This window comes from Methanothermobacter defluvii, assembly GCF_003385755.1.
Classification (GTDB): Archaea; Methanobacteriota; Methanobacteria; order Methanobacteriales; family Methanothermobacteraceae; genus Methanothermobacter; species Methanothermobacter thermautotrophicus.
This window is the reverse complement of the sequence record NZ_QREL01000004.1, coordinates 1-56655: the sequence shown is the minus strand read 5'-3', so window position 1 is coordinate 56655 and position 56655 is coordinate 1. Positions and strand designations below refer to the sequence as shown.

The window sequence follows — 56655 nt, the reverse complement described above, 5'->3', positions numbered from 1 at the left end:
TTTCCTATTTCAAGGAAGGTTTCCCTTGATATTCTCTTTGGTGGACGGGGCCTCATGTAACCAAAGAAGGGGTCATCGAAGGTTTCACCGTTGACTGTGACCTTCCCCCTGTACCTGGGTATGAAGTGCCAGTGGAGGTGGGGTGGTGGGGTGTTCTGGCGGTAGAATGAGTTGAGCAGGACCCCCCAGTTGAACATGGTTGCCCCGAATTCCTTCTTCACAGCATCCTCAATTTCAGAGATTATGCGAAGCATTTCCTCCCACTCATCCTTCCTGAGGTTCCCAAGGAATTTCTCATCCCTCTTAAGGGCAACAACACAGGTGCCAAGGTTGCTCTGGTTGGGTGCCAGGAAAACAATCCAGTGGTCCCTTTCATAGAGATATTCCCCAAAATCGTATTCCTCAAAGACCACCAGATCCCTCCATCCTATCTATAAATAATGAGAGTTCAGCCACTATTGTTTCAACCACCTCATGAACTGTTTCATCCTCCCATGGCTCAGTTATCCTGAAGGAAACAAGAACATCCACCCCCCGGGGACCAGCAGAGAAAGAGTAGTCCCTGAATTTAGCTGCAAGTTTATCAATAGCTTCCTCCCTGATTTCATCCGGGATCATAAGCTTAAGTCTGAGTTTCCATCCTTCAGGGGATTTTTTGAGTTCATCAACAGCTACAAGGACCATCTTCCACCCTTTCCGGCATGATCCAGTTCATCAGTAGCAGGACCATAAATTCGCTTTTATGCCTCTCAGTCCTCAAGGACGCTTGAAAGGAAGACCATCATCTCGATCTCCTCCCTTGCGATGAAGTCCTCCATTTTAACCTTTGACTCCTCAGACCCAAAGGGGAAGTACTCCCTTTCATAGAACACTGTTATGATGAGGTCCCCTTCATCCCTTTCAGTGTCCTCATCCAGCCTCTCAATCAGCTTCTCAGTGAGCTCCTCATCAAGACCCGAGACCCTGTAACGTACATAGTTCATACCCCTATCTTCCCTGAAGCCAAAATCTTCAACCTTAACCTTCAAATAAAACACCACCCATCATTTATGTAGATTGGGATCATCATCAATAAGCCCCACAGAACACCATGCCTGCTCTGAGATCAGCTCAGTAGCTCCTCAATCACCACCAATAAATGACACTATAATCTCATTGTATTTTCCTATCTCATTCACCCCGAGGTGTCCGCACTCTGAATCGAATAGGACAAGTTCTGCTTTCGGTATTAGTTGAGCCATCGGGATTGTATCAAGTTCAGGTGGGAAGTAGCGGTCCTGGTTCACCCCGAATATGAGGGTGCGGGCCCTGATACTCTCCAGTTTCCCGCTGAGGTCATGTTTCATGGCGGCCCTGTTTCTCCAGATAACGTCATAGGGGTCCATGAGGGCCCCCTCAGAACCCATATCCATCATTGAGGACTCAAGTTCAGCATTTTCGAGGCCCTGGTAGTATTCCCTTGAAAGTCCGTGGAGGTACATGAGCATCGAGGCCAGCGCAAGTGCCCTCTCAGGCCTCCTGCCTGCCCTGAATTCCGGGTCCTCCTCGATGAGGTGGTTCATGTAGCTGAAGAGTGCATAGTTTATACCGCGCACTCGCCATGATGTCACAAGGGGTATGAGGAACTCCATTTCATCAGGGTACTCCGCAGCCCACTGAAGGGCCTGGAAACCGCCCATGGATGTGCCTATAACTCCCCTAACCTTTCTTATCCCGAATTTTTCATCTAAGAACTGCCTCTGGAAGTTGACCATGTCGAGGATGGTGTACTCCGGGAAATCCGCTCCCATCGCTGTTGTGGATGGTGATGCTGAGCCCGGTGATCCAAGGGAACTTATAGAGATTACGAAGAAGTTCTCAAGGGCCCCTCCCGGCTCTGTAAGGGCAGCTATCCTCCTGACTGATGAACAGTCCCCGCTCCAGCCATGTATGTATATAACAGCATTATCTATTACTCCCATATCATCAAAGGATGGTTTCCCTGTTGTTCTGTACTCAACGGGAGCCTCCTGGATTTTTTCTCCTGATTCAAACTGGAATTCTTCGATTTTGAAATAGGATGCTGGAATCTCCCCCATCAATTCGCCTCCCATCTCATTGTTACAGAACCTCCTCTCCATCCCTGTAAAGCTTTATGCACATTACCGGGCAGTTACCTGCAGCCTTTTCACTGCAGGATGGATCCTCAAGTTCAAGTGCCTGGATATCAGAAATTTCAACACCTTTAATGGATGAAATTCCATCATCTGCAAATTCAAATAGATCCGGGCAGCTGTCAATGCAGTTTCCGCATGATATGCACATCGTTCTATCCAGTTCAAGCCTGTACATGATGTCACCCTAAAAACTGAAGTCAAATATTAATATGGGGCTATTGCTAAAAATAGTTGGTGATGGATGGAGCAGCTGATGGTTGTGAGGAGAATGAGCCGCGGTTGTTGCTAAAAATACCTGATGATGGATCATGCGGGATGATTAAATGAGAAGGATTGATGCACTGGAACTTCAGGACAAACTCATAATAATCTACAAGGGTATGCAGCAGCGGAGATCCTTTGAAAAATTTTTCGGGAAGGATAGGTCCATGGAGAACGACTTCCTTGACAGACTCCTTAAAATGGATGCAGATGATCTCATCAGGGATGCCATAGTTGAACTCGAAGATTTAATCGGGAAGGAGAGCTACAGCCATGATGAGTGCAGTGACCCCTTTGAATGCATCGTGAACCGTGAATCAGTGGAGTACAAATGCAGGAGGTATGGAATCCCTGGACCTGAGGGGATAAAACTTGAAGACGTTGAATGCATTCTCTCAAGGATAATCTGAAGCCCCCCCTCAAGGACGTCCAGTATCCTGGATCAGGAGAACATGTTGAGAATGGCCTCCTTCAGGCCCCTTATAACATCCCCTGCAGATTGAAGAAGTGGGCTCTTAATGTTCCTGTAATCCCGGAGGTTTTCGAGACGGTTTATCCTGAAATATATGGGTGGATGCGGATCCCATGCTGTCCAGCCAGTTATCCTCTGTGACCCCCTTTTCTCCAGGGCAAGTTTCTGGTAACCTATCTTCCTGAGGGCCCTGGCCAGTACCTCAGGTTTACCGAGGGTCATTGCAGATAGCAGGTCGGCCCTGGCCTCAAAGAACTTTGCCACGAAGAATATTACGCCCATTGCAACGATTATGTAGAGTATGGGTGAAATGATAACCACGGGAAGGAGCACTGTGAGCCTCAGTATGAACTCGGCTGAGACTATGCTGAAGAGTATGATCGGGTCCCGTCCAACCAGGTGCCCCATCTCATGTCCTATGACTGCAAGGATCTCATCATCAGTGAGCTGAACGACCAGGCCAGTGGTTACAAGCACCAGCCCCCTCCCTGGACCTGGACCAGTTGCTGCAGCGTTTGCTATCATGGTATTTGCAAGCACCACCTTCGGTACCGGTATCCCGAAGGCTGATGCGGCTCTTTCAACTATTCTGTAGAGGTTCACCGTCCTTGACCTCTCATAAAGGGGATTGCATCTGAATCCATGCCTCTCCAGGACGTTCCGGGCGTCATCACAGGTTGGGGGTCTTTTATTTGCAAGTGAAGCACCATAGATCTCCCTTTTTATCCTGACAACTGCATCTTCCCCCATTGTCTTTATAAAGAACCTGAATTCATCCTCTGGAAGCTGGAACTGGACTATGTGTACGCTGGGATTATCCTTTGTGAGAACCCACTCCCCCATCCTCGCGTATATCCTGTCGGAGAGGAGGATTATTCCAAGCTGCATGAGGAGAATTGCGATAACAGCATAGAAGCCAAGGATTACGAAGAGGATTATGTTCACCCCGAAGAACAGTACATAGACAAGGAGCATGCTGCTTCCGAATATCCCCCTGGACGCCATTCCCCTCCTCGTGGGGGGTTTTTCAGGAATTATATCCTCCCCCTCCACCCAGGCAAAGTATATTGTGTGCTGCCGGAGGACATCCTCAAAGACCTGGATGGATGTGAATATATCCTCATATATTGAGTGGGCCCATTCCTCAAGATTCCCGGGGTAATCCAGGATCAGTTTAAGGTCCCCACCCCCAATAAGCTCCCCGTATATCACCCCATCATTCCTTAAAGCCCTGAAAGCTATTTTGAGGCCCTCCTTTCTGATGTCAGTGAATTCTCCTGGGATGAGGTAGTAACGGTAGATGAAATCAAGTAGCTCCCCGTAATATGCAGGCGATATCTCGGTTCCTATGAAAAACTCCTTTATCATGGACACACAACTTTCTCCAGCTCACAGTTCGTAAGGTAGACATAAAATCTCCCAGACAGACTATAGTTTATATCAGGGTCGATATTAATATTTACACTGACAGGGTAGATTTAGTTGCCCGGTGATCTGCGATCACTGAGTACCAGTTACAGTTAACTGACTGAACTTTTCAATAAACGCTGAATGTGAACTGCATGAAGTGCAAGGTATCTGAAAATCCGTCGATAAAGGAGGCATACCGTTTAATAGAGGATGGTATAAGGAAGAGGGCCCTTGTGGTGATACTCGCCTGCTGCAGTGCATCCTATGAGGGTCGTGCAAGGAGCAGGCTTGATGCCGGTGAAAGGCTGATCGTCATAAAACCCGATGGGACCTTCATGGTGCACCAGGACCGTAAGGTGGATCCTGTTAACTGGCAGCCACCCAAATCAAGGTCACGTGCCTACATCAAGAGGGGCAGCCTCTACCTCGAGAGTATCCGGAGGGACCCTGAGGAGCGCCTTGAGGTCGAAATCCATGAGGCCCACCTCGTATCATATTACCTTGCAAGGGACGTCCATGATCTCATGGTTGCAGGTCATGAGAACGATATGGGTGATATGATAATCATGCACCCCCAACTCATTGAGAAGGGTTTCCGGCCCGTTGCAAGGGAGTATGCCGTCGCTTCAGGCTTCATTGACATACTGGGAAAGGATGAGAATGGTTCCCTCATGATAATTGAGCTTAAAAGCAGAAAGGCAGGAGTGAGTGCAGTTAAACAGCTTAAAAGGTATGTTGATGAGTTCAGGGAGGATAGGGTGGGTGTGCGTGGTGTTCTCGTGGCTCCATCCATAACCCATGATGCCATGGAGATGCTGGAGGAGGAGGGCCTTGAGTTCAGGGAGATCGAACCCCCACGGGAGCTGAGATCAAACAGGGGCGTTACACTGGATAACTTCCTTTAAAGCCTTTCTATAACCTCTGCAAGCTGTCTGAGTGTCCTGACCTCCATCACGCTTGCCCCGGCATCCCGGTAAAGTGAAACACAGCTATCAACGACGTCCCACTTCTTTTCAGGTTCAGGGTTAAGTATCAGAACCTTCCTGGCCCTCTCTGACATCTCAGCTACCAGTTCAACGCTCTCAGGGATACCATCCCTCCTTGGACCGGCCCAGTCCCTGCAGTCTGATAGGATAACTATGTATGATTTTCCTGTGAAGGTCACGCCTTCAATAAAATCCCTGAATGCTGTGTACATATTGGATGTTCCGTGGATCATTAAATTCCTGATTCTTGACTCCCTGAGATTCCTGAAGGCATCGTAGAGGTCGTCCTCATCCAGCAGGTGGGTTGTCTCAACTATTCGGCTGTCGAAGTCAAAGAATCGTGAACGGTAGAAGGTGCGCTGGGCTGCGTAGATTATGCAGAAGAACCAGTTGCTTATCCAGTCACAAGACCCGCTCACATCACTGAGGAATATGTGCTGGCTCTTCCTCTCCCTCGGTTCTGAGCGTATAAGTTCAAGCACTGTGCCCCCATGTTTAATGTTCTTCCTTATGCTCCGCCTTATATCCGGCTTCATCCTCCTGGACTGGCGTAGCCTCCTTGATCTTCTGTTGGCAATTTTTATTCCAAGCCTGCGGCATAGCTCAAATATTTCAGGGTCGAATGAATTGAGGGTGGACATGTCCCTGTCCATGACTGCGGCCACATCCATTGAAGGGTCAGCCAACTCCTCAATTTCAGGTTTGAGCTGTGCAATCTCCTCAATTCCCATCTCAACCTCTGAGTTACCTGAAAAATTTTCTGATGCCTTGAGGTGATGTAGCCCCTCGCTTGCCCCTGATCCCTCTGATTCACTTTCTGCTGGAATTCCGAAGACCTCCTCGTAGGCCTCCATGAATGCGCCTGCGTATCTCACGTCCTTAACATAAACCGAAAAGAGGGCATCCCTGAGTTCAGGCCTCCCCTTAAATATCCGGTAGGCCTCAGATGCGTCCATGGTGCCCCTTACACTTACAGGGACTCCCTTATCCCTTAGAATGTTTGAGAGATGAATTATCCTCTTCATCTTTCCCCTCAACCGATTCCACAAGATCAAGGACCTTTGCTTCATCCGCCCTGTTCTTTATAACAACTCCAAGGGTTTCCTTAAGCGTATCAGAGTCCAAGCTATCCTTTCCAAGGGCCATGATGGTCCTGATCCAGTCCACGGTGGCCCTTATGGAGGGTTTCTTGATGATTCCCAGTCCCCTTATCCTGTTTATGAGCATTACAGTTTCCCTGATTAGGCCCTCAGGTGCTGATGGGACGTGAGACCTCACGATCTCCATCTCACGTTCAGGGTCAGGGTAATCAATGTGGATGTAAAGGCACCTGTCCCTTGTCTCGTCGAGGAGGTTCCTCTGGGAGTTGGAGGTGAGGAAAACCATTATATCATTTCGCAGGTCAAAGGTTCCAAGGTCATTGACCGTTATCTGCTTCTCCCCCAGGGCCTGGAGGAGGAAACTCTCGACCTCCTCATCTGCCTTGTCTATCTCATCTATCAGGAGCAGTGAGGGTTTCTCATTGATGAATGCTGATAAGAGTGGTCTTTTTATGAAGTAATCCTCCCTGAAGACGTCTTCATCGGATCCGTGGATTCGTGACTTTTCAAGGCTCAGAAGCTGTTTCTGGTAGTTCCATTCTCCGACTATCTGCTCGAAGGTTATGCCCTCATAGCACTGTATCCTGAAGAACTCTCTTCCCAGTGCCTCTGCAGTTTTTTTAGCAAGAAGTGTTTTACCAGTCCCGGGCGGGCCCTCCACGAGAACAGGTTTTTTCAGTTCCGATGAGAGAAAAAGGGTTATGATGATATCCCTGCTCGGTATGTATCCCACATTTCTGAGTGATGTGTCGATTTTATCCAGCTTTTCAGTTGTATTCATTCAAACCACTGCCAATGGGGTCTCCAGAATTAATCTGGCACCCCCTCTTAATAAAACTTTAGATGGGCTTATTCCAGTTCTGATGGTTTCACATGGATTTTAAAGATCTCAGACCCCCTTATAACATCCAGATCACATTCCATGCCGATCCTTTCCTCATTGAGGATTCTGTGAAGGTCGTCGACTGTTTCAACTGCTTCGCCGTCGAGGGCTATTATGATATCACCACGCATGACTCCAGCATCTCCTGCCGGACCATCTGAGAGTGATGCAACCATAACTCCCCTATCCGAATTCAGTTTCAGTTTCTCAACTGTTTCTGGCTTCAGCACCATGTTCTGGCAGGCCACTCCCAGGTGGGCCCTTCTTATTTTACCATCCTCTATGAGTTTATCTGCGACTTCCCTGACTGTATTTGATGGTATTGCAAAGCAAAGCCCCTGAGCAGGTCTTATAAGGGCCGTGTTTATCCCCAGGACCCTTCCGCGAAAATCAACCAGTGGTCCGCCTGAATTTCCAGGGTTTAGTGCTGCGTCTGTCTGTATAACCCCATCCACGAGCCTCCCTGTCATGGTCCGCAGGGATCTGCCGGTTGCACTCACAACTCCTGCTGTTACTGTGAACTGGAACCCGAAGGGGTTGCCTATTGCCAGGGCAAGCTGTCCCACCCTCACCCTCCTGGAGTCTGCAAATTCAGGTGTTCTGAGTTCATGCTGAGGTTCGATTTTCAGGACCGAGATGTCTGTGTGGGGGTCATCACCAACAACAGTTGCCCGGTACTCTTCCCCTGTGTTCAGTGTTACTTCAATTCTCTCTGCTCCGTGGACAACATGACTGTTTGTGATTATATGCCCGTATTCAGTGTATATGAGACCTGAACCTCCACCCACTGTCCTGTTTTTTGATCGGGCCACCGTTGTTACCCTTACAACTGAGGGGCTCACTCTATCGGCTGCGCCAATAACAGCCTCTGAGTAGGCATCCATTATTTCCTGCTCTTCAAGTTCTGTTTCACTAAAATCAGATCCTTTGTTATTATCTTTTGATTCAATCATTTTTCTAACTTTTAATTGGTTTTTAAGTTTATTTTAAAGGTTCTGGAACCTTTTTCAGGTTACTGAATTTTTAATTAAATTAAGTTATTAAAAGTCCTTATATATAAAGGTTTTCCTGGGGGTGGTGGGTTTAAATAGGGTAAGAAAGAAGGTATGATTATTAAGGTAAGAGAGGATAATAATGGATCTTCTATCAATGGTGCTCATAGGAGTTGGCCTTGCAATGGACGCCTTCAGCATATCCGTGAGCCGGGGCCTTGCACTCCATGAATCAGAGACAAACTACGCCCTGATATCCGCACTGTCCTTCGGAACCTTCCAGGCTGCCATGCCAGTTCTTGGATGGGTGTCTGGTCTTGAAATCCAGAGGCTCGTATCAGCCCTTGCACCATGGGCAGCATTCATTCTGCTCCTCATAATAGGCCTTAAAATGATCTATGAAAGCCTGATCATGGAGGAGGAAGAATTCATTTTCAGTTACCGTGAACTCCTTGTACTCTCAATTGCAACCAGCATCGATGCCTTCGCAGTGGGTGTGAGCTTCGCCCTCCTTGACATATCCATATGGCTCCCGGTAATTGTCATAGGTCTCATCACATTCATACTATCACTTGCCGGTAGCTACATAGGCGAAAGGGTGGGCCACATATTTGAAAACCGTCTTGAGGCCATTGGAGGCCTGATCCTCATCCTCATCGGTCTTAAGATCCTCCTGGAAAATGTTTCCTTCACCTGAATTTGTGGAAGTGTCTCTATGAGGCTTGGAATATGCCAGATGCAGGTAACCGAAGATAAAGAGGAGAATGTTGGTACTGCCGTTGAGATGATTGTGGAGGCCGCTGAGAGAGGCGCCCGGCTCATTGTCCTTCCTGAGATGTTCACATGCCCCTACGATGTAAACCTTTTTTCAGAGTATGCAGAGGATGAGAATGGATACTCCATAAGAACCATGAGGTCAATTGCCAGGGAACTGGGGATCCATCTGGTCGCAGGTTCCATCCCCGAGGAAACACCCGAGGGCATCTACAACACCTCCTTTGTGATGGACGATGGTGGGAACATCATCGGGAAGCATCGCAAGGTCCACCTCTTCGACATCAATGTTCCCGGAGAGATAAGCTTCAGGGAATCAGATAGCCTGATTGCAGGCGATTCCGTGACCGTTATAGAAACTCCCCACTGCATCATGGGTGTGGGGATATGCTATGATATGCGTTTCCCTGAACTTTCAAGGATGATGGCCCTAAGGGGTGCAGAGGTCCTTATATTCCCTGGGGCATTCAATATGACAACCGGACCGGCCCACTGGAGGCTCCTTGTAAGGTCAAGGGCCCTGGATAACCAGTGCTACTGTGTTGCTGCATCACCTGCAAGGAACCCCTCAGCGTCCTATGTTGCCTATGGCCACTCCATGATCGCTGATCCCTGGGGATCTGTCGTCTGTGAGGCCGATGCATCCCCCTCTGTGATCACAGCAGATATTGACCTGGAAGCCGTGGAGAGGATCCGGAGGGAGCTTCCCCTTCTGAGAAACAGAAGGCCTGATGTGTACGGCTGGAGATCTGGAGTATGATCATGATCCATAAAGGTGTTCAGCATGTCTGATAAAGCCGGAAGGACCTCCCTGCTGATACTGCTGACGGGTATCATACTTGCTCTGAGCTCATACCCTGTTACTGGCATGAGAATAGAGGGTTACTGGATCGTATCAGTTATATTCATAATTTCAATGGCTGTTCCATCATTCATATCAACCATAAGGAGCCTCGGGTCCCGTGGCTTTTTACTGATACTCGTTCTTGGCATCTATGCAATTTCGATTGAAACCCTCGCCATAATAACCGGTTTTCCCTACTCTGAGTTCTACTACGGTGATATGATCGGCCTGAAGATACTCGGCTACACCCCCTTCACGGTTCCATTCGCGTGGCTACCCCTGTTCCTTGGATCCGCCTACCTTGCAAAGGAGTGTGTTGAGGGCAGGGTTAAATTTCTGATCCTGGCAGCCCTTATTGCTGCATTAACCGACGTGGTTATTGACCCGGCTGCAGTTGCCCTCAAATTCTGGGTGTGGGTGAATCCGGGGATCTTCTATGGGGTTCCACTACAGAACTTCGCGGGCTGGATTCTCTCAGGTCTGGGGGCTGCACTGATCTCACTGGCAGTGACCGGTGACTCCCTGCAGGAGATGGGTAATGGTGCTGTATCAAGCCTTTACCTGATAATGTGTTTCTGGACAGGTGCCTGCCTCTTCCTTGGCCTTGAGATACCCTTCATTGCAGGCCTCATGCTCATTGCACTCATATTAAGAACAGCCAGGTTTAAGTTATGGTGAAGTGTCCCGTTGATGGGTTATATCCAGTGAAACACCCTGTAGTTTATGAGTGCAAGGAATAGAAGGCCGCCGAGGGCAGTGTTAACATGGGGTAAATACCAGTATATCTTCTCTATTCTTATTCTCCTTATTAGAAGCACTGAAAGGGAAAATGCCGGGTATATGAATACCAGGAAGCTCAGTGGATGGAATCCTGTAATGCATACTGTTATAATGGATAGCAGTAACCAGAAGAAGGCTGAAATTGCGAGAGCCGGTCTTCTGCCGATGAAAACGGGGGTGGTGTTTATACCTGCAATTCTGTCATATTCAGTATCAGGTACGGCCGAGAAGATGTGCATGGCTGCAACATGGCAGTAACCGGCAAAGAGGATCAGCGGGTCCGGAAGGGCGCCCGATGCAAGGTTGTATGCGAATATACCCGGCATTATATAGAGGTAGTTGGATGAGAAATCCAGGAATGGTCTCTCCTTGAAGCGAAGTGGGGGTGCGCTGTAGAAGTATGATAAAAAAAGGAATCCCATGAAAATTAGGGCCTCCGTAAGTGTCTGTGATAGCATCATAAGGAAGCTGATGACGGTTACCAGTATTATCGATCTCTTCAATCTTTTTCTCTCATCACGGGCCAGCATATGTTCTCTGGAGCCCTTCTTGGGGTTCAGAATGTCGGTTTCCTCATCCCACCAGTCATTAACCCCATATATGAAGATACTGGCCGGAAAGAAAAAGTATATCAGGTAGAGGTAGTAGGCAGGTGAGAGGAAATCTGCAAATCCTGACGCGGCCAGGGTGTATCCTATAACATAGGTCCCACCGGTGTAGATCCAGAACCTGAACCTGGATATCCTGAAGAGAAACCCCATATACTCCAGTATAGTCTTCATCTGAACACTGCCCCGACGATCATGGGCCTCCACTGACCCTGATGGAACCCATGAGGCGGAATATGTTAAACACCGCCCCTGAGACCACACGGCCCCTTGAAGGCTTCACCTTTCGGCTGTAGACTATCATGGGGTCCCTTTCAATGATCCTTGATGTCCACATGTACATGTCAGCCGCTGTCTTTATGGGTACCAGGTAACGGTAGGGGATGTACCGGTAGCCCCTCTCCGCTGTTCCCTGCCAGTCCCTGTAAATGTCTATCTGGGCCCTCAGAAATGACCGGAAATTATCCTCCCTCCCCCTTATCTCATGAGGATCAAGGGATTCGAGTCCAAACCTTTCAAGTTCATCCAGGGGGAAGTAGAGCCTCCCAAGCTCAATATCCTCTGCAATGTCCCTTATGAAGTTAACGTACTGCATGGCCCTTCCAAGGTACCTTGCATAGTGGTATGAATCAGGGTCAAGGCCCATTATGGATGCCATGAAGAGCCCCACGACCTCTGATGAACCAAGGAGGTACTCTTCGAGGGCAGACATTGTACTGTAGGATGATACTGTTATATCCATCTCCATGGACCTCAGGAAGGCCTCTGTCCAGTCATCTTCAAATTTTTTCCTCCTTGAAAGTTCCACGAATGAGTCAACCACCACGTCCCCTGTGATTTCACAGGAGTATGCTCTCCTGTACCTTTCCACGAAGTCATAGAAGCCATCAGTATCCTGCGGCACCCGGTCAACGTAGTCATCGGCCTTTCGAAGGAAGCTGTAGAGTATAAAAACGTCTCTCCTAACCTCCATTGGGAAGAAAAGTGTACTGTAGAAGTACGTTTTACTTCCCCTCTTAAATATTGAGTAAATTTTCTTGTCAATCAAAGACATATCACCCATTAGACTATTTTTAAGGTTTAAAGGTCTAAAAATTTGCAGTCATTACAGCAACCCTTTACCTTCCGGTATCCTCCATTATCTCATTGCAGACTATCTGTGATGAGACAAGTGTCATCGGGACGCCTATGCCGGGGTGGGTGTAATGTCCTGTGTAATAGAGGTTCTTAACCTTCTTGCTCTTATGTGATGGTCTCCAGAGGGCTGTCTGTCTCAGTGTATGGGAAAGCCCCAGGGCTGTGCCCTTGTATGCATTGTAACGGTCCCTGAAATCATTTATGGCGAATATCCTCTTTACAACGACATGGTCCCGTATATTTTCACCCACCTTCCTCTCAAGGTCATCCATCACCCTCCGGTAGAGGCCCTCCCTGAGTTCCTCGTTGTCCTCCATGCCCGGGGCGAGGGGGACCAGTATGAAGAGGGTGTCTGATCCCTGGGGGGCAGCAGTCGTATCTGTCCGTGAGGGTACATTCACATAGTAGGATGGTCTCTCTGGCCACCTCGCCCTCCTGGGGTCAAATACCTCCTGGAATTTATCGGCCCAGTCCCTCTCCAGGAAGAGGTTGTGGTGTTCAAGGGCATCTATAACCCTGTCAACTCCGAGGTAGGCTACAAAGGCTGATGGCGCCATTACCCTAGACTCCCAGTATGTCTCATCATAGGTCCTGTGGGGTTCATCAAGGAGTTCCAGTTCACTGTGGGGGTAATCAGCATTCACCAGGACTGCATTAGCTTCATAGATGTTCCTGTCGGTTATGACAGATGTTGCCACTCCATCGATTACCTCTATCCTTTTGACCTCCTCGTTGAAGTGGAATCTGGCTCCATGTTCAAGGGCGAGTTCATATATTGATTGGGCAACCCTCCTTATACCCCCCTCAGGGTAGAAGACTCCGAGGGTCATGTCGATATGGGACATTATATGATACATTGAGGGTGTGTTCTGGGGTGCGCTTCCAAGGAATCCCATTGAGTACTGGAGTATCTTGCGGGCCTCGTCACTCTTAAATCGCCTTTTAACGAAGTGTTCAAGAGATTCGAGTATGTTGAGCCTCAATCCTTGTAGCAGGAGCTTTCCATTAAGGAAGTCCAGGACTGACCTGTAGTCCCTGTAGAGCATTTCCTTCACAACCGAGTCGTAGAGTTTACCAGCTGATTCCAGGTACTCCCTGAGTCTTTCACCACCATCCTCCTCAAAGCTGTCAAAGAGTTCATAGTTCTTTTCAATATCAGATGATACATCAACGACCCTTCCCCCGTCGAAGAATACGCGGTATGCTGGTTCAAGTTTTTTAAGGTCATAGAAATCCTCTGGCTTGGCATTGAACTCTGCGAAGAAGTTTTCAAAGACGTCTGGCATGAGGTACCATGATGGTCCCATGTCAAAGGTGAATCCCCCCTCACTGTAGACGCTTGCACGTCCCCCAGGACCCTCATTCTTCTCAATGACAGTTACTTCCAGCCCCTTCTGTGCAAGGAGTGCCGCCGCAGATATTCCCCCGAATCCAGCTCCAACAATCACAATATTCATAAAACCACCACAGACCATATTAATAGTGTTATGTTGAAGCAGATATAAAAACTTCATTAAATGGATATTTCATTATTTAAATGTGCAGCAACAGGGATGTGTTGACCCATAGATATGATGTGAAAAGGAGGGGTGGATGAACAATGTCCCCTCTGATCCTTAAATCAGTTTAACTGAAGAATCAAAGGAACAGCACGTTATCGCACACTAACCAGTCCATTAAATCAACTAAAGAAAAGGAACAGCAAAAACTGATAATTTACTTGCAGGTTATCGTCCTGACTGGATCTTTTTAAGGGACTTGTTTGCAGCCTTCTTGAAGTCCTTATCACCCTTTCTTCTGGCCTTCTTGATGGGTTCTATGGCCCTCTCATCTCCAAGGTCTCCAAGGGACCTTACAGCTGCAAGTTTAACACCCCAGTCCTCATCATCAAGGGCAGCTATGAGGGGCTCCACTGCACGCAGATCTCCCAGTTCACCCAGGGACCTTGCAGCAAACTTCCTTACACCCCAGTCCTCATCACTGAGGGCCTCTATGAAGTGGTCTGTAACACGGGGATCTCCTATCTTCTTGAGTGCGAAGGTTGCGTATCTCCTGATTTCGCCCTCCGCTGTATCCATTATCTCCATAAGTTTCTCAAGAGATGCTTCACCAAATTCTGCAAGTTTTTCAGCTGCTTTAAACCTTACGGGATGACTTTCATCCTCCAGAAGAGCTATGAGCATTTCAACTGATTCCTCTGAAGGTTCAAGTTGTTCTATGGCCTCCATCCTCTTCTGAGGCTCCATTAGCCTCATTTCCTTCAACCTTGCATTGACCATGAGATCACCTGTTTTTTCCTGATATGCCGTAATCTCCGATGGTAACCTCTCCATTAACCAGAGACAACTGACTTCTGACCATGCCTACGTGTTCAGCTCCATCAATGAAAATTAATTTATCTCCCCGATGATATAAATATTCCACAGTAATTCAATGGAGATTCCCATGAAGAATCCTGCATGGAATACTGAAACGATCCGTGAAATAATCCGGCTTGGAAGGCTCCCCTTCCTTGGAGCCGGCTTTATACTTTATGCCACTGGAGCTGTCCTTGCAGCCATAGAGACTGGACATATCTCAGCGGAACAGTTCATCGCCGGTTACCTCATAGTTATGCCAGCACACCTATCTGTATCCTACAGCAACGACTACTATGACTTTGACCTTGACAGACCGGATTCTTCAACGAAGTACTCCGGTGGAAGCGGTACCCTCCAGAGGCACCCTGAACTGCGAAACTTCGCCTGGAGATTTGCAGTTTTTCTTATAGCCACATCCATAACACTGTCCATAATTTACACCATAACCTTCCGGAACCCCTCAGTACTTCTGCTTACTGTTTCTGGAAGCCTCCTTGGATGGTTCTACAGTGCACCGCCCCTCAGGCTTTCATACAGGGGCCTTGGTGAACTGGCAACCGCCATCACCGGATTCATATTTCCAGCCATGGGATACTCTGTAATGGCAGGTGGGCCTGACATCAGGATTCTGCTCTTCTCGGTACCGATAATGCTCTTGCAGCTCGTATTCATAATAAACGTTGAGATACCCGACCTCCGGGAGGACCTGCTGGGAGGTAAAATGACCCTTCCAGTCCGCCTCGGGGTCAGAGATTCCCGCAGGATAATGGTCCTTGCCTCAGCCGCCGCAACGGTGATGCTGGCCCTTCTTTCATTATCAGAGAGTTTCAGTCCCGGGATCAATTTCCTGGTAATAGCGGCCCTGTCACTCACAGTCACAATCCCGTGCATCCATTCACTCTATGGTTCAGGGGAGAGAGAGGATGTTGCAAGCAAATCTGAGCTTGTTATGAACTCCCTCATACTCTTCGGCATGCTTGACCTCATATATTTAACGACAGTCCTGGTGACCCCATGAAGACCTACAGACTCATGGATGACCTTGAAATATGTGACCTGTCCCTCATCATTGAGGATTCCATGGTCATTGCAGACCTCCACCTGGGCTACGAGCAGTACCTCAACACACAGGGTGTTATGGTACCCGGTTTCCAGTTCAGGAGGATAATTGAACGGATAGACACCATACGGGACGTGTCCGGAGCCTCAGGTATCATCATAAACGGGGACCTTAAACATGAGTTCGGGAGGGTGAGCTGGCAGGAGAACCGTGAGATCATCAGAATGATGCAGTACCTTGAGGAGAACTTCAGGGATATAACCATCATCAGGGGAAACCATGACGCCCTCATACCCTACATGTCACAGGTGTCACATCTCAGTGTCACCGAAACCCTCCGTATATCCGGTTTCCTCCTTGCACACGGCCACGTTGTACCCGAAGACCTTGATGCTGAGACAATAATCATCGGCCATGAACATCCCTGTGTGGGTTTAAGAAGCGGTGAGAGGGTTGAGAAGATCAAATGTTTCCTGCTTGGTCCCTTCAGGGACATGAAACTCCTTGTGATGCCCTCCTTTAACTTCGTTACAGAGGGTTCAGACATCCTCCATGAGGATATACTCTCCCCCTTTCTGAGGGAGTCTGAACTCACTGAATTCCTGGTCTATGGTGTTGAGGACTTTGAGATCTTCGAATTCAGGACCGTGGGGGACCTTCTGAAGTTTCAGCAGAAAACAGGTTATCCGGGTGATTGAATGATAAAGAAACAGGAGAGGATGTACACATCCGGAGAGATACACTCCATACTCCACCCATGGGTGAGTGAATGGTTCAGGAGGACCTTCGATGACTTCACAGAGGCCCAGAGGTATGCCATAATGGACATCCACAGGGGAAGGAATGTCCTGGTATCCTCCCCTACAGGGTCCGGCAAGACCCTCACCGCCTTCCTCTCGATAATCAGCGAACTGACGAGACTTGCAGATGATGGGGAGCTTGAGGACAGTGTCTACTGCATATACATATCACCCCTCAAGGCGTTGGACAACGACATTGAACGGAACCTGGAGGAGCCCCTCAGTGCCATCAGGGATATCGCCGCAGGGGAGGGCAGGGACCTTGAGATAAGGAAGGCTGTCAGGACAGGGGATACCACCAGCTATGAAAGGTCACGGATGCTCAAAAAACCACCCCACATACTGATAACAACTCCTGAGACACTCTCAATACTCCTTGTCGCACCAAAATTCAGGGAAAAGCTTTCAACCGTCCGCTATGTTATAGTTGATGAGATACACTCCCTTGCAGATAATAAGAGGGGAGTCCATCTCTCCCTCAGCCTTGAGAGGCTGCAGCACCTCGTGGGGGACTTCACGAGGATAGGTCTCTCAGCAACCGTCCACCCCCTCGAGAGGGTCGCGCGGTTCCTGGTTGGTTACAGCTACGGTTCAGAGAGGGAGTGTCTGATAGTTGACGTCAGCTACCTGAAGGAACTGGACATCGACCTCATATGCCCCGTGGATGATATCGTTGCCGCTGATCCCGAGGAGATAGGGAACGCCCTCTATGACATCCTCCATGACCTCATAGAGACTCACAGAACAACCCTGATATTCACAAACACCAGGAGCGGTACTGAAAGCGTTGTATATAACCTTAAAAGCCGTTTCCCTGAGAGCTACAGTGATAGCAACATCATGGCCCACCATTCATCACTCTCAAGGGAGATCAGACTTGAAACCGAGGAGAAACTCAAGAGGGGTGAACTGAAGGCGGTTGTTTCATCCACCTCCCTTGAACTCGGTATCGACATAGGCTACATAGACCTTGTGGTGCTTCTGAGTTCCCCCAAATCAGTTTCAAGGGCCCTCCAGAGGATCGGGAGGAGCGGCCATCAGCTTCACCAGAAATCTAAGGGGAGGATAGTTGTTGTGGACAGGGATGACCTTGTTGAGTGTTCACTCATACTCAAAAATGCCCTTGAGGGTAAAATCGACTCCATCAGGGTACCCGAGAACTGCCTGGATGTGCTGGCCCAGCACATATACGGGATGGCCATCGAGAACCCCTGGGACATCGACCATGCCCTTGAGGTCATAAGGAACAGCTACTGTTACAGGAACCTCAGGAGGGAGGATTACCTCTCTGTCCTCAGTTACCTGGCCGGTGAGTACGTGGAACTTGAGGAGAGGTACGTGTACGCCAAGATCTGGGTTGACTATGATAAGAACCAGTTCGGGAGGAGGGGTAAACTTGCAAGGATGCTTTACTCCACCAACATAGGCACGATACCTGATAGAAGCGCTGCGGTTGTGAAGTGCGGCGGTAAGGTCGTGGGGAGGATCGAGGAGGACTTCATGGAGAAGCTCAGGAAGGGGGACACCTTTGTGCTTGGGGGCAGAATATACCGCTTCAACTATGCCAGGGGCATGACCGTGAACGTCACTCCTGCCTCAGGGCCTCCGACGATTCCCTCATGGTTCTCAGAGCAGCTACCCCTCTCCTTTGATCTTGCATTGGATATACAGCGCTTCAGGGATATAATGGATGGAAAGTTTCAGTATGGGCGTTCCAGGAATGAGATAATGGAATTCATAATGAGCTACCTTCATGTGGACGAAAGGGCGGCGTCCTCCATCTACGAATACTTCCGTGAGCAGTACCTCTACGCCGGAATACCCAGTATAAGGAGAATGCTGGTGGAGTACTACACAGGTTTCGGTGGGAGGAAGTTCATTGTATTCCACAGTCTCTTCGGGAGGAGGGTGAACGATGCAATCTCCCGTGCAGTCGCCTACGTCATTGCCAGACGCTACCGGAGGGATGTTATGATATCTGTATCTGACAATGGGTTCTACCTCAGCTCAGAGGGCAAAATGGGTGGTCTTGAGGCCTTCAGGGAACTTGAACCTGAAAACCTGAGGAATGTGCTCAAGAAGGCCCTTGACAGGACAGAGACGCTGGCAAGCAGATTCAGGCACTGTGCTGGCCGTGCACTTATGATACTTCGGAGGTACAGGGGCGAGGAGAAATCGGTTGGCAGGCAGCAGGTTCGGGGTAAGATACTCCTCAAATTTGTGAGTGAACTTGATGATAAGTTCCCTATCCTCGAGGAAGCTCGGAGGGAGGTCATGGAGGACTACATGGACATTGAAAATGCCATCAGGGTGCTTGAATGGATAAGGGACGGTGATATGGAGATAAAACAGATCAACACCCGCATACCATCACCCTTCGCCTTCAACCTTGTGGCACAGGGCTACCTGGATGTCCTCAAATATGAGGACAGGATAGAATTCATAAGGAGAATGCACCAGGCGATAATAGATGAAATAAAAAGGTAGGTAGATGTCCTGAAAACTGGATCAGCTCCTAAGTATGAGCATCCTGTTGCCACCTCTCCTGAACTCATAGTCCACCTCCACCACATCAACATCAACTCCCCTCATCCCATTATTTATTAGTTCCCTTGCATAATCCGCCAGTTCACCGTTTTCCCTGACGATGGGGTACACCCTCACCTCGGAGCCCACCCTTGTGAGTTCTTCAAGGGCTTTTCTATGGAATTCCTGGTCAAGCCTGTGCTCGTAGATGAACAGGAGGTGTGATGAGACCACCAGGTCGAATTCACCGTCATCAAAGGGTAGCTCCCTGAGATCCCCCCTGATGTACAGGGCAGGGTTCAGTCTGTAGCTTTCCTCGAAGCAGCTGCATGCTTCAAGGCGTTTTTCAAGCATCTCATCAGGGGATTTATAGAATTCCCATTTAAAGGTATCTTTAATTCTTTTTAATGCTTCTGTGAGGGTCCGGAGGTGCTCCCTGCACCTTTCACCGAGGATCCCTGGTTCCTCGCCGTACATGATGTCACATGCCCTCACATCAAAACCAGCTGCGGCCATGATGGGGGTGAATGAACTGGCACCCCCCGGGCAGTCCAGTATCCGGAGGTCCCTCAGGTCGGGAGGGTTGAGGTTGAACATTTTAAGGTACTCCCTGCATGTGCGGGCCGTGAATAGTGGCCCTTCCACCGGTTCTTTCATGGATTCACTCCTTCAGGTTCTGAAATTAAAGATTGTCATCTCATGGTCCACTACATTAATTATGTTCAATCACCTAATTCACCCTTCACCTCACCGAAATGTTTATATAGGAGTATTCTAACATATAGGTTTGTGTGTCTCATACACACATCACCCCCTTATTATGGCTTTCAACATCCGGGATATTCGTTCTGTTGAAAGCACAAAAAATATCAGCTTCCAGAGATGTGAAAAAATAAAGCACCTCCCCGTTTTTTCACTCCTAACAACCCCCCTTAAAATCTCTGGAAGCTACCCCCCATATTATCACATGCAGGGACTATTTCTAAGTTTATATGAAGGCCAGCTTCAATTTAGTGCATGTTATCATCTCACAGTTTTTCAGCTAAGATCACAGAATACATTCCGCAGATAAACAGAGAACCCTGCTTTTAAAGCATCAAAAGAACACTCCATGATATGAAACGCAAGAGAAACCCCTGAAGACAGAAAACTGATTTTAAAATTAAGCAATAATATAAATGAACAGATCCACATATTAGACTACATGAAAGCACTTGTGGTATATTACTCAAGAACCGGGAACACAAGGGAGGTTGCAGCCAGAATAGCCGATGAACTTGGATGCGATATCGAGGAGATCCATGATACCCAGAAACGTACAGGGATCATAGGATTTATAAAATCAGGTTACCAGGCTGCAAGGGGGAAGGACACCGTCCTTGAACCCTATGAAAAGGACCCCTCCAGTTACGACCTTGTGATAGCTGGAACTCCGGTATGGGCGGGTAAGCCATCTGTACCCATAAGCACCTACCTGAAGGAGAACCGTTCAAAGATAAAGAAGGTGGCCTTCTTCTGCACCTACGGTGGAAGCGGTGCAGAGGGAACATTCAGGACCATGAAGGAAATCCTTGGCATGGAACCCATCGAAACAGTCGCAATCACAGAGAGGGAGATAAAGGAAGATACCTGCGACTGCAAGATAGAACCCTTCGTAAGGGATGTTGAAGAACCATTCAGAGAACCATCAGAACCCCGGTGAATCCATATCCCAGGATGTTGAAGAACCATTCAGAGAACCATCAGAACCCCGGTGAATCTATATCCTCATAGTATGGTTTTATATCAATAACCGGGGAACCTTCCAGCGCATCAAGGCCCCTGACCCTCAGTATCTCCCCACACTCAAGTAGCTCCACAAGACAGAGCCCCACAGGGTTGGGCCTCGCAGGAGCCCTTGTAGAGAAAACACCCCTTTTCTTCCTTTTACCCCTAGGTACCACCCTTAAAACATTCCTCTCAGCCAGGTGCAGCCAGTATAAAACAAAGATGTGGCTGAAGAGTTCAAGACCGTCCACCGCATCCAGGTACTCTGGAAAGATGTGGATCTCACTCTCCTCGCTGGAAAACCTTCCCTGTGCCGGCGCATCGCTCCTGGTCCTGAAGGGGGACCTTACAACCCCAACGGGCCTTATCCTTATTTCCATGTCACTCATCTCAGCTCCGCTATAACGGTGCATGGTGCGCTGTCAACAGATCCAAGCATCCATGGAACAGCAAACACCCTCCCGGTAACCTCCCGGACACTGTCAAGTTTCATGTCCTCTATGAGAAGGAGGGGGTCTCCGTACTCGCGCCTCTCCATGAAGGCGTTCAGATGGGCCATCCTCCCCTCAGAGGGCCTTGATGAAGTGGATATCGATATACAGTCAATTCCAATAGCCCTTATCCCCTTGAAGTTTCTTCTTATATGGTCTATGAGTTCAGGGTCTATCCATGGATTGTCCCTGAGGTAAACATCCTCTCCCCTGCGTGACCCGAAACCTGTTTTTATGATGAGGAGCTCACAGTCAACAAGGTCAATGTCATCCTTTCCTATGGGGACACCTGGACCCGCATCCACCTCAATGATGGAGACCTCATTGAAGATAAGATCATCTATACTGTATTCAGAGATCCTCCTTCCTCCCTCAATGAAGTGGGCCGGTGCATCTATGTGTGTACCTGCATGGTTGCTGGTCCTGATGGTGTGGGTCTCATATCCATCATTCCCTACAGTGGTGTTGATGGTTATGCTGACATCCTCAAGGGATGGGTGGACCGGTGATCTGTCCTCAAGGTGATAGGAGAGCAGCTCATACATTTTTATTCCTCACACCGTGAATGCAGTTTACTGCACTGCTCTATGAAATCCACAACCATATTATCCCTTAGGTAATAGCGTGCCATCTTACCATCCCTCTCATAGTCAACCATCCCGGCGTTCCGGAGGATCCTCAGCTGATGTGAAACCGCTGACTGGGTTACATCCAGTAATGATGCCAGTTCACATACGCAGAGGGAGTCCAGTGAAAGCGCCCTGAGTATCTTAAGTCGTGTTGGCTCAGATAATATCTTAAAAATGTCACAGATCCCCCTTATCTCATCGATGGAGGGCATTTCAGCCCTCACCCTCAGCACCCGTTCCCTGTCTGTATGCTCAATTTCACAGATATCCCTCTTCATGAAATACTTTATAGATGGAACCGTAGATAATAATAACGCAGAGACTCTGGTGAAATATTCGGATGGATTAAAATGGCGGTGGACTGGATAAGGATAAGGGACCTTGTGGGAGAGGAGCACACCTACAGTACAGGTCCCCGTGGAAATGCAGTGGAGATTCGTGTGAGTGAGAGGAAGATAACCGTGACATACCTTCAGGATGATGAACCCGTGCAGAGGGTTTTTATTAAGTCCAATATTGTCTATTATGATTACAGTTCAGAGCATCTGAGAAAAAAGTACAGCTAGAATTGAATTTCGGCTGATCCGCTTTAAGTAATGGAATGATACCATGAAGACCATCATATTTGACATTGATAAGACCCTCCTTGTGGGTTCCCACTGCCACTTCTACTCCTTCAGGCTGGCATTCAGGGAACTGTTTGATGTTGATGTCAGGATAGATATCGGGAACATGCAGGGGATGACCGATAAGGAGATAATATTCAGGACAGCCGCTGAACATGGCCTTGAAATTGATGAAGACGATTTCAGGAGGATAGTTGACAGGATATCATACAACTACAGGCTGAACCTTGGCAGGGATAATATAAGGGCCCTTGATGGTGCCGGGGCGGTCCTTGAGCACCTAAGGGATGCAGGGATACCCCTTGGAGTTGTAACCGGTAACATTGAACCCGTGGCCTGGCTGAAACTCAGGGAAGCATCCTTTGATACCCACTTCCGGTTCGGAGGCTTCGGTAATGAGGGCTGCAGCAGGGCCTCAATTCTGAGGCTGGCCCTTGAAAGAGCTTCAGGTATCTATGGAAACCTCAAGGCAGGGGATGTTATTGCCGTGGGGGACACACCCCGTGATATTGCAGCCGGCCGGGAAGTGGGTGTTACAACGGTGGGGGTTGCAACAGGCGATTTCAGCATGGATGAACTTGAGGATGCTGGTGCAGACCACGTCCTTGAGGGACTGTTTGATGTTGATGCTTTTCTTGAGATAGCAGGGTATCCTTACCCGGTAACCTCAGAGGTTCCAAGATGATTCCTGCAATCAGATAAGGGATTTGTTATCATGAAAGATATCCAGAATAAAACCAGGAAAAGAGGGCTTTGTATTAAGATCCCTCTAACAATAAAAGACCAGAGAGAGGTGCTCAGATGAAGATCCTTATAACAGGTTCCTCGGGCATGCTGGGAAGCGACCTCGTGGACATCCTATCCCGGAGGCATGAGGTTGTAACATCAGGCTCCCTTGACATCCGTGACCTGGAGGGTGTTATGGAACTCCTCAGGGAGACCCGGCCCGACGCCGTTGTACATGCCGCGGCATTCACAGACGTTGACTGTGCAGAAACAGAGAGGGATACAGCATACCAGGTGAACGTGCTTGGCACCAGGAACATTGCAGCTGCGGCATCGGCTGTGGGGTCATCCATTCTCTACATATCAACGGATTACGTCTTTGATGGAGAAAAAGGTGATGGATACCTTGAATTTGATGAACCAAATCCCCTTAACTTCTATGGTAAAACAAAGTACCTCGGCGAGGTTTCGGTGCGTCAGCTTTCAGAGAGGTTCTACATTGTCAGAACATCATGGTTGTTCGGAAGGAACGGGAGAAACTTCGTGGGGACCATGGTTGAACTCGCTGAGAGGGGTCATGAAATAAGCGTTGTGGATGACCAGTACGGATCCCCGACCTACACCCGTGACCTTGCGGCATCCATCGGGAACCTGCTGGAGAGGCCGGCCTACGGGGTCTATCACCTCACAAATTCTGGTCAGTGCTCGTGGTATGAATTTGCCATTGATATATTCAATGAACTCGGCATGGAAGTGTGCCTGAAACCCGTGAAAAGCCATGAATTCCCCAGACCCGCCCGGAGGCCCTCATTCTCTGTTCTCAGAAACTATAACTGGTCCATGGAGGGTTTCAAACCCCTGAGGAACTACCGGGATGCCCTGCGGGATTACATCAAAGATGCGGGTTTTGTAAAATGAATGAAAGTCTTAGGAGGTGAAGCATGAAGGGAATAGTTCTTGCAGGTGGCTCAGGGACCCGCCTCTACCCGATAACAAGGGCTGTTTCAAAGCAGCTGCTGCCGATCTATGATAAACCAATGATATACTACCCCCTATCTGTCCTTATGCTGGCGGGAATAAGGGACATACTTGTAATATCAACACCCCGGGACCTCCCACTCTACAGGGATCTTCTGGGGGACGGCTCGCAGTTCGGGGTCAGGTTCTCCTACAGGGTCCAGGAGGAACCCCGGGGGATTGCGGATGCATTCATCGTGGGTAAAGATTTCATAGGGGACTCAAAGGTTGCCCTTGTTCTGGGTGACAATGTCTTCTACGGGCACAGGTTCAGTGAAATACTCCGCAGGGCGGCTTCACTGGAGGATGGTGCTGTCATATTCGGTTACTATGTCAGAGATCCGCGTCCCTTCGGCGTGGTTGAATTTGACAGTGAAGGCAGGGTTATCTCCATTGAGGAGAAACCATCACGGCCAAAATCAAATTACGTTGTACCCGGCCTCTACTTCTATGACAACCAGGTTGTTGAGATCGCGAGGAGGATAGAACCATCAGAGAGGGGTGAGCTTGAGATAACATCAGTCAATGAGGAATACCTCAGGATGGGTAAACTCAGGGTCGAGCTCATGGGTCGTGGTATGGCCTGGCTGGATACAGGGACCCATGATGGTCTCCTTGAGGCAAGCAGCTTCATAGAAACAATACAGAAGAGGCAGGGTTTCTACATTGCATGCCTGGAGGAGATCGCCTACAACAATGGCTGGATCACCAGGGAGGATGTGCTTGAAATGGCCGAAAAGCTTGAAAAAACAGATTACGGTAAGTACCTCAGGGACCTTGCGGAGGGGAACTTCCATGGCTGAATTCCGGTTCATAAAAACCAGCCTTGATGGTGCCATAATCATAGAACCCGAGGTGTACACGGACGAGAGGGGATACTTCATGGAGACCTTCAATGAGGCCATGTTCCAGGAAAATGGCCTTGAAGTCAGGTTTGTGCAGGACAACGAGTCCATGTCAGTTAGGGGTGTCCTCAGGGGACTGCACTTCCAGAGAGAAAAGCCCCAGGGAAAACTTGTGAGGGTTATAAGGGGCGAAATCTTTGATGTTGCAGTGGACCTCAGGAAGAACTCAGATACCTATGGTGAATGGACTGGCGTCAGGCTCTCAGATGAGAACAGGAGGGAGTTTTTCATTCCAGAGGGCTTTGCACATGGATTCCTGGCCCTATCAGATGAGTGCATAGTTAACTACAAGTGCACCGAGCTTTACCACCCCGAATATGACTCAGGGATCCCCTGGGACGACCCTGACATTGGAATAGACTGGCCACTTGAAATGGTGGATGATCTGATAATCTCAGAGAAGGACAGGAACTGGAAACCCCTCAGGGAGAACCCTGTATACCTGTGAGGAGATCTGAATGGAGAAGATTCTTGTAACCGGGGGGGCTGGTTTCATAGGGAGCAACTTCATAAGGTACATGCTCCAGGAACACCCCTACCATATAATAAACCTTGACGCCCTCACTTACTGCGGAAACCTTGAGAACCTGAGGGGGGTTGAGGATGACCCCCGCTACACCTTTGTGAGGGGGAGCATAACCGACAGGAAACTCGTGGATGGAATCATAAAGGACGTGGACGCCGTCATTAACTTTGCAGCGGAGTCACATGTGGACCGCAGCATCGAGGATCCAGAGATATTCATAAGGACAAATATCCTGGGCACACAGACTCTGCTGGAGGCCTCAAGGAAACATGGAGTTGAAAGGTTCATACAGATCTCAACCGATGAGGTCTATGGTTCAGCAGAGAAGGGTTACTTCACAGAGGAGACACCCCTGGCACCCAACAGCCCCTACTCCGCCAGCAAGGCCTCCGCGGATCTCATGGTGAGGGCATATCACAGGACCTATGGCCTGCCAGTCAATATAACCCGCTGCTCAAACAACTATGGACCCTACCAGTTCCCTGAAAAACTCATACCCTTAATGATAACAAATGCCCTTGAGAATAAGCCGCTGCCTGTCTACGGTGATGGGATGAATGTCAGGGACTGGATACATGTCCTGGACCACTGCAGGGCAGTTGACCTTGTTCTGCACCGCGGACGTGTAGGTGAGGTCTACAATATAGGGGGTAACAGTGAGAGGAGGAACATAGAGATCGTTGAGCTGATAGTGAGGGAGCTTGGCAGGGATGAATCCCTCATAAGGTTCGTTGAGGACCGCCCGGGACATGACCGGAGATATGCAATCGATGCCAGTAAGATACGGAATGAACTTGGCTGGAAGCCCCTTTACTCCTTTGAGGAGGGTATCAGGGAGACCATAAGGTGGTACATTGATAACAGGGACTGGTGGGAGAATATAAAGAGCGGGGAGTACCTCAGGTACTATGAGAGAATGTACGGTGGGAGGCTGCAGGGTTAGTGGTCTTTTTCTGATGGATGCTATTCCGGATCTCCCCAAGATTAATCTCCATGAAATTCCTGAGAAAGAATATTCCGGATCTCCCCAAGATTAATCTCCATGAAATTCCTGAGAAAGGATATTCCGGATCTCCCCAAGATTAATCTCTATGAAATTCCTGCTTGAGGGATCTGCAAGTATCCCCAGCTGTTTTTTTCCTGTTTTCAGGTGGGCCGCCTCGAGGATGTTCTGGATATCAGAGATGTCCATTTGAAGGACGGCCCTCACTCTCTCCCTGTCAGATTCTGAGAGCTGCGAATACCCCTCGATTATCTGCGACCTGAATTTTGAGGCCAGGTTTGTCCTTCCACGAGCCCAGCGCCTTAGAATGAATGATGGGACCCTTGTGAAGAGTTCAAGGGCTTCAATAACATCGTCCTCGGTTATTTTCATGATCATATCTGTGGCGATAGGTTTATATAACACTAACCCACAGAATGTTAGTAAGTACTTACATAAGTGGTATCATGGTCTCAACAGAGAAGAGGATAACCAATGCTGCAAGGGAACTCTTCATAAAGAGGGGGTACAGGGGTACAGCTACCCGTGAAATCGCATCCCGGGTCGGTGTGAGTGAAGTAACAGTATTCAGAAAATTTGGATCCAAGAAAAATCTTCTCAAAAGGATAATGGATGAGAGCACTGAAAGACTGTCCCAGGTACTTGAAGTCCTTGATGGGGAGGGTGACCCGCGTGATGTGCTTGAGGAAGTCAGCGAACAGCTAATTCGGGTAATGGTCGAGGAGAAGATTGACCTCCTCTTCGTAATGATGGTTGAGAGGGAACTTGAAGAACACGGTTTTGAGGAATGGGAGGTTCCTGATTCAGCTGGCAGATTGATATACAATTCAATTGAGGCTTACCTGAGGAAGAAGATCGATGAGGGCTCCTTAAGGGCTGTGGATCCTGGGACCGCTGCAGAGATTATTGTAAGCTACATCTCACATGCAAGTCTCAGTTCACACTTCCGTGGACATGAAACACCATCAGCCGGGCGGTTCATGGACATATTATGGAACGGTATGGCAGGAGGTGGTATGATTAAGGGATAGTCGCCGGGGGGATCTCAGGGATCTTACAGATACATTCCGGAGGGTTGCTGAAAACCCTGCTTCAAGGATACTTCTAAAGCATATGACAGGAGAGTGCCGGAAGGACGGAGCTCCAAGAATAGAAAGTGCCCTGAAACATTTCCTCCATGGTGATGAATGCTGCTTTGAGTGCAGGTTACTGTCCAGTATCCTTGGACTCATAGTGAAGAGGGGAGCAGATGCCTTTGGCGTGAAGGAGGAGGATATACGGGAACAGATGCATGATCAATACTGGTTCAGGGGCCTCATCAGCGTCCTCAGGGGCATCGGGTTTTTCGGTGTTAACAGGCCATTCATACCCGGAGCCCCCTTCCAGGTTGTATGGAACATTACAAAGCGCTGCAACCTGAAATGTAAACACTGCTATGAATACGCCGGTGAAAAGTCATCTGAAATGAAACCCTCTGAAGGTCTCAGGGTTATAGACACCCTCGCAGACGCAGGTGTAACATCCCTTGCCTTTTCGGGTGGAGAACCAAGCATACACCCCACCATAATAGAGTACATATCAAGGTCCCATGAAAACGGCATGTACACTGCCATGGCAACCAATGGCTACATCTTCAGTGACATGGATGCTTGCAGTAAATTCGTCGATGCGGGTCTGCAGTTTGTCCAGATAAGCATAGATTCAATAAGGCCAGAGGTCCATGACAGATTCCGTGGTGTTGATGGCTCATGGGAGAGGGCCTGTGAGGCCGTTAAAAACTTCTCAGAGTATGACATCCTTGTGGAGGTTGCGACCACTGTAACCTCAGAGAACTGTATGCATCTGTCCGGCATGGGTGAATTCTTCCATGATCTGGGTGCAGACTGGTTCATGCTCTACAACTTCATACCCGCTGGCAGGGGAAATGAGAACCAGGAACTGGACATAAGCCCAGGTGAAAGATACAGGGTCCTCTGTGATGCCCACCACAGTAACCTCCAGGAGAAAATCCAGATACTTTCAACGGCGCCACAGTTCGCACCCATTGCAGCGGGTCTCAGCCATGATAAGAAGATAATACCCACCCACTTCTATAACCCCGAATACACAGAGGAAACTCTTCAGCTGGCTGAATTCATCGGTGGATGTGGCGCTGGAAGATTTTACATTAGCATAGAACCTGATGGCGATATCTACCCCTGCGTATTTTTCCCCCACCGTGAGGATATGCGTGTGGGAAACATTCTCGAAGACAGCTTTGAAGATTTATGGAAGACAAATAAGGTCCTCAAGACCCTCAGGGACAGGGATGAACTCACAGGACACTGCGGATCATGCGAATCAAGATACATCTGCGGCGGCTGCAGAGCACGAGCCCTATCCTACCTTGGGGACATCCGTTCACCGGACCCTGGCTGTGTGAACAACATGAGGGAATGGTGCAGAATCTGTGGAGAAAAAGAGACTGGTGGTGTTTAATTGGACGTCGTGCTTATAAACCCCGAGGACAGGACAGCTGTGAAAAATAAACTGGGCTTTGTTTTGCCGCCCCTCAACCTGATGTACCTTGGAGCCTCCCTTGAAAGGGCATCCTTCAGTGTTAAGATAATCGACGATGACCTCCGGAGAATGGGAGTTGAGGGGGTTGCCAGACTCGTTGAGAGGATCAACCCCTTCATCGTGGGAATAACCGCAACCACCGCAACAATAAGAACATCCCTCGAGTACATAAAGGCCATAAAGGATCGTTTACCCAACGTCCTGACGGTTATAGGCGGTCCTCACCCCACATTTCTCCCTGTAGACACACTGAGGGAGTGCAGGGACCTTGATGTTGTTGTCATGGGTGAGGGTGAGGCCACCATCGTTGACCTTGCAGAGAACCATGAGAGGGGAGGATCCCTGGAGGGTGTTGCAGGTATCACCTACCGCGATGGTGACAGGATACGGACAAACGAACCCCGGGCCCTCATAGAGGACCTTGATGAGATACCCTTCCCCGCAAGGCACCTGGTGCCCTTCAGGGACTATGAGACATCCAGCCAGGACGCCGGGGGGATGATAACCAGCCGCGGCTGTGTCTACCCCTGCAGGTACTGTTCATCATCCCTCATAATGGGTAAGAAGTTCAGATTCAGGAGCCCGGAGAACGTAGTGGATGAGGTTGAGGAACTTGTGGAGGTTTATGGCCTTCATGATATAGCATTCCTTGACGACACCTTCATGCTCCACCGACCCCGTGCCAGGGAGATCTCTGAGGAGATCCGGAGGAGGAACCTTGATGTGAGCTTTGTCACGTCCTCAAGGGTGGATATGGTCCAGGAGTCCCTTCTCAGGGACCTGAGGAACGCTGGAATGAGCACAATATATTATGGTGTTGAATCAGGGTGTCAGCGCGTCCTTGATATGATGAAAAAGGGCATAACCGTGAAGCAGGCCGAGGATGCTGTGAGGGTCACCAAGAAGGTTGGGGTGGATGTCATAACATCCTTCATACTGGGATATCCCGGTGAAAAACCCTCCGAGATGGACCGGACCATAGACTTTTCAATAAAGCTTGACCCGGACTACAGCCAGTACTCCATACTGACCCCATTCCCCGGCACCCCGATCTATGCGGAGCTCAAGAGCCAGGGACTCATTGAAGATGACTGGGAGAATTACACCGTTATAAAGCCGGTTATCAAATACGAGAAGCTCGGACTGAGCCGTGAACTCATCCAGAAAAAACTCGTGAAGGCCTACCTCAAGTTCTATTCAAGACCACGTTACCTCCTGAAGCACAGTTACATGATACGCGTATTCTTCGAAACCCTCTACAGGACCTATATCGAGCCAAAGATCCCCTTCAAAAAGGACAGATGATGGGTATATCTAATGAAATCAAAGCTCCGATGATAAAAAAAGAGTGGTGGTGGGTTCAGGGTGCCACCGGCATTCTGAACACCCCCACATTAACACCTCCAAGGCCCACACGGTTTATTATTCCAATTTTCCCTGACCCTTCAAGTTCAAGGTAGCTTGTTGAATTCCTTATAACCCTGAGACCTGCCGGTTCAAATGCTATACCCCCGTAATCCACTGAACCCGTGATTCTAAGGACGTTGTCAGGTGAAATGGCCAGTGCTGTCCCCCCTATGGTGACATCGGTGCTCAGATTACCGCTGGCCCTCAGATTCTGATGCAGGTCTGCTATGTAGAAACCGCCGGTGTTAACACGGAAGGACGCATTCCTGAAGGTGGAATTTCCGATGAGCACCGTCCCTCCCCCTGCGTACTGAATGGTTGAGTTGAGGTTTTCTATCCTTGAATCGTTGGCAAGTACAACCATTAATCCGCCTGTCTTTGTCCTGATGGTGATGTTGTAGATGTACCTGTTTGACAAGATTATCCTTGCGGTGCCTGTGTCCATTGTAATGTTCAGGTTCAGGTTTTCACCGTTCACCGCATGTTTAACCCCCGGAACTGGGCTTGTGGAATTCCTCTGTGTCTCAACCGTGTAAACCCTTTCTGATGTGTTTGTAAATTCAAGTTCAACGTCGCTGGCATTCGATTCAAGGTTCACAGTCACATATCTGACCTCTGATACCTCGCTTGAGTTAAGTGTGAAGTTCTGAGCCACCTCCTTATCCTTCGGCTGCAGGAGCGGTGCTGCAGATGCAACGATGAATGCAGCCACAAGTACTATGAGGAGGACGGCCCCTGCAATGTTCATCCTGTCCATCATAACACCCCCAGAATCATCATCAGAACTGTTATCACAAGGGCTGGAAGTGCAAATACCGATAGAAATGCCCTTCCGTAGTCGATTCCATGTTCAGCAGCCACGGCAGCCATGGCAGTTGTAATGACCCAGATGTACATCACCACAAGGAGTGCTGTGGATGTAAAGATGGTCCTCCAGAGTATCAGGGTCATGAAGGCAAATATTCCAACCACGAAGGGGGCCGCTGCAAAGCCCATCATCTTGAGGGTTCCTGCGAATGTCCCCTCCCCACCGAAAACCTTCGATGCAATTATGTGGGATATCAGAGCCCATACCAGAAGTTTTATGAAGGAAACAATCAGCACAGCAACTGCAAATAGAATGGGAACTGCAATTCCTGCTCCTGTTGCGGTCGACAACACACCCCCCAGCATGTATCCGAGAAATGCTGATAGGAAGATGTAGAGGTAGATGCCCTGACCTTCAAGACCCCTCTCTCTGACCCTCCTGAAGGCCTCCTCGGGTGATGCAAGGACAAGTATCATGTCCCTGGAAAAGTTCATTATTCTGTTCAAAGAATTAACCTCCCGTCATGTATCTCAATCTTCTCAATCCATATCAACTTCACCGCTCTTCGTACATTTCACAACAGCTGGAAAGGCATTCCCATGGTATCACCTCCCTTTCTCCTTGAGAGAATTACTCAGCCTCCCTCTCAATGAATTCCTTCACGTCCCTTATGGATGACATGAACTGGGCCGGAAATACTATCGTTGAATTTTTCTCTGTGGCTATTTCAGCCAGTACCTGCAGATTTCTCAGTTGAAGGGCCACCGGATGTTTTTCAATCACATCAGCGGCCTCTCCCAGCTTTGCTGCTGAGAGGTACTCCCCCTCTGCAGTGATTATCTTGGCACGTTTTTCTCTTTCAGCCTCTGCCTGTCTGGCCATGGCCCGCTGCATCCCCTCAGGAAGTTTTATATCCTTTATCTCCACCGTTGTTACGTTTATGCCCCATGGTTCGCTGTGCTCGTCTATTATCTCCTTTATCTTCTCATTTATCCTTGCTGTTTCTGAGAGGACCTCGTCAAGGACAAACTGGCCTATGACGTTCCTGACTGTTGTCTGGGATATCTGGTTAACCGCACCATAATAGTCCTCAATTGCAACAACGGCCCTGAGAGGGTCTGCAACCTTGAAGTAGGCAACTGCGGCCACATCTATTGAAACATTGTCCTGTGTTATTATCTTCTGGGATGGTATGGGCATCGTAACTATTCGAAGTGAAACCCTTACCATGCGATCAATAATCGGGATTATTATGCGAAGACCTGGCTCCCTGACGCCTATAACCTTCCCCAGTCTGAAAACAACACCCCTCTCGTACTGTTTAACTATCTTCAGGCTCAGAGAAATAATAACGATTATCACAGCAGCCAGCAAACCTGCAGTTAAAATATCCATATGCACCTCCCCCCATCTTTCCGTATGTTTATCTGGACCCGCGCCCATATCTAGATTTCGATGCGGAACTTGTCCTTCGTAATAGGGTAGTATACTGAAGTTGACAGTTAAAGTAAAACTAAAAACCATGAAAAGGTAAAGTATTTTCAGCAGTCAGATCAACCTCATAATGGGATTGACATGGATTACTGGAAGCTCATAAGAGCCAAGGAAATCACCCTGCTATTCCTCATCATCCTTGACATAGTGCTACTCAGCTACATCTCATTCTACCCCTCAAATCCCCTGACCGTGAACGCCATAAACCAGTTTGACCTCATCCTCTGCATAATCCTATTCATAGAATTCTCAGTAAACCTGAAAAGGGCAGAGGATCGTAAGAAATTCCTGCTGGAAAACTGGCTTGATATAATCGCATTCCTCCCGGTGGACTTCTTCCGGGCATTCCGTTTTATAAGGATAATAAGGGTTGTGAAGGTCATCGCCCTCTTCAGGAAGTATCTCAAGAAGTTTTTCACCTTCCTTGTGGATACACACCTTGACCAGGCTGTGGGAACACTCCTAATTGCACTCGTGGCCGGGACAATGTTCTTTTACATGATGGAGTCAGGGGTCAACAGCTCCCTCCATGGACCCCTGGACTCCCTCTGGTACAGTTTAACAACAATAATCGCCGGGGAGGTCGTGATACCCCCCAGGACCATCTATGGCAAGGCCATAACAAGCATCCTCATGCTGGTTGGTGTCACCTTTGTGGGGTTCCTGACAGCTTCACTGGCCTCATGGTTTGTCAGGAACCCCGAGGAGGAGCGCGAAGTCCATGAAAGGATCGGGGAAATAGAAAGGGGCATAGAGGACCTCAGAAGGGAGGTTGCTGAAATCAAGGAGATGCTGAAGAAAAGATGATTCATCTCAGGAATTTAATCTAGAAAGTTTTCTCATCTGAGACACCGTTACTTTTATACAGCATGGCCCCTTAGCATAAATAAGTAATTCATCAACGAGGATAACATGGCAAGATCATCCTACATAATCATCGGAGCCATTCTACTATTCGGCGCCTACCTCTACGGGGTGACTGCACTGAGTCCAGTGGAACCTGTGGGGCGTCTGGGCTTCGTTAAACTGGCAAACCCTGACATGTATCCAGGGCACCCCCAGTCAAAGGTCCTGGCATCCTACGCGGCCCAGAGGGGATCCAAATGCGCCCTCGTGGTCCATTACGCCGGAAGTTCAAACTACAGGCACTACCGGGAGGGCAATGTCACCATAATAGAACTCGCATACATCAGTTCAGAGTACCGGACCGACATAGACTGGGGCGAGGTCATCGAATCATTCATATTCGGGATCCCGGATGGTAAATACCGCTACCGGGCGGACGGATATGAATTCGACAGTCTTGATGAGGCCATGGATTACGTTGAGAGTGTTGCCAGAAGTAAGGGACAGGAGGGTCCCATGCCCATGGTCTTCCACGGCACAGTCAGGGAGGGTAACGTTTTCATCAATCCTGGCTGCGGTTTCCCGCTCTATGTCCAGATCGCCTGGAGGCAGTACGGTAGACTCGGAGCCTACTATTACATCGTGAAGGGGCTCCTGCATCCCTACCTGAACAACCCCTATGCTGCATATGAACTCAGCCACGCATCTGACCTCCAGAGGCTCTACAATGAGGGCGCCCTTGACTATACCGGATATGATTGATCTTCACCCTTTCTGAGGATTTTAAGGGTAGAAACCATTAAACTTCAATCGATCAGCAGCCCCCAGCCGATTGACCGTTAACTACAATTCCTGCCGGCCCATCAGTTCCCCCATGAACTCTTCACGGATCCCTCTGAATTCTTCGAGTTTCCTGTCAGTCAGGTGCCTGTATAGAACCCTGATACGGGGATTGTTTCCTATCAAGCTCCTTTTTTCATTTAGAAACGTCCAGAAGAGGGCATCCCAGACCCTGCACCAGTCCCCGCGCCGGTGATCACTCATCCTGAGGATGTAATTTGACGATGAGATGTAAGGCTTGGTTGCAATCAGCCCGCCATCAGCATACTGGCTCATTCCATAAACGTTTGGCACCATCACCCAGTCATAGGCGTCTATGAACATCTCCATAAACCACCTGTAGACCTCATCCGGGTCCGTGCCAAGGAGCAGCATTAAATTCCCTATCACCATGAGCCGTTCAATGTGATGGGTGTAGCCGTGCCCCATAACCCTCCCCACAGCAATGTCATAGGGATCTATACCTGTTTCGCCATGGTAGAGTTTAGGATTGAGTTTCCCTCTGTGTTTGAAGAAGTTCCTTGTCCTCTCATAGGGTCCCTTAAGAATATAAACTGCCCTTATGAATTCCCGCCAGCCCATCACCTGCCTTACAAACCCCTCGATGGAGTTAAGTGGCGCATCTGCCTTGAGGACTGCCCTTATAACCTCCATGGGCGTGAGGAGGCATATGTTAAGTGAAGATGAGAGTACCGAGTGGAACAGAAAGGTCTCATCACGGGATATGAAGTCCTGGTAGCTTCCAAAGTTTGTAATCCTCCTCTCAATGAAGTCCTTCAGGAAAATCCTGGCTTCAGTGTGTGTTGTGGGGTAATTGAAGCGGTCCATGGATCCGGGGTTGTCAGGAAATTTCTCTGAAACATACTCCTTCGCCTCCTGTACGTATTCATTTTCTGGGAGTTTCACAGGGGCTGGTACCTGCAGGCCGGGGGGCATTCTCTTCCTGTTTTCGGTGTCAAATGTCCACTTACCACCTGCTGGTCTGGAATTTTCCATGAGAATGGAAAGCCTCTTCCTCTCCCTGATGTAGAATGATCTCAGGAGGAACCTCCCATCCCTGAAGTAACCGTCCATCAGATTCCTCCTGAAGATGAATGGGGCCTCAATTTCAGTTATTTCAAGTCCCAGTTCCATGGAGAGTTTCTTCATTCTCGCCTCAAGTTCATGGTCAAGGAGCTCAAGTGTGTAGACACGGTCATATCCCTCCAGGTGGTCCCTGAGGTACCCCATGTGCGGGTCAGGACTGTATTCTATGTATTCCGCCTTAAGACCCCTTGATTTAAGGTGATCATGGTAGTAGCGCATTGAAGACCGATGGAGTACAAGCTTGTTCTTATGGAATCTGAGTCCAAATACAGGGTCTCCAAAGAAGAGCTGGTCCTCCACCAGGATGAAACCTGAGGTTTTCCCTGCTGCAGGGTGGTCCTCCAGGAGGTGGTGGGGGAATACAATGGCCACAGATTTCTCATCCATATCTATCATTATATTGCATGATAACTATAAATCTAAAAGTTTTTTAGGACTCCGAGACATAAAATGTAATGGTGTTTACAATGGTTAAGTGGGGAGCCGTTATTCTTGGATTTATACTTTCAATTGTTTTTCCATACATCCTCAGCCCCTTTATTGGGCATGCTTCAATCCTTGGATTATTCCTGGCGGGCTTTGTCGTTGGTCTCATGGTAAATGAGGGGGCCAGTGGGGGTTTCTGGAATGCGACTGTTGCGGGGGCATTTGGCGGCATATTGGTTGCCATTTTACTCACGATCTTTGGAACTGCCCTGGCTGGACCTGTAGGTTTCCTGATTGGAGCCTTTGCAGGGGGAGTGCTCGTGCTGGCCCTCCTTATCGTTTCAATGCTCTTCATGGGTATTGGCGGGGCGATTGGAGGTTTCCTTGCAGGTGACTGATAACGTTCATTCCATAATATCTGAAGGAATAGCAATACCCCCGGTCGGTGCGTACCTCCGCTTTGAAGGTCTTCCAGGCAGGTGCCCCTGTGCCCCTTTGAGTGGGGGTTCTATGATGGAACCGGCCCCTAAAAGACTTGACCTCCAAGGTTAAATGATGGGTATGGTTTAAGGAGTTTGTAGGATAACCTGCCCACCATAAAATTTCATGTCCATTTCATTCCATTTTATCTTCTCCTCTAAATGAAAAACTAATTAAAGGATGCAGATAACATGTTTCCTTCTCCATCCAGATCCCGGAAAAACTAATTAAAGGAACAGAGATAACATGTTTCCTTCTCCATCCAGATCCCGGGAAAACTAATTAAAGGAATAGAGATAACTAACTTTAAAGCATACATCCAGCAGATGTCTTAAAATCAAGCACATCAAGGAGAGTTGAGATGCTTATAGGCGTTATATCAGATACACATATACCTGACAGGGCATCAGAGATCCCGGAGGCTGTTTTTGATGCCTTCAGGGACGTTGAACTGATACTCCATGCAGGTGATCTAACATCCCCTGATATCCTCACGGAACTCGAAACACTGGCCCCTGTGGAGTGTGTGCAGGGAAACATGGACCGCCACTATGGTATAGAAACCCCCAGGTCAAGGCTATTTGAGATAGAATCCTTCAGGGTGGGGCTAATCCACGGTGAGGTCTATCCCCGGGGTGACACCCAGCAGCTGAGGTACCTCGGCCTTGAACTGGGAGCCGATGTCCTGATAAGCGGGCACACCCACCAGCCCTTCATAAGGGAACTTGAAGATATGGTCCTCCTCAACCCCGGAAGCCCCACCGTTCCTCGCCTCACGGATCCGAGTGTCATGGTGCTCAGAATTGATGGGGAAAAACTGGACGCCGAGATAATAAGAACCGGGGCACCTGTATGCAGTTCCCTGAATTTCAGGAGGTGATCATATGGGTAAAAGGTGGCAGGCCGAAAGGAAGAGGGACCACTACTACAGAAGCGCCAAGAAGGAGAACTACCGTTCAAGGGCATCCTACAAGTTACTGCAGCTCAACAACAAATATAAACTTATAAAGAAGGGTGACAGGGTCCTTGACCTGGGCGCGGCCCCAGGGGGGTGGTCACAGGTTGCCCTTGATAAGGTCGGAGAGGAGGGACTTGTGGTCGCCGTTGACCTCCAGAGGATAAAGGGTTTCCCTGCTGAAAACTTCAGGGCAATAAGGGGAAACTTCACCGACCCTGAAGTGAAGGAGAAAATAATCAGGGAACTCGGAGGCAGGGCCGACGTGGTCATATCAGACGCAGCACCATCACTCTCGGGTATAAGGGATATTGACCATCTGAGGTCAGTGGACCTCGTTGAGAACGTCCTTGACATAGCCTACAGGGTCCTTGACAGGAAGGGAAACATCCTGATAAAGGCATTCCAAGGCCCTGAGCTTGACAGGGTTATAAAGGAACTGAGAAAGGACTTCTGGAAACTTAAAACCACCAAACCGGCCTCATCAAGGAAGGCCAGTGCAGAGATGTACATTGTGGGCAGGGACTTCAAGGGTAAAGAAAAATGGGAAAGAATAATCCACTAGCACCACATGAAAGATAAGAGTAAAAGAAAATGGGAGAGAAGGATCCCCTGAAACTACATGAGGGCCCTCATATCGCTCAGTGCCTGTGAGGCTACCTGTAGCTGATACCTGGCCGTTTTAATCCTTTCATCAACCTCTGATTTGGGCTTGCTGGTCTCAAGTGCACTTTTAACGTCGTCTATAGCTGACTTGGCCTTCACAAGTTCTATTTCAGCATTCAGGTAGGTCTTCGTGAGGTTATCATTGTTCCTCTGGTATACCTCCTTTTTGACTGAATCGTACTGGACTTTGAGGGAAGAGTAGTCGCTCTGAAGCTTTGCAAGTTCATCGTACTCCTCCCCCCTGTTCACACTACCTGATATTGCATCTGAGATGGTATCAACACCTATGTAGGCAAATACCAGGATTGTTCCTATTATAAGAAGAACTCCCAGGACGGATATGGTCATTGAAGTCAGTTTAAAAAGGTTTATCCTTGATCTCTTCATTCTATCAACCCCGTTGCCGTGGATTCAGCTCTCAGTTCACAGTTTTATATCTGATCTGGCCCCTCCAGAGCACGTTAAACTAAGTTCTGTTTACAGTTATCTGTGCACAGACTAAGGTTTATAATGTTATCATAATATACTTTCCATGATGAAAACCGTGGATAAGAGCAAGACACTTACAAAATTTGAGGAATTCTTTTCACTGCAGGACTACAAGGACAGGGTATTTGAGGCAATAGAGAAATATCCAAACGTCAGATCAATTGAAGTTGATTATCTTGACCTTGAAATGTTTGACCCTGACCTTGCAGACCTCCTCATCGAAAAACCCGATGATGTGATAAGGGCGGCCCAGCAGGCCATAAGGAACATCGACCGCCTCCGAAAGAATGTGGACCTCAACATAAGGTTCAGCGGGGTCAGCAACGTAATACCCCTCAGGGAGCTCCGGAGTAAATTCATAGGCAAGTTCGTGGCAGTTGATGGCATCGTCAGGAAGACCGATGAGATAAGGCCAAGGATAGTTAAGGCCGTCTTTGAGTGCCGTGGGTGTATGCGGCTCCATGAGGTAACACAGTCAACCAACATGATCACAGAGCCATCACTCTGCTCAGAGTGTGGTGGGAGATCCTTCAGGCTCCTTCAGGACGAATCCGAGTTCCTGGACACCCAGACACTGAAACTCCAGGAGCCCCTGGAGAACCTCTCCGGTGGGGAACAGCCCCGGCAGATAACAGTTGTCCTGGAGGACGACCTGGTTGACACCCTCACACCCGGGGATATTGTGAGGGTGACCGGCACCCTCAGGACGGTGAGGGACGAGAGGACAAAACGTTTCAAGAACTTCATCTACGGGAACTACACTGAGTTCCTTGAACAGGAATTTGAGGAGCTCCAGATAAGTGAAGAGGATGAGGAGAAGATAAAGGAGCTTGCAGGGGACCCTAACATCTATGAGAAGATCATAAGATCCACCGCACCATCCATACACGGCTACCGTGAGGTTAAGGAGGCCATAGCCCTCCAGCTCTTTGGAGGAACCGGGAAGGAACTGGATGATAAGACCAGGCTCCGTGGGGACATCCACATACTCATAGTGGGGGACCCGGGTATCGGTAAGTCACAGATGCTCAAGTACGTCTCAAAGCTGGCCCCCAGGGGGATATACACCAGCGGTAAGGGTACCTCAGGGGTCGGTCTCACAGCGGCAGCCGTGAGGGACGAATTCGGTGGCTGGTCCCTTGAGGCGGGGGCCCTGGTCCTCGGGGATAAGGGTAACGTCTGTGTGGACGAACTTGACAAGATGCGTGAGGAGGACCGCTCAGCCATACACGAGGCCTTGGAGCAGCAGACCATCAGCATAGCTAAGGCAGGGATAATGGCAACCCTGAATTCCCGGTGTTCGGTCCTGGCAGCTGCAAACCCCAAGTTCGGAAGATTTGATAGTTACAAGTCAATTGCAGAGCAGATAGACCTTCCATCAACAATACTATCACGTTTCGACCTCATATTCGTGGTTGAGGACAAACCTGATGAGGATAAGGACAGGGAGCTTGCAAGGCACATCCTCAAGACACACAAGGAGGACCACATGCCCTTCGAGATTGACCCTGAACTGCTGAGGAAGTACATAGCCTATGCAAGGAAGAATGTCAGGCCGGTCCTCACAGATGAGGCCATGCAGGTCCTGGAGGACTTCTATGTCTCCATGAGGGCCAGCGCCGCAGATGAGGACTCACCGGTCCCCATAACCGCGAGGCAGCTGGAGGCCCTTGTGCGTCTATCAGAGGCCAGTGCCAAGATAAAACTTAAGGGACATGTTGAGGCAGAGGATGCAAGGAAGGCAATAAAACTGTCACAGGCTTGCCTCAAACAGGTCGGCTATGACCCCGAGACAGGCAAGATAGATATAGACAAGGTTGAGGGGAGGACACCAAAATCAGAGAGGGATAAGTTCAGACTTCTCCTTGAACTCATAAAGGAATATGAGGATGACTACGGTGGCAGGGCACCCACCAATATTCTTATAACTGAGATGATGGATAGATATAATGTAAGTGAGGAAAAGGTTGAAGAACTAATAAGGATCCTCAAGGACAAGGGAGCCATATTTGAACCCGCAAGGGGATACCTTAAGATAGTCTGAATTTTCCATTTACACACTTTTACTGGAGGTATCAGTTATGGATGATTATGAAAAATTACTTGAAAGGGCAATAGACCAGCTGCCCCCTGAAGTGTTTGAAACAAAACGTTTTGAGGTTCCAAAGGCATACTCTGTCATACAGGGAAACAGGACATTCATACAGAACTTCAGGGAGGTTGCAGATGCCCTCAACAGGGACCCGCAGCACCTGCTGAAATTCCTTCTGAGGGAACTGGGTACCGCAGGGAACCTTGAGGGCGGAAGGGCCATACTTCAGGGAAAATTCACCCACTTCCTCATAAATGAGAGGATAGAGGACTACGTGAACAAGTTCGTCATATGCCACGAATGCAACAGACCGGACACAAGGATAATCAGGGAGGGCCGCATATCACTCCTCAAGTGTGAGGCCTGCGGTGCCAAGGCCCCCCTCAAGAACGTCTAGAGAACAGAGAGGAGCAGCCATAGAAAATGTTCTGTGTCAGATGCGGTAGTTCTGATTCTGAATTATATGAAGGCCTCTGCAGGGACTGTTTCCTTGAGGACTACAGTATCCTCAGGATACCTGACAGAATAGAGGTCAGGGTATGCAGCCACTGCCGTGCAAAGTTTATAAGTGGTCAGTGGCTGGATGAAGGACTCCCAGACGAGGAAATCGTGTACAGGGCCCTTGAGGACAGTATAAGCTGGGATGAACCCGTTGAGAACCCTGAAATCGAACTCGAAATAATGCAGGAGAGGGGCACCATCTACAGGTGCCTTGTGGAGGTTGATGCAGAGGTCCTCGGGAAGCGGCTCAGCCAGGAATACGAGGTGGAGGTCCGCATCACCAACACGGTATGCCCCACCTGCAGCAAACAGAGCTCCGGCTACTATGAGGCTGTTATACAGCTGAGGGCCGATGGAAGGGAACTTGCAGAAACCGAAATAGAAACAGCTGACAGGGTTGTCCAGAGGACACTCCTGAAACTTTCCAGGCGGGACAAACTGGCCTACCTCCCCCAGAGGGTTGAGGTGAAGGAGGGTGTTGACTACTACATAGGCTCCCACAAATCCGCCCGGAAGGTTGTGGACGCCATCCGGGAGAAACTCGGGGGGATAACAATGGAGTCCCCCAGACTCATGGGTCAGGACAAATCGACGGGCAAGGGACTCTACAGGACTTGGATATCCCTCAGGCTTGCGAATTTCCGGGTTGGAGACTTCCTATCCCACCATAACAGAATTCTGGCAGTCACTGACCTCCGAAAGAAGGGGGTGAGTGTGAGGGACCTTGAGACCCGTGAGGTGAAGAACATACTCTGGGGGGAATATGAGGATATGGATGTTGTGGGCCGTGCAGATGATGTGAAGACCACCACTGTAACCTCAAGATCCCCGGGAATGATCCAGATACTCCACCCGGAAACCTTTGAACCCGTGGACCTTGAGGCAGACAGCTACACATCAACACTGGATATAGGGGAACAGGTCCCTGTCATAGAAATCGATAAAAGACTCTACATCATCGAGGATGAGGCGGAGGAATGATTGAATGGATGATTCACTGAAAACCATAACCCGTGACGTTCTGGAGGTCATAACCCCTGAAGAGTTAATGGATGTCCTCAAGAAGGATGAACCTGTTGTCTACACCGGATATGAGCCCTCAGGAAGGATTCATCTGGGGCACGCCCTGACGGTAAGGAAACTCAGGGAGCTCCAGGATGCTGGCTTCAGGGTCAAGATACTCCTCGCAGACTATCATGCCTACCTCAACGGGAAGGGGAGCATGGAGAGAATAAGGGAACTTGCAGATTACAACCAGAAATGCTTCCTGGCCCTTGGACTCTCACCCGAGAGAACCGAGTTCATACTGGGATCATCGTTCCAGACAGAACCAGAATACACTGACCTGGTCTACAGACTGGCCCTCATAACAACCCTCCTGCGAGCAAAAAGGAGTATGGCCCAGATAACCAGGGAATCAAGGGACCATAAGGTTGCAGAGGTCATATACCCATTAATGCAGGTCATAGACATGGTTTACCTGGGCGTTGATGTTGCCCTCGGTGGGATGGAGCAGAGAAAGATCCACATGCTTGCACGTGAAAACCTGCCCAGACTTGGCTTTGATGCCCCTGTATGCATACACACACCCCTCCTTCATGGAACCGATGGTTCTGAAAAGATGTCATCAAGTAAGGGTAACTTCATAGCCGTCGATGATTCCCCCGATGAAATAAGGGAGAAGGTTAAGAAGAGTTACTGCCCCATGGGTGAGACTGAGGGTAACCCCATCATCGAAATCGTGAAGTACTTCATAATGCCAGAGTATGGAATGATGACCATAAGGAGACCTGAGAAATTCGGGGGCGACCTGGAACTGGAACTCGATGAGCTGCTTGAGATGTACTCCAGTAGCGAGCTGCACCCCCTGGACCTCAAGAACGCTGTCTCAGACTACCTTGTGGATATGCTTGAACCTGTAAGGGAATACATGGAAGGTGTTTAGATGCTCTATGAGATGAGACTGCCGCCTGGAATAACACATACAACAATGGCTGAAATAATCGAAAAATATGAGGTTGAACTGATACAGACCGATGACGGCCCTGTTCTGAGGGGTGAAATGGAGGAACTTGAGATGGCGAGGGACAGAATCCTGGAGTCCCTCAGGGAGAGAATAGAGGAACTTGAAAACCCCGGCTCAGAGAGCTGATTCCACATAATAAGTTTCTATTTTTCCTGAAAGGATCCGGGGCCGACTTCTACATTATACCCCCTGAACATATGCCAAAATGTGGGGCCAGTATCCTCCTTATATCCCTCTGGATCAGGTTAACCCCCCTTTCAGCATCCACGGTGTAGAAACCGTTTTTATCTGCAAGTTCAAGGTACCTTTCACGGACTCCTGCAAGGTATGATGGGTCCTCAAACTCATCGGTCCCACCGCAGCGCTCCATGGCCACCTCCACGTCAATGTCGAGAAGTATGACAACATCCGGTCGTGGAGCGAACCTGTTTATCTCACAGATCCATTCCTCAGGTCCCTGATACACCATGCTGGAATAGTAGCACCTGTCACTTACAACCACATCCTCTGCCCAGTCACCCTCAATTTTGCTCCTCAAGGTCAGACGGTCCGCTGCAAAGAGGAGGGCGAGCATCCTCTGAACATCCGGTGTCCGGGCATCTGGACTTGAAAGCATGCTCCTTATAAGGCTGCCGATATTAGAATCGGTTGGTTCCCTCACCTCATGGACCATGTAACCGTTTTCCCTAAGCCAGCTGGCCGTCAGGGCGGCATGAGTTGTCTTACCGGAACCATCGATTCCCTCAAAGCATATGTACATGGTGGTTAATCTATCAGGAAGAGTAAAAAAATCTTCCCCTACCGAGGATCGTGGTTAATCTATCAAAAGCCGGGAAAAGATCTTCTCCTCCGCTGGAGGACATAACTTTATAATGCTTCAGACACAGAATTATTTAGGATTATTTTAGTGATAATTGAGGTGGACCATGTCTAGAGCTAAGGTTATGGTGGTTGAGGATGAGAGCATAGTTGCCATTGATATCAGCCAGCGCCTTCAATCACTTGGATACGAGGTTACAGCCACCGTCTCCTCAGGTGAAAAGGCCGTTGAAATGGCCGAAAAAACAAGGCCAGACATCATACTGATGGATATAGTCCTAAAAGGTGAAATGGACGGTATAGAAGCTGCTGAAGAGATAAATAAGCGGATGAAGGTCCCCATAGTCTACATAACAGCATATTCAGACGAGGAAACCCTCAGGAGGGCCAAGGTAACAGGACCCTTCGGTTACATAATAAAGCCCTTCGAGGACCGTGAACTCCACAGCGTCATTGAGGTGGCCCTCTACAAACATGAACTTGAGCGTAGACTGGCTGAGAACGATGAACTCTTCAGGGCAATACTCTCATCGGTTCAGGATATACTGTTCACAGCAGACAGTGAAGGCCTGTTAACGATGGTATCCCCAGGACCCCTTGCAGGATACGGCCTTGAAGCCGATGATGTTCTGGGAAAAGGACTTGTGGAGGTCTTCGGGGATGAGGTCCACCATGAGATGATCGGAAGGGCCCTCAAGGGGGAAGCTGTGACCTATGAATGGACATGGGCACCCCATGACAAATTCTACTTCGAAACAACCCTCTCGCCCCTCCGGGACTTTGAGGGCAATATCACAGGGGTTGTGGGAATACACCGGGACGTCACCGAAAAGGAGACTGCAAGAAGGGCCCTTGAAAGGGAGACCCTCATAAACCAGGAACTCGCAGACCTCTCAAAACAGTTACTTGCATCAATGTCACTTGAGGAGATTTCAGATAGCATAACCAGGAAGGCAGAGGCCCTCACTGAGAGCAGATACTGCCTTGCGGGTTTCATTGAATCAGGCACGTTGAAGAATTATACCCTCACAGAGAACGTCAGAAGGGAGTGTCACCTCGATACAGATTCATTAAAACTGGGCGGTTTAATTGAGTGGATAATGAGAGAGAAGGAGGCCATTCTTCTAAATGACCCCTCCTCTGATCCACGCTACAGTGGTGTCCCCGAGGACCACGTGGAGATCAGCAACCTGATTGCGGTTCCGGCAGTCCTCAGGGATGAACTGGTGGGCATATTGATGGTCTCAGGGAAGGAAGGAGGCTATGATGAGGGCGACCTGGAACTACTCCAGCGCCTTGCAGACATATACGCCCTCGCAATTCACAGGAAAATGGAAGAGGATCGTTTGAAGGCCAGTGAGGAACGTAACAGGGCTCTGGTGGAAAAATTCCTTAAAATAGTCACAGAAGTCCTCGAGGAGATTAAATAAATCTGATTTTAACCGGAGGAAATTTCAGTTGGAGATACCTGAACTCCTTGCACCTGCTGGTTCCCCTGATACATTCAGGGTGGCCCTCAATGCCGGGGCCGATGCGGTTTACCTCTCAGGGAAGGACTTTGGTGCAAGGTACTATGCAGAGAATTTCAGCCTCAGGGAAATCCGGGAAGCCGTGGACTACGCTCACCTCCATGACAGAAGGGTCTACGTAACCCTCAACACACTCATAAGGGACTCGGAGATCCCGAGGGTATCGGATTACCTCCAGGAACTGCATGCAGCGGGGGCAGATGCGGTGATCATACAGGACCCTGCCCTGCTCTTTCTCAGGGAGGAACTCTCCATCGACATCCCCCTCCATGCCTCAACCCAGATGACCATCCACAACATGGCCGGGATCAGATGGGCGGAGGAAATGGGTCTTGAGAGAGTCATACTTGCGAGGGAGCTCTCAGTTGATGAGATCAGGGATATAACCTCAAAGGCAGGGGTGGATATCGAGGTATTTGTACATGGAGCCCTCTGCTACAGCTACTCTGGACAGTGTCTGCTCTCATCATTCATAGGGGGTAGAAGCGGTAACAGGGGCCGGTGCGCCCAGCCATGCAGAAAGAAGTATGAACTCATCCAGCTCAAACCCGAAAGGAGGGTTGTTAACCTCCCCTGGAAGTACCTCCTATCTACCAGGGACCTCTCAGCCTACATGCACCTTGACACACTCGTGGATGCCGGTGTCAGGTCACTCAAGATAGAGGGCCGGATGAGGTCAGCCGAGTACGTCGCCACAACAGTCAGTGTATACCGGAGGGCCCTTGATGAGATAAAAAAGGGTGGCTGGAGACCCTCCATGAAGGAGTTTGAAAGGCTGAAGCTGACATTCAACAGGACCCTTACCGGGGGCCACCTGGTCGGCGAGGACTTCATGGGCCGTGAATACCCTGGTGACCGTGGCCTTCCCATTGGATACGTTGAGAAGTACTCAGGGGGGAGGGTCCTCATAAGGCTGACCTCAGAGACCGTGCCCCGAAGGGGTGATGGCCTCTTCTTCCAGGGAAATGGCATGGGGATCCGCCTCGGTGACCACCTGCTTGATGGGGGTATTCTATCGATTCCCTCAAAACCTGTCACGCCGGGTAGCAGGGTCTATCTCACAGGACGAAGGGAACTCCAGAAATTCACTGAAAAGCTCAGGAATTCCCATCCACCCCACCTCTGGGACGTTGAGCTCCGTTTCATTGCAACGGAGGACGGTGAAGTTCATCTCACAGCGGAATGGTCAATGGATGGAAGGACTCTGAGGGAATCCATTGAAACGAAGTTCGAGAGGGCCCTCAGGAGACCCCTTGCATCCGACACAATCAGAGAGCAGCTTCTAAAAGCCGGTGATAAACCCTTCAGATTAAGTTTTGCGGAATTCAGATACCCTGGAGGACTTTTCCATCCCATCAGTGGCCTCAATGCCCTCCGGAGGGAGCTTCTCGGTAGAGTTGAGAAGAGAATAATTGATGAAAAGAGATCAGGGAAGGTTAAGGAGAAGAAATCGTCTGAGAAGGTTTCAGAGGGTTTCGGCAGGAGGTCTGCAGCATGGGGTGGAGATGGGAGTCCCTGCATCTCAGCATATGTTGAGGACCTCCCATCCCTTGAGATGGCCCTGATGGCGGGGGCCGGGAGGGTGTACTTCGAACCCCAGATCCACACTGACTTCAGGGAATGTGACTGGAATGATGTCAGATCAATCCTCAGGGAAGCCAGTGACATTGCATCGGGATACGATGCTGAATTCGTATGGAAGTGGCCTGATATAACCCATGACTGGCTTCTAAGGAGACTGCTCAAAATTGAAGATGAAATGCGCCTCAACATCATGGTGGGTGGATGCGGGATTCCCGGCTTAATAGATGGTGATGTGAGGATATATGGATCCTCCGCCCTCAACATATACAATAGCATATCCGCCATGCTGATGTCAGAGAGTTTCCACATGCTCACGGCTTCACCGGAGCTATCCAGTGAGGATCTCAGGGGCATGGAGGGTAACATTGAGATTCCGGTTCACGGTAACCTCACCGCAATGGTGACGAGGGACAACCCCTGGAGGCTGGTCCCCCCTAGGTTCAGCACCAGATCGAAGTCCAGCTGGGCTTTAAAGGATAGCAGAGGGGCCATATTCCCATTAAACCAGCTGATGGGCTGTGAAACCACCATCATGAACTCAAAGGAGACCTGTCTCATAGATTTCCTTCCATCACTGATGGAATGGGGTTTCAGGAATTTCTCCATTGACTGCCGCATCCAGTCACCCGAAAGAACAGGAGAACTTGTTGAATCATACATTGATGCCCTTGAAACCCCTGAAAGGATAGGTGATATTAAGAAAAGAATTGTGGGGGATGCTGAATACGGGATAACAGCATCACACTTCAGGTATGGCCTCATGGAGTAGTATAACTGCCATACCCATCAGCAGCGACCTTCGATGTGAATTATTGCACCTAATATCCCCACTCTTTCTGAAGTAAAATCTGGGAGTAACCTCTTCAACAGAGAATACTTTCCACACGCACTCTGAATCCATATATATCCAGGGAAATGTATAGTTGGGTTGATGAATTCCAGAGATTCAGTGGGGGCAAGCCTTACAGAGGTCGGTGGAATAGGGGAGAGACTGGCCAGGAAGATAATAGATGAATTTGGTGGGGAGGATGAACTCCTCAGGGCAGTTAAAAACCTTGAGATTGATCGGCTTGTGGCAATTGAGGGTATAAGTCAGCGCAGGGCCATTGAAATAGCCAACAAACTCCTCGGAAACCCATTACCATCATTTTTAAAAACAGAGAAGGCATTTCAGATATACCGCGATATACTCGAATTAATGATGTCATATGCCCATACAGACTACGCCCGTAACCGTATAATGCTGCTTCATCCCACCACAGACACCGCTTCCATGAGGGAACATATAAGAATGGTCATGGAAGCGAAGAAGATGGTGGAGGAACTTCCTGTTGAGAAACTTCGGGGACTTCTCAGTAATATAGACAGACCCCGGGACCCGCCCATAAACTTCAATCCATCGAAGGCCATCCTGGTGGAGACACGGGAGGACTACGACCTCCTCATAGACATGGGACTCAACCGTTACCATCCTGTTATTCTCAATCCGGACCCTGGTGAACTGGATGAATATGAACTCATAATCTATGTCTACTCTGAGGGAATGCTTGAACTTGAGGATACATTCAGCACCATAATGGTGACCGCTGATTCAGATAAACACGAAATTGTGCCTGAATGTGTCCTCAATTACTTCAGAAAAAACCTTGAACTCTTTCGCAACGCCCTTGAGATTAAGAGGATACTTGGAATGGAGACCTGCCTCCATGAGGTCGTTGAGATAATGGATGAGCTTCAGGCTGCCGGTGATGAGGAGGTTGACATCGATGAAGTCGTGAATTCAGTCAAAGCCTGGGCCGATATGAAGCTCAGGGACCTCATAAAGGACATCGACCTCAGCGGTGATGAGGTACTCACCCTCCTGAACCAGGGTATGACAGCCAAACTTGAAAGGATATTTGATGATGTCCTCTCTGAGGCGCGCAGCATGATAAGAAAGCGAAGCGGTGTCGAATTTGACCCCTTCATAAAATCATATCCCCTCAAGATTGACCAGAGAGAGGTTGAAAGGGTTAAGAGGCTTGAGGCGGCTTCAAGGAATCTCAGGGAATTCGAGGTTAAGGTTGATGCTGCCACCAGACTGGATGAACTGAGGGGAGCAGTCGAAGGTGAAATAAGGGATATAATGGAATTTGACTACCGCCTCGCCCTCGGACTCTTTGCCCATGAATATGAACTAACCGAACCGGAGTTCGGCGATGAAATAAGTCTAAGGGGGGCCCTTCACCTTAACCTTGTGGGATCCGGGAAACCTCAGCGTGTTGATTATCGCATCGGTGACCCTGACAATGTGGTGCTCCTGACCGGGGCCAACAGTGGGGGTAAAACAACCCTCCTTGAGACACTGGCCCAGGTCACCATAATGGCCCAGATGGGTCTGCCTGTCTGTGCCCTTGAGGCACGTGTCAGGATTGTTGATGAGGTTTACTTCATCTCAAAGAAGAGGTCACTGGATGCGGGTGCATTTGAATCATTCATAAGGACCTTCACCCCGGTCACCACAAGTGAAAATTCAAAGCTTATCCTCCTTGATGAGCTTGAGGCCATCACAGAACTTGAAGCTGCCGTGAAGATCATAGCAACATTCATAGAGTTCATAGGGGAGTCCAGTTCCCTTGCGGTCATCGTTACCCACATGGCCCGTGAAATAATGAAGTATGTTGATGTCAGGGTCGATGGTATTGAGGCGAGGGGCCTCGATGATGACTACAATTTAATAGTTGATAGAACACCCCGCATAAACTACCTTGCAAGGAGCACCCCTGAACTTATAATAAGGATGATCTATGAGAAATCCTCTGATGATGAGAGGATTGTCTATGGGAGGATACTTGAAAAGTTTCAGAAAACAGATAAAGCAGAAGAACAATAACCCACATTATGATTGAATATCTTGAAGGATATATACGGACTCTTAAAGGTGAGGATCCGGCCATCTATGAAACCTTTAACCGGATATATGAAGTGGGGTGCTCACAGGGATCCCTTAAGGTGACTGGGGGACTTGAAGAGAGATTTGATAAAAACTTTGTTGAATCCGTGAAAGAACAGGAGATTATAAGGGTTTACAACCGCTGGACCGGTGAAGGCGCACTATTTAATTCATTTCGTCTAAAGAAACCTGTTATGGATCGTGGGAGTGCTAAAAAAATCCTGAGGGAGTTGCTCAGGGACGATGCCCTGTGTGATTTCTGCATGCCGGAACTGTATACCCCTGAAGATGATTTTGGGCGTGTAAGGGGCCAACACTCCATCACAGCGTCAAACATCGCAAAATATGACGCATGGAGTGGCCTTTTAATTTTCAGAAAACATAATCCCCTTGATTTTAGCTTCGAAGAACTTTCAGATTACCTCTCAACGGCTTCAAAATGGTTTAAAATGGCAGAAAAATCCTCAGGATTCCGTTTTCCATTTATAGTATGGAACTGTATGCCGCGTGCCGGCGCATCACAGATACATGGACATATGCAGCTTCTACTCGGGGAGAGGCCCTATGGAAAGGTTTCATTCCTTGAGGAAGTCTCCAGAAGGTACCTTAAAACCTATGGTTCATCCTATCATGACGATGTCTTCCGGGTGCATAGTGCCATCGGGCTGGGGGCTGAATACGGTGGTTTATCCGTATATGCGAGTATCACGCCTGTGAAGGAAAGGGAAATTAACATAACATTTAAAAGTGAATTTGACAGGGACAGTGAACTCCAGAGGTGCCTCTTTAAAATTTTGAGGTGCCTCATAGATGAAGCTAGAGTTCACAGCTTTAACCTCTCGATGCACCCATTCAACCGGGATATGAATATTCCGGGCATTATAAGGATCGTTGACAGGGGAAACATAGCCTCGAAGTCCTCTGATATAGGTGGAATGGAACTCTTTGGTAGTGCTGTTATTGGGAGTGATCCCTACATAATCTTTGATAGAATTAAGGGTGTCCTGGATGCCTGATTATCTATTTGATTTTCTGGATGAACTGAAGTTTCTGATGGATGGCAGGAAAACAGCGATAATTACAGACATCGATGGAACCATAAGTGAAATAGCACCGACACCTGAAGAAGCCCGTGTAGATGATGAAATGAGGGATGTGCTGAGGGACCTCGCATCAAGATACAGAGTCCTGGCATTTATAAGTGGAAGGCCGGTCCGTGAGGCACTCCGCATGGTTGGGGTTCCCGGTGCAGTTTATGTTGGAAACCACGGCCTTGAGTATATAATAAATGGTAATTATCAGCGCTTCAGTGAGGTTGAAGAATACATCCCTTTAATAAAAAAATGTGCCCTTGAACTGAGGGATAAGATAGATGAAGAGAACGTCATCTTCGAGGATAAGGGCATCTGTTATTCCATACATTACCGTCAGTGCACTGACCCTGAGCTGTCACGCGAAAGGATACTCAAAAACCTGCAGGAGATACCTGAATCAAAGGGGCTTAAGGTGGACCATGGAAGAATGCTTGTGGAACTCAAGCCACCCCTTCATTACAACAAGGGATTCATAGTGAGGAAGATACTGGATGATTCTGATGTGTCATCCGCAGTGTACCTTGGAGATGATATAACAGATGCTGATGCCTTCAGAGAAATCAGAAAACTTGAATCAGAGAGAGGCATGAAAAACGTCCCCATCCTTGTATTATCAAAGGAAATACCTCCTGAGGTAAAGAACAGCGCTCGATTTTTTGTCTATGGCGTATCCGAAGTTCTTAGATTTTTCAGATGGCTCCTAAAATAGTTCTGGTTATTATAATGTAATTGCATATTCGCTGGAAAAAAATACTTATTAGCTCGGTATGACATAAATATTGTTCATGACATCTGTTGTTGTCATGGCGGGGGGAAAGGGTACAAGAATAAGACCCTTAACATTCTCAAGGCCAAAACCACTTGTACCTGTTGCAAACAGGCCAATCATCGATTACATAATCCATAGGGTTCTTGATTCTGGTTACAGTAAGGTTGTGATGACCCTTGGGTACCTTAAAGATCAGATAAGATCCCACGTTCTCGCAGAGTACCCTGAGATTGACTTTAGATTCTCAGTCGAAAAGAAGCCACTTGGAACTGCTGGAGGTGTGAAGGCCGCCGCCAGTGAAATAAATGAAACCTTCATTGTACTCAGTGGCGATGTAATCTTTGATCTTGATCTGCGAGAAATGGTAAAATTCCACAGAAAAAAGAAGGCACTTGTCACAGTGGCGCTCACACCAGTTGAAGATCCCTCACATTATGGAATAGCGGTTCTCGATGATGATGGGAAGATAAAACGATTCCATGAGAAACCGCGCCCCGAAGAGGTCTTCAGCAAAATCGCCAATGCTGGCATATATGTGATGGAACCGGAGGTCCTTGAACACATCCCCCAGGGAAGCTCTGACTTTTCAGCCGATATTTTCCCTGTTCTGATAGAGAAGGATGCCGGGATGTATGGATTCCTTTTCGACGGATACTGGAATGATGCCGGCAAACCCAACACATTCTTAAGGGCCAATCATGATGTCTTGAATGGAACGGTGACTCCTGAACCTGATGGTGAGATAGCTGAGGAGGTGCCCGGTAGATTTGGAAAGATATGGATCGGGAGGGATGTCGTTATCGGTGACAGGGTCCGTATTGTGGGACCAGCTGTACTCGGGGATGGTTCAAGGGTAGATGATGGTGCATACATAGGTAAAAACACCGTGATTGGACCCTGTGTTAACGTGGGGGAGAACAGCTTTATAAGGGGGTCTGTTATTCGTGATGGCTGTGTGATTGGAAGAGGTTCTCAGCTTCTAAACTGTGTTGTAGATGAAGACTGTGAAATAGGAGCAGGATGTGCAATTGACAGATGCGCAATAATTGGTCGCGGGGCATTTATAGGTCCCTCCACCGTTATCAGATCTCACTGCAGCGTCAGTAACCGTCTCAGGATATTATCTGGCTCCCTTGTGGACTCAGACTATCCGCTGGTACCTGAGTGATTCGCATGGCACGGTATGTACAGGATATAAGGGGTTCCGTTAACCGGGATATAGACTGTCAGTTTGCACTCAACCTCGGGATGCTGATTGGGGACTATGTGAGCTGCAAACGCGTCCTCATAGGACGGGATGCCCACACCCCATCTCAACTTATAAAGAGGGCCATCGGGACGGGATTGATGGCTGCAGGTGTGGATGTAATCGATTTCGGTGTGGCCACAGTTCCGGTTATACACCACCACATGAAGAGTTTCGATACCCATCTCATGATAAACGTTTCCCGTTCACCACTCCGTGCAGATGAAATAAACATCAAACTTCTCAGCAACCATGAAATACCCCTTGAACAGCGTCCCACCCTCTATGCGGAATATGAGGAACTTGGAAAGCTGATGTATGTTGATAATTATCTTGAATCCTATGTTAGATCTGTTCTTGAGTTCATAGCCCCCTCTGTTAGTGAAAGGGAGTTCATGGTTGTGCTTGGATGCGATGAGGGCTCCCCCCATAACGTTGAAGGTGAGATACTCAACCAGCTTGGGTGTCAGACCATCAACATCACATTCAGGGGATCCCTCTTTGGTAAAAACTTTCCCATCGCAAATCCATCCAGCATAGCCATGATTTCAGATGTTGTTAAGGCCGTGGGTGCAGACATGGGGGTTATACTGGACAATGACCGGGATACTATCTTCTTTATAGATGAGAGGGGACAGCTCCTAAGGGATCAGACTGTTCTATCAATATTTGCAGGGCATTACCTTTCAAGGGGGGATGGGCCAGTGGTGTCCTCTGTGGTTGCATCAAAATCCCTGGAGAGGGTTAGCAGAGGACGTCTCATAAGGACATCTGTTAACAACGTTCTCAATGAGGTTCACACAAACAATGCTGTTTTTGGCGGTGATGAACCTGGAATGTACATATTCCCTGAATTTCAGTGCTGCTATGACGCCACCTTCGCACTTTTAAAGATGCTCGAAATCATTACAGAGGAGAACAGGACACTCCACAGCCTCGCATCTGAGATAGGTAAGTACAGCAGGGTTGAATTCAGTGTCGAATGTCCGAACGAGTTTAAGGATACTGTTATTGAGAGACTGCTGGAGCAGTTTCAGGAAAGTGATCCTGAACTTATTGATGGTATACGGGTTGAGGACCGGGTGGGAGTTATTCTTATAAGGCCCTCAAGATTTGAACCCGTTCTGAGGGTTTATATTGAATCAGAATCCCCGGAGGAAACCCAGAAAAGATCACGTGATATGATAGATCTTATAAAGAAAGAAATGAGTGATCTGTATGGTGAGTGAGCTTCAGAAACGTGCCATGAGGTTTCTTGAAGATAAGAACCCTGTTATTGTATCCAACAGGGGGCCTGTGGAATTCTTCAAGGAAAATGATGAAACTGTTATGAAGAGGGGTGCCGGTGGCCTTGTCTCAACACTGCTGCCCCTTGTTGAAAGGTTCAGTGGTGTCTGGATTTCAAGTGCAATGACAGTTGAGGATGCAAGGGTCGCCTCAAGGTACCCTGAGAACAGGGTTCCACTCCCTGAAGATGATCCCAGATTCACGGTTTCATTCGTTATAGTGGATCGTGAGCGATATGAGTCATACTACAGCATTATAAGCAATCCTCTTCTCTGGTTCGTCCAGCACTACATGTGGAATACTCCCTACGATCCTCAGATAGATGATAAAGTTTACCGTGCCTGGGAAGATGGGTATGTCCATGTCAATAAAAAATTTGGGGATAAGGTGATATCTGAAATTGAGAGAAATGAAAAGGATTCCCTGATTATGTTACAGGATTATCATCTTTATTTATGTCCTTTCTTCATAAAAAAGGAAATTGGTGACGTCTTTTTAAGTCACTTCATACATATACCCTGGCCACAAAGGGATTACTTCAATATACTTCCTGAAAGGATGAGGGCTGACATAATAGGAGGCCTTCTATCAAATACCATCCTCGGCTTCCATATAGAGAGATACTGCGCCAATTTCTTTGAGTGCTGTGAGGACCTTGGTTATGAGGTTGACAGGGACAGAGGTATCGTGAGGAACGGGGATGAAAAAACCCTTGTTAAAAGTTATCCCATATCTGTTGACCCTGAAAGCATGGAAAGGACCGTCAGCTCCCCCACCTTCATGGAAAAGGATGAATTTGTTCGGAAATTAAAGGGGAACATGTTTCTCATATACCGCACAGATAGGGCTGATCTCAGCAAAAACATAATACGTGGTTTCCGGGCCTATGAATTATTTTTGAGGGACCATCCAGAATTTCATGGAAAGGTAAAGTTTCTTGCAACCGGTAAACCAACAAGACAGCAGATAAGAGAATACAGGAATTACTCTGAGGATGTCAAAGATACTGTAGATGAGATCAACGAGAAATATGGTACAGATGAATGGAAACCCATTGAATACATTTACCGTGCCGACTACGAACTTGTTGCAGCCGCCTTCAAGAACTATGACTGCTTGATTGTAAATCCCATTGCAGATGGTATGAACATCGTGCCAAAGGAGGCTGCGATTATCAATAGAGAAGATGGTACCCTGATACTCTCAGAAAGGGCTGGATGCTATGATGAACTTGCTGAGCATGTAATAGGTGTAAACCCCTTTGATATAAAGGAAACTGCGGATGCGATTTACAGTGCCATGAAAATGAGTCCCGGGAAAAGGAAGAAGCTTTCAGAAGGTCTTAAGTCAAGGGTCCTTAAAAGAACAATCTACCACTGGATCAACGAGCAGTTCGATGATTTTGAGGATCTATGGGAAAGTTAATAGAAATTTTGCCTGCGTACTAACTCTACGGGTTCACAGGTAGATTACCCTTCCCTCCCCGAGCAACCCTCGAAGCAGGCAGTCTGTCCGATGCTGGGTTTCTTCTAATCATATGAGGCATCAGCCCACATCATAGAAGGACCTGTGGCACCGGTCGTTAAGATGTGACATTGAATTCTATGAAAATTAATGCATATAATTTTTTTGAGATTGAGTGGCTGGCAGTGAAGTGGGCTTCCCACAGCAAAAAACCGCAGTACACACCCACAACGCAGCAGGACTTAACTACTGAGATCGAAACGAGATCAGGTATAACCCCCACGCCATGACCGCCATGCCATTTATGAGAGTGATGAAAGTGATGAGTATGAGGGTGGTCTGGCAGTGAAGTGGGCTTCCCACAGCAAAAAACCGCAGTACACACCCACAACGCAGCAGGACTTAACTACTGAGATC

Annotated in this window: 60 protein-coding genes and 1 rRNA gene (1 of these 61 only partly in view); 36 read left to right on the top strand and 25 right to left on the bottom strand. The window is 48.6% G+C overall.

Annotated elements, in window-relative coordinates; translation table 11 throughout:
- The 5 genes from C7452_RS08695 to C7452_RS08675 form a co-directional block, all read right to left on the bottom strand.
- On the bottom strand, nucleotides 1–413 hold the 5' portion of the coding sequence (locus C7452_RS08695) for an HIT family protein (protein WP_115892861.1). Its footprint begins 28 nt before the window's first position; the window shows 413 of its 441 coding nt (coding positions 1–413); its start codon is at nucleotides 411–413; its stop codon lies off the left edge, out of view.
- Nucleotides 403–684 (bottom strand): hypothetical protein, encoded by a 282-nt coding sequence (locus C7452_RS08690; RefSeq protein ID WP_115892860.1) that lies wholly within the window; start codon nucleotides 682–684, stop codon nucleotides 403–405. The genes C7452_RS08695 and C7452_RS08690 overlap by 11 nt, the downstream gene beginning before the upstream one ends.
- 65 nt (nucleotides 685–749) lie before the next feature.
- Complete coding sequence (locus tag C7452_RS08685; RefSeq protein WP_394339335.1) at nucleotides 750–1028, bottom strand: DUF5750 family protein; 279 nt, start codon at nucleotides 1026–1028, stop codon at nucleotides 750–752.
- 93 nt (nucleotides 1029–1121) lie between these two features.
- Nucleotides 1122–2093, bottom strand: coding sequence for an alpha/beta fold hydrolase (locus C7452_RS08680; protein ID WP_245942915.1), 972 nt, complete (start codon nucleotides 2091–2093; stop codon nucleotides 1122–1124).
- Nucleotides 2094–2100: 7 nt separating this feature from the next.
- A complete protein-coding gene (locus tag C7452_RS08675; RefSeq protein ID WP_010877421.1) occupies nucleotides 2101–2331 on the bottom strand; it encodes a ferredoxin in 231 nt (76 codons plus the stop codon).
- Nucleotides 2332–2479: 148 nt separating this feature from the next.
- Between C7452_RS08675 and C7452_RS08670 the strand changes: the two genes are divergently transcribed.
- Complete coding sequence (locus tag C7452_RS08670) at nucleotides 2480–2827, top strand: hypothetical protein (protein WP_115892858.1); 348 nt, start codon at nucleotides 2480–2482, stop codon at nucleotides 2825–2827.
- 32 nt (nucleotides 2828–2859) lie between these two features.
- On the opposite strand, the gene C7452_RS08665 is transcribed toward C7452_RS08670, so the two are convergent.
- The gene (locus tag C7452_RS08665) at nucleotides 2860–4257 is read right to left on the bottom strand and encodes a M48 family metallopeptidase (RefSeq protein WP_170130338.1); all 1398 of its coding nucleotides are present in this window, start codon (nucleotides 4255–4257) and stop codon (nucleotides 2860–2862) included.
- A gap of 194 nt (nucleotides 4258–4451) precedes the next feature.
- Between C7452_RS08665 and nucS the strand changes: the two genes are divergently transcribed.
- On the top strand, nucleotides 4452–5204 hold the full coding sequence (gene nucS, locus C7452_RS08660; protein ID WP_115892856.1) for an endonuclease NucS: 753 nt from the start codon (nucleotides 4452–4454) through the stop codon (nucleotides 5202–5204).
- Here the strand turns inward: nucS and C7452_RS08655 are convergent.
- From C7452_RS08655 to C7452_RS08645, 3 genes are all read right to left on the bottom strand, one after another.
- The gene (locus tag C7452_RS08655; RefSeq protein ID WP_245942914.1) at nucleotides 5201–6310 is read right to left on the bottom strand and encodes a vWA domain-containing protein; all 1110 of its coding nucleotides are present in this window, start codon (nucleotides 6308–6310) and stop codon (nucleotides 5201–5203) included. The two genes, nucS and C7452_RS08655, sit on opposite strands and share 4 nt — an antisense overlap.
- Complete coding sequence (locus C7452_RS08650) at nucleotides 6270–7166, bottom strand: AAA family ATPase (RefSeq protein ID WP_115892855.1); 897 nt, start codon at nucleotides 7164–7166, stop codon at nucleotides 6270–6272. Before C7452_RS08650 ends, C7452_RS08655 begins: the two co-directional genes overlap by 41 nt.
- 68 nt (nucleotides 7167–7234) lie before the next feature.
- Nucleotides 7235–8221, bottom strand: coding sequence for a S1C family serine protease (locus C7452_RS08645; protein WP_115892854.1), 987 nt, complete (start codon nucleotides 8219–8221; stop codon nucleotides 7235–7237).
- A 181-nt stretch (nucleotides 8222–8402) separates the two neighbouring features.
- Here C7452_RS08645 and C7452_RS08640 point away from each other — a divergent pair, with 181 nt between their 5' ends.
- From C7452_RS08640 to cruF, 3 genes are read left to right on the top strand one after another with little or no spacing between them, the layout of a single operon-like run.
- Nucleotides 8403–8957 (top strand): manganese efflux pump MntP, encoded by a 555-nt coding sequence (locus C7452_RS08640; protein ID WP_115892853.1) that lies wholly within the window; start codon nucleotides 8403–8405, stop codon nucleotides 8955–8957.
- A gap of 18 nt (nucleotides 8958–8975) precedes the next feature.
- The gene (locus C7452_RS08635; protein ID WP_115892852.1) at nucleotides 8976–9794 is read left to right on the top strand and encodes a carbon-nitrogen hydrolase family protein; all 819 of its coding nucleotides are present in this window, start codon (nucleotides 8976–8978) and stop codon (nucleotides 9792–9794) included.
- 24 nt (nucleotides 9795–9818) lie between these two features.
- Nucleotides 9819–10556, top strand: coding sequence for a bisanhydrobacterioruberin hydratase CruF (cruF, locus tag C7452_RS08630; protein ID WP_245942913.1), 738 nt, complete (start codon nucleotides 9819–9821; stop codon nucleotides 10554–10556).
- Between the two features lie 17 nt (nucleotides 10557–10573).
- Here the strand turns inward: cruF and C7452_RS08625 are convergent, their stop codons facing one another.
- From C7452_RS08625 to C7452_RS08610, 4 genes are all read right to left on the bottom strand, one after another.
- Complete coding sequence (locus tag C7452_RS08625; RefSeq protein ID WP_115892850.1) at nucleotides 10574–11440, bottom strand: prenyltransferase; 867 nt, start codon at nucleotides 11438–11440, stop codon at nucleotides 10574–10576.
- 19 nt (nucleotides 11441–11459) lie between these two features.
- A complete protein-coding gene (locus tag C7452_RS08620; protein ID WP_245942912.1) occupies nucleotides 11460–12320 on the bottom strand; it encodes a phytoene/squalene synthase family protein in 861 nt (286 codons plus the stop codon).
- Between the two features lie 64 nt (nucleotides 12321–12384).
- Complete coding sequence (locus C7452_RS08615) at nucleotides 12385–13860, bottom strand: phytoene desaturase family protein (protein ID WP_115892848.1); 1476 nt, start codon at nucleotides 13858–13860, stop codon at nucleotides 12385–12387.
- 270 nt (nucleotides 13861–14130) lie between these two features.
- Nucleotides 14131–14682, bottom strand: coding sequence for a HEAT repeat domain-containing protein (locus C7452_RS08610; protein WP_115892847.1), 552 nt, complete (start codon nucleotides 14680–14682; stop codon nucleotides 14131–14133).
- A gap of 166 nt (nucleotides 14683–14848) precedes the next feature.
- Between C7452_RS08610 and C7452_RS08605 the strand changes: the two genes are divergently transcribed.
- Genes C7452_RS08605 through C7452_RS08595 form a run of 3 tightly spaced genes read left to right on the top strand, consistent with a single transcriptional unit; the run spans nucleotide 14849 to nucleotide 19110 of the window.
- Entirely contained in the window at nucleotides 14849–15781 is a 933-nt protein-coding gene (locus C7452_RS08605) for a prenyltransferase (RefSeq protein ID WP_170130337.1), read from the top strand.
- The gene (locus C7452_RS08600; RefSeq protein ID WP_115892845.1) at nucleotides 15778–16521 is read left to right on the top strand and encodes a metallophosphoesterase; all 744 of its coding nucleotides are present in this window, start codon (nucleotides 15778–15780) and stop codon (nucleotides 16519–16521) included. Before C7452_RS08605 ends, C7452_RS08600 begins: the two co-directional genes overlap by 4 nt.
- Complete coding sequence (locus C7452_RS08595) at nucleotides 16522–19110, top strand: ATP-dependent helicase (RefSeq protein ID WP_115892844.1); 2589 nt, start codon at nucleotides 16522–16524, stop codon at nucleotides 19108–19110.
- Between the two features lie 21 nt (nucleotides 19111–19131).
- Here C7452_RS08595 and C7452_RS08590 read toward each other — a convergent pair whose 3' ends face one another.
- Nucleotides 19132–19806: a class I SAM-dependent methyltransferase gene (locus C7452_RS08590; RefSeq protein ID WP_115892843.1), complete on the bottom strand. Its 675-nt coding sequence runs from the start codon at nucleotides 19804–19806 to the stop codon at nucleotides 19132–19134.
- Nucleotides 19807–20353: 547 nt separating this feature from the next.
- On the opposite strand from C7452_RS08590, the gene C7452_RS08585 reads away from it, so the two are divergent.
- Nucleotides 20354–20851: a flavodoxin family protein gene (locus C7452_RS08585; protein WP_115892842.1), complete on the top strand. Its 498-nt coding sequence runs from the start codon at nucleotides 20354–20356 to the stop codon at nucleotides 20849–20851.
- A 40-nt stretch (nucleotides 20852–20891) separates the two neighbouring features.
- Here C7452_RS08585 and tsaA read toward each other — a convergent pair whose 3' ends face one another.
- The 3 genes from tsaA to C7452_RS08570 are packed head-to-tail and all read right to left on the bottom strand — an operon-like array spanning nucleotide 20892 to nucleotide 22314.
- Nucleotides 20892–21305, bottom strand: a complete 414-nt coding sequence (tsaA, locus tag C7452_RS08580; RefSeq protein ID WP_115892841.1) for a tRNA (N6-threonylcarbamoyladenosine(37)-N6)-methyltransferase TrmO — start codon at nucleotides 21303–21305, stop codon at nucleotides 20892–20894.
- The gene (locus tag C7452_RS08575) at nucleotides 21302–21952 is read right to left on the bottom strand and encodes a cyclase family protein (protein WP_115892840.1); all 651 of its coding nucleotides are present in this window, start codon (nucleotides 21950–21952) and stop codon (nucleotides 21302–21304) included. Before C7452_RS08575 ends, tsaA begins: the two co-directional genes overlap by 4 nt.
- Before the next feature lie 2 nt (nucleotides 21953–21954).
- The gene (locus C7452_RS08570; protein WP_115892839.1) at nucleotides 21955–22314 is read right to left on the bottom strand and encodes an ArsR/SmtB family transcription factor; all 360 of its coding nucleotides are present in this window, start codon (nucleotides 22312–22314) and stop codon (nucleotides 21955–21957) included.
- A 72-nt stretch (nucleotides 22315–22386) separates the two neighbouring features.
- Here C7452_RS08570 and C7452_RS08565 point away from each other — a divergent pair, with 72 nt between their 5' ends.
- From C7452_RS08565 to rfbB, 6 genes are all read left to right on the top strand, one after another.
- On the top strand, nucleotides 22387–22602 hold the full coding sequence (locus C7452_RS08565) for a hypothetical protein (protein WP_010877396.1): 216 nt from the start codon (nucleotides 22387–22389) through the stop codon (nucleotides 22600–22602).
- Nucleotides 22603–22645: 43 nt separating this feature from the next.
- Nucleotides 22646–23347, top strand: a complete 702-nt coding sequence (locus tag C7452_RS08560; RefSeq protein ID WP_115892838.1) for an HAD family hydrolase — start codon at nucleotides 22646–22648, stop codon at nucleotides 23345–23347.
- A gap of 116 nt (nucleotides 23348–23463) precedes the next feature.
- Nucleotides 23464–24306, top strand: a complete 843-nt coding sequence (rfbD, locus tag C7452_RS08555; RefSeq protein ID WP_115892837.1) for a dTDP-4-dehydrorhamnose reductase — start codon at nucleotides 23464–23466, stop codon at nucleotides 24304–24306.
- Nucleotides 24307–24329: 23 nt separating this feature from the next.
- Entirely contained in the window at nucleotides 24330–25208 is an 879-nt protein-coding gene (gene rfbA / locus C7452_RS08550; protein WP_115892836.1) for a glucose-1-phosphate thymidylyltransferase RfbA, read from the top strand.
- Nucleotides 25201–25758 (top strand): dTDP-4-dehydrorhamnose 3,5-epimerase, encoded by a 558-nt coding sequence (gene rfbC, locus C7452_RS08545; RefSeq protein WP_115892835.1) that lies wholly within the window; start codon nucleotides 25201–25203, stop codon nucleotides 25756–25758. The genes rfbA and rfbC overlap by 8 nt, the downstream gene beginning before the upstream one ends.
- A gap of 10 nt (nucleotides 25759–25768) precedes the next feature.
- Nucleotides 25769–26779: a dTDP-glucose 4,6-dehydratase gene (rfbB, locus tag C7452_RS08540; RefSeq protein WP_115892834.1), complete on the top strand. Its 1011-nt coding sequence runs from the start codon at nucleotides 25769–25771 to the stop codon at nucleotides 26777–26779.
- Between the two features lie 90 nt (nucleotides 26780–26869).
- Here rfbB and C7452_RS08535 read toward each other — a convergent pair whose 3' ends face one another.
- Entirely contained in the window at nucleotides 26870–27211 is a 342-nt protein-coding gene (locus C7452_RS08535) for a hypothetical protein (protein WP_170130336.1), read from the bottom strand.
- 44 nt (nucleotides 27212–27255) lie between these two features.
- Between C7452_RS08535 and C7452_RS08530 the strand changes: the two genes are divergently transcribed.
- From C7452_RS08530 to C7452_RS08520, 3 genes are all read left to right on the top strand, one after another.
- Nucleotides 27256–27870 (top strand): TetR/AcrR family transcriptional regulator, encoded by a 615-nt coding sequence (locus tag C7452_RS08530; RefSeq protein WP_115892832.1) that lies wholly within the window; start codon nucleotides 27256–27258, stop codon nucleotides 27868–27870.
- 82 nt (nucleotides 27871–27952) lie between these two features.
- Entirely contained in the window at nucleotides 27953–29317 is a 1365-nt protein-coding gene (locus tag C7452_RS08525) for a radical SAM/SPASM domain-containing protein (RefSeq protein ID WP_115892831.1), read from the top strand.
- Between the two features lie 9 nt (nucleotides 29318–29326).
- A complete protein-coding gene (locus C7452_RS08520; protein ID WP_245942919.1) occupies nucleotides 29327–30703 on the top strand; it encodes a B12-binding domain-containing radical SAM protein in 1377 nt (458 codons plus the stop codon).
- 55 nt (nucleotides 30704–30758) lie between these two features.
- On the opposite strand, the gene C7452_RS08515 is transcribed toward C7452_RS08520, so the two are convergent.
- The 3 genes from C7452_RS08515 to C7452_RS08505 all read right to left on the bottom strand — a co-directional run bounded on the left by C7452_RS08515 (nucleotide 30759) and on the right by C7452_RS08505 (nucleotide 33008).
- Nucleotides 30759–31565: a hypothetical protein gene (locus C7452_RS08515; RefSeq protein WP_115892829.1), complete on the bottom strand. Its 807-nt coding sequence runs from the start codon at nucleotides 31563–31565 to the stop codon at nucleotides 30759–30761.
- The gene (locus tag C7452_RS08510; protein ID WP_010877383.1) at nucleotides 31562–32119 is read right to left on the bottom strand and encodes a YIP1 family protein; all 558 of its coding nucleotides are present in this window, start codon (nucleotides 32117–32119) and stop codon (nucleotides 31562–31564) included. The genes C7452_RS08515 and C7452_RS08510 overlap by 4 nt, the downstream gene beginning before the upstream one ends.
- 124 nt (nucleotides 32120–32243) lie before the next feature.
- Nucleotides 32244–33008, bottom strand: a complete 765-nt coding sequence (locus C7452_RS08505) for a slipin family protein (RefSeq protein ID WP_115892828.1) — start codon at nucleotides 33006–33008, stop codon at nucleotides 32244–32246.
- Nucleotides 33009–33188: 180 nt separating this feature from the next.
- Between C7452_RS08505 and C7452_RS08500 the strand changes: the two genes are divergently transcribed.
- Together C7452_RS08500 and C7452_RS08495 are read left to right on the top strand one after the other, a co-directional pair.
- Nucleotides 33189–33914, top strand: coding sequence for a potassium channel family protein (locus tag C7452_RS08500; protein ID WP_115892827.1), 726 nt, complete (start codon nucleotides 33189–33191; stop codon nucleotides 33912–33914).
- 105 nt (nucleotides 33915–34019) lie between these two features.
- Nucleotides 34020–34715 carry a hypothetical protein gene (locus C7452_RS08495; protein WP_115892826.1) on the top strand — a complete coding sequence of 232 codons (696 nt, stop codon included), beginning with the start codon at nucleotides 34020–34022 and terminating at the stop codon, nucleotides 34713–34715.
- Nucleotides 34716–34796: 81 nt separating this feature from the next.
- On the opposite strand, the gene C7452_RS08490 is transcribed toward C7452_RS08495, so the two are convergent.
- Nucleotides 34797–36266: a cryptochrome/photolyase family protein gene (locus C7452_RS08490; RefSeq protein ID WP_245942911.1), complete on the bottom strand. Its 1470-nt coding sequence runs from the start codon at nucleotides 36264–36266 to the stop codon at nucleotides 34797–34799.
- An 80-nt stretch (nucleotides 36267–36346) separates the two neighbouring features.
- Between C7452_RS08490 and C7452_RS08485 the strand changes: the two genes are divergently transcribed.
- The 3 genes from C7452_RS08485 to rrmJ all read left to right on the top strand — a co-directional run bounded on the left by C7452_RS08485 (nucleotide 36347) and on the right by rrmJ (nucleotide 38305).
- A complete protein-coding gene (locus tag C7452_RS08485; protein ID WP_048061141.1) occupies nucleotides 36347–36703 on the top strand; it encodes a DUF5518 domain-containing protein in 357 nt (118 codons plus the stop codon).
- A 443-nt stretch (nucleotides 36704–37146) separates the two neighbouring features.
- Entirely contained in the window at nucleotides 37147–37665 is a 519-nt protein-coding gene (locus C7452_RS08480; protein ID WP_115892825.1) for a metallophosphoesterase, read from the top strand.
- A 4-nt stretch (nucleotides 37666–37669) separates the two neighbouring features.
- Nucleotides 37670–38305, top strand: a complete 636-nt coding sequence (rrmJ, locus tag C7452_RS08475; protein WP_115892824.1) for a 23S rRNA (uridine(2552)-2'-O)-methyltransferase — start codon at nucleotides 37670–37672, stop codon at nucleotides 38303–38305.
- Between the two features lie 53 nt (nucleotides 38306–38358).
- Here the strand turns inward: rrmJ and C7452_RS08470 are convergent, their stop codons facing one another.
- Complete coding sequence (locus C7452_RS08470; RefSeq protein WP_170130335.1) at nucleotides 38359–38793, bottom strand: hypothetical protein; 435 nt, start codon at nucleotides 38791–38793, stop codon at nucleotides 38359–38361.
- Between the two features lie 148 nt (nucleotides 38794–38941).
- On the opposite strand from C7452_RS08470, the gene mcm reads away from it, so the two are divergent.
- Genes mcm through C7452_RS08445 form a run of 5 tightly spaced genes read left to right on the top strand, consistent with a single transcriptional unit; the run spans nucleotide 38942 to nucleotide 43640 of the window.
- Entirely contained in the window at nucleotides 38942–40939 is a 1998-nt protein-coding gene (gene mcm / locus C7452_RS08465) for a minichromosome maintenance protein MCM (protein WP_394339608.1), read from the top strand.
- A 37-nt stretch (nucleotides 40940–40976) separates the two neighbouring features.
- Nucleotides 40977–41384, top strand: coding sequence for a translation initiation factor IF-2 subunit beta (locus tag C7452_RS08460; protein ID WP_010877371.1), 408 nt, complete (start codon nucleotides 40977–40979; stop codon nucleotides 41382–41384).
- Between the two features lie 26 nt (nucleotides 41385–41410).
- Nucleotides 41411–42469, top strand: a complete 1059-nt coding sequence (locus C7452_RS08455; RefSeq protein ID WP_115892822.1) for a 60S ribosomal export protein NMD3 — start codon at nucleotides 41411–41413, stop codon at nucleotides 42467–42469.
- A gap of 4 nt (nucleotides 42470–42473) precedes the next feature.
- The gene (locus tag C7452_RS08450; protein ID WP_010877369.1) at nucleotides 42474–43433 is read left to right on the top strand and encodes a tyrosine--tRNA ligase; all 960 of its coding nucleotides are present in this window, start codon (nucleotides 42474–42476) and stop codon (nucleotides 43431–43433) included.
- Nucleotides 43434–43640, top strand: a complete 207-nt coding sequence (locus C7452_RS08445; RefSeq protein ID WP_010877368.1) for a hypothetical protein — start codon at nucleotides 43434–43436, stop codon at nucleotides 43638–43640.
- Between the two features lie 49 nt (nucleotides 43641–43689).
- Here the strand turns inward: C7452_RS08445 and tmk are convergent, their stop codons facing one another.
- Entirely contained in the window at nucleotides 43690–44274 is a 585-nt protein-coding gene (tmk, locus tag C7452_RS08440) for a dTMP kinase (protein ID WP_115892821.1), read from the bottom strand.
- Between the two features lie 166 nt (nucleotides 44275–44440).
- Here tmk and C7452_RS08435 point away from each other — a divergent pair, with 166 nt between their 5' ends.
- The 8 genes from C7452_RS08435 to C7452_RS08400 all read left to right on the top strand — a co-directional run bounded on the left by C7452_RS08435 (nucleotide 44441) and on the right by C7452_RS08400 (nucleotide 56199).
- The gene (locus tag C7452_RS08435) at nucleotides 44441–45763 is read left to right on the top strand and encodes a response regulator (protein ID WP_170130334.1); all 1323 of its coding nucleotides are present in this window, start codon (nucleotides 44441–44443) and stop codon (nucleotides 45761–45763) included.
- 28 nt (nucleotides 45764–45791) lie between these two features.
- Entirely contained in the window at nucleotides 45792–48215 is a 2424-nt protein-coding gene (locus C7452_RS08430; RefSeq protein WP_115892819.1) for a U32 family peptidase, read from the top strand.
- 162 nt (nucleotides 48216–48377) lie between these two features.
- Nucleotides 48378–50318, top strand: a complete 1941-nt coding sequence (locus C7452_RS08425; RefSeq protein WP_245942910.1) for a MutS-related protein — start codon at nucleotides 48378–48380, stop codon at nucleotides 50316–50318.
- Between the two features lie 8 nt (nucleotides 50319–50326).
- Nucleotides 50327–51394 carry a hypothetical protein gene (locus tag C7452_RS08420; RefSeq protein WP_115892817.1) on the top strand — a complete coding sequence of 356 codons (1068 nt, stop codon included), beginning with the start codon at nucleotides 50327–50329 and terminating at the stop codon, nucleotides 51392–51394.
- Nucleotides 51387–52181, top strand: a complete 795-nt coding sequence (otsB, locus tag C7452_RS08415; protein ID WP_115892816.1) for a trehalose-phosphatase — start codon at nucleotides 51387–51389, stop codon at nucleotides 52179–52181. Before C7452_RS08420 ends, otsB begins: the two co-directional genes overlap by 8 nt.
- A 76-nt stretch (nucleotides 52182–52257) precedes the next feature.
- A complete protein-coding gene (locus C7452_RS08410) occupies nucleotides 52258–53409 on the top strand; it encodes a nucleotidyltransferase family protein (RefSeq protein WP_147299770.1) in 1152 nt (383 codons plus the stop codon).
- A gap of 5 nt (nucleotides 53410–53414) precedes the next feature.
- Nucleotides 53415–54716: a phosphohexomutase domain-containing protein gene (locus C7452_RS08405; RefSeq protein ID WP_245942909.1), complete on the top strand. Its 1302-nt coding sequence runs from the start codon at nucleotides 53415–53417 to the stop codon at nucleotides 54714–54716.
- A complete protein-coding gene (locus C7452_RS08400; protein ID WP_245942908.1) occupies nucleotides 54706–56199 on the top strand; it encodes a trehalose-6-phosphate synthase in 1494 nt (497 codons plus the stop codon). The genes C7452_RS08405 and C7452_RS08400 overlap by 11 nt, the downstream gene beginning before the upstream one ends.
- Before the next feature lie 216 nt (nucleotides 56200–56415).
- On the opposite strand, the gene rrf is transcribed toward C7452_RS08400, so the two are convergent.
- Nucleotides 56416–56536 (bottom strand): 5S ribosomal RNA (gene rrf, locus C7452_RS08395).
- Nucleotides 56537–56655: the final 119 nt, after the last annotated feature.

Bases quoted from the DNA above. Each gene is read 5' to 3' on its own strand.
- C7452_RS08450 (WP_010877369.1), top strand. From the start codon at position 42,474: ATGGATGATTCACTGAAAACCATAACCCGTGACGTTCTGGAGGTCATA.
- C7452_RS08680 (WP_245942915.1), bottom strand. From the start codon at position 2,093: ATGGGAGGCGAATTGATGGGGGAGATTCCAGCATCCTATTTCAAAATC.
- C7452_RS08505 (WP_115892828.1), bottom strand. From the start codon at position 33,008: ATGGATATTTTAACTGCAGGTTTGCTGGCTGCTGTGATAATCGTTATT.
- C7452_RS08525 (WP_115892831.1), top strand. From the start codon at position 27,953: ATGACAGGAGAGTGCCGGAAGGACGGAGCTCCAAGAATAGAAAGTGCC.
- nucS (WP_115892856.1), top strand. From the start codon at position 4,452: ATGAAGTGCAAGGTATCTGAAAATCCGTCGATAAAGGAGGCATACCGT.
- C7452_RS08575 (WP_115892840.1), bottom strand. From the start codon at position 21,952: ATGTATGAGCTGCTCTCCTATCACCTTGAGGACAGATCACCGGTCCAC.
- C7452_RS08645 (WP_115892854.1), bottom strand. From the start codon at position 8,221: ATGATTGAATCAAAAGATAATAACAAAGGATCTGATTTTAGTGAAACA.
- C7452_RS08565 (WP_010877396.1), top strand. From the start codon at position 22,387: ATGGCGGTGGACTGGATAAGGATAAGGGACCTTGTGGGAGAGGAGCAC.
- C7452_RS08690 (WP_115892860.1), bottom strand. From the start codon at position 684: ATGGTCCTTGTAGCTGTTGATGAACTCAAAAAATCCCCTGAAGGATGG.
- C7452_RS08435 (WP_170130334.1), top strand. From the start codon at position 44,441: ATGTCTAGAGCTAAGGTTATGGTGGTTGAGGATGAGAGCATAGTTGCC.
- C7452_RS08665 (WP_170130338.1), bottom strand. From the start codon at position 4,257: ATGATAAAGGAGTTTTTCATAGGAACCGAGATATCGCCTGCATATTAC.
- C7452_RS08615 (WP_115892848.1), bottom strand. From the start codon at position 13,860: ATGAATATTGTGATTGTTGGAGCTGGATTCGGGGGAATATCTGCGGCG.
- C7452_RS08600 (WP_115892845.1), top strand. From the start codon at position 15,778: ATGAAGACCTACAGACTCATGGATGACCTTGAAATATGTGACCTGTCC.
- C7452_RS08425 (WP_245942910.1), top strand. From the start codon at position 48,378: ATGAATTCCAGAGATTCAGTGGGGGCAAGCCTTACAGAGGTCGGTGGA.
- C7452_RS08495 (WP_115892826.1), top strand. From the start codon at position 34,020: ATGGCAAGATCATCCTACATAATCATCGGAGCCATTCTACTATTCGGC.
- C7452_RS08500 (WP_115892827.1), top strand. From the start codon at position 33,189: ATGGATTACTGGAAGCTCATAAGAGCCAAGGAAATCACCCTGCTATTC.
- C7452_RS08605 (WP_170130337.1), top strand. From the start codon at position 14,849: ATGAAGAATCCTGCATGGAATACTGAAACGATCCGTGAAATAATCCGG.
- C7452_RS08610 (WP_115892847.1), bottom strand. From the start codon at position 14,682: ATGGTCAATGCAAGGTTGAAGGAAATGAGGCTAATGGAGCCTCAGAAG.
- C7452_RS08405 (WP_245942909.1), top strand. From the start codon at position 53,415: ATGGCACGGTATGTACAGGATATAAGGGGTTCCGTTAACCGGGATATA.
- rfbA (WP_115892836.1), top strand. From the start codon at position 24,330: ATGAAGGGAATAGTTCTTGCAGGTGGCTCAGGGACCCGCCTCTACCCG.
- C7452_RS08590 (WP_115892843.1), bottom strand. From the start codon at position 19,806: ATGAAAGAACCGGTGGAAGGGCCACTATTCACGGCCCGCACATGCAGG.
- cruF (WP_245942913.1), top strand. From the start codon at position 9,819: ATGTCTGATAAAGCCGGAAGGACCTCCCTGCTGATACTGCTGACGGGT.
- C7452_RS08535 (WP_170130336.1), bottom strand. From the start codon at position 27,211: ATGAAAATAACCGAGGACGATGTTATTGAAGCCCTTGAACTCTTCACA.
- C7452_RS08490 (WP_245942911.1), bottom strand. From the start codon at position 36,266: ATGGATGAGAAATCTGTGGCCATTGTATTCCCCCACCACCTCCTGGAG.
- C7452_RS08445 (WP_010877368.1), top strand. From the start codon at position 43,434: ATGCTCTATGAGATGAGACTGCCGCCTGGAATAACACATACAACAATG.
- C7452_RS08410 (WP_147299770.1), top strand. From the start codon at position 52,258: ATGACATCTGTTGTTGTCATGGCGGGGGGAAAGGGTACAAGAATAAGA.
- rrmJ (WP_115892824.1), top strand. From the start codon at position 37,670: ATGGGTAAAAGGTGGCAGGCCGAAAGGAAGAGGGACCACTACTACAGA.
- C7452_RS08570 (WP_115892839.1), bottom strand. From the start codon at position 22,314: ATGAAGAGGGATATCTGTGAAATTGAGCATACAGACAGGGAACGGGTG.
- C7452_RS08585 (WP_115892842.1), top strand. From the start codon at position 20,354: ATGAAAGCACTTGTGGTATATTACTCAAGAACCGGGAACACAAGGGAG.
- C7452_RS08420 (WP_115892817.1), top strand. From the start codon at position 50,327: ATGATTGAATATCTTGAAGGATATATACGGACTCTTAAAGGTGAGGAT.
- C7452_RS08560 (WP_115892838.1), top strand. From the start codon at position 22,646: ATGAAGACCATCATATTTGACATTGATAAGACCCTCCTTGTGGGTTCC.
- C7452_RS08470 (WP_170130335.1), bottom strand. From the start codon at position 38,793: ATGAAGAGATCAAGGATAAACCTTTTTAAACTGACTTCAATGACCATA.
- C7452_RS08455 (WP_115892822.1), top strand. From the start codon at position 41,411: ATGTTCTGTGTCAGATGCGGTAGTTCTGATTCTGAATTATATGAAGGC.
- C7452_RS08485 (WP_048061141.1), top strand. From the start codon at position 36,347: ATGGTTAAGTGGGGAGCCGTTATTCTTGGATTTATACTTTCAATTGTT.
- C7452_RS08650 (WP_115892855.1), bottom strand. From the start codon at position 7,166: ATGAATACAACTGAAAAGCTGGATAAAATCGACACATCACTCAGAAAT.
- C7452_RS08675 (WP_010877421.1), bottom strand. From the start codon at position 2,331: ATGTACAGGCTTGAACTGGATAGAACGATGTGCATATCATGCGGAAAC.
- mcm (WP_394339608.1), top strand. From the start codon at position 38,942: ATGAAAACCGTGGATAAGAGCAAGACACTTACAAAATTTGAGGAATTC.
- C7452_RS08635 (WP_115892852.1), top strand. From the start codon at position 8,976: ATGAGGCTTGGAATATGCCAGATGCAGGTAACCGAAGATAAAGAGGAG.
- C7452_RS08595 (WP_115892844.1), top strand. From the start codon at position 16,522: ATGATAAAGAAACAGGAGAGGATGTACACATCCGGAGAGATACACTCC.
- rfbD (WP_115892837.1), top strand. From the start codon at position 23,464: ATGAAGATCCTTATAACAGGTTCCTCGGGCATGCTGGGAAGCGACCTC.
- C7452_RS08515 (WP_115892829.1), bottom strand. From the start codon at position 31,565: ATGATGGACAGGATGAACATTGCAGGGGCCGTCCTCCTCATAGTACTT.
- C7452_RS08670 (WP_115892858.1), top strand. From the start codon at position 2,480: ATGAGAAGGATTGATGCACTGGAACTTCAGGACAAACTCATAATAATC.
- tmk (WP_115892821.1), bottom strand. From the start codon at position 44,274: ATGTACATATGCTTTGAGGGAATCGATGGTTCCGGTAAGACAACTCAT.
- C7452_RS08625 (WP_115892850.1), bottom strand. From the start codon at position 11,440: ATGAAGACTATACTGGAGTATATGGGGTTTCTCTTCAGGATATCCAGG.
- C7452_RS08400 (WP_245942908.1), top strand. From the start codon at position 54,706: ATGGTGAGTGAGCTTCAGAAACGTGCCATGAGGTTTCTTGAAGATAAG.
- rfbC (WP_115892835.1), top strand. From the start codon at position 25,201: ATGGCTGAATTCCGGTTCATAAAAACCAGCCTTGATGGTGCCATAATC.
- C7452_RS08620 (WP_245942912.1), bottom strand. From the start codon at position 12,320: ATGTCTTTGATTGACAAGAAAATTTACTCAATATTTAAGAGGGGAAGT.
- rfbB (WP_115892834.1), top strand. From the start codon at position 25,769: ATGGAGAAGATTCTTGTAACCGGGGGGGCTGGTTTCATAGGGAGCAAC.
- C7452_RS08480 (WP_115892825.1), top strand. From the start codon at position 37,147: ATGCTTATAGGCGTTATATCAGATACACATATACCTGACAGGGCATCA.
- otsB (WP_115892816.1), top strand. From the start codon at position 51,387: ATGCCTGATTATCTATTTGATTTTCTGGATGAACTGAAGTTTCTGATG.
- C7452_RS08655 (WP_245942914.1), bottom strand. From the start codon at position 6,310: ATGAAGAGGATAATTCATCTCTCAAACATTCTAAGGGATAAGGGAGTC.
- C7452_RS08530 (WP_115892832.1), top strand. From the start codon at position 27,256: ATGTTAGTAAGTACTTACATAAGTGGTATCATGGTCTCAACAGAGAAG.
- C7452_RS08460 (WP_010877371.1), top strand. From the start codon at position 40,977: ATGGATGATTATGAAAAATTACTTGAAAGGGCAATAGACCAGCTGCCC.
- C7452_RS08640 (WP_115892853.1), top strand. From the start codon at position 8,403: ATGGATCTTCTATCAATGGTGCTCATAGGAGTTGGCCTTGCAATGGAC.
- tsaA (WP_115892841.1), bottom strand. From the start codon at position 21,305: ATGAGTGACATGGAAATAAGGATAAGGCCCGTTGGGGTTGTAAGGTCC.